At 66.8% G+C, this 45,678-nt stretch carries 47 protein-coding genes and 1 pseudogene (1 of these 48 only partly in view); 19 read left to right on the top strand and 29 right to left on the bottom strand.

The genetic code is table 11. The annotated features are described in order from the left end of the window. Positions 1–4 precede the first annotated feature (4 nt). Positions 5–1,489: an amidase gene (locus AC5Y5B_RS20610; protein ID WP_112632226.1), complete on the top strand. Its 1,485-nt coding sequence runs from the start codon at positions 5–7 to the stop codon at positions 1,487–1,489. A gap of 16 nt (positions 1,490–1,505) precedes the next feature. On the opposite strand, the gene AC5Y5B_RS20605 is transcribed toward AC5Y5B_RS20610, so the two are convergent. Continuing rightward, positions 1,506–1,682 carry a hypothetical protein gene (locus AC5Y5B_RS20605; protein WP_165821759.1) on the bottom strand — a complete coding sequence of 59 codons (177 nt, stop codon included), beginning with the start codon at positions 1,680–1,682 and terminating at the stop codon, positions 1,506–1,508. A 299-nt stretch (positions 1,683–1,981) separates the two neighbouring features. Further along, positions 1,982–2,194: pseudogene (locus tag AC5Y5B_RS20600) on the bottom strand (C4-dicarboxylate ABC transporter); the annotation flags it as partial. A 120-nt stretch (positions 2,195–2,314) separates the two neighbouring features. Here AC5Y5B_RS20600 and AC5Y5B_RS20595 point away from each other — a divergent pair. Both AC5Y5B_RS20595 and AC5Y5B_RS20590 read left to right on the top strand, forming a co-directional pair. Continuing rightward, on the top strand, positions 2,315–2,587 hold the full coding sequence (locus AC5Y5B_RS20595) for a hypothetical protein (RefSeq protein WP_112632225.1): 273 nt from the start codon (positions 2,315–2,317) through the stop codon (positions 2,585–2,587). Between the two features lie 346 nt (positions 2,588–2,933). After that, positions 2,934–4,496 (top strand): LCP family protein, encoded by a 1,563-nt coding sequence (locus AC5Y5B_RS20590; RefSeq protein WP_112632224.1) that lies wholly within the window; start codon positions 2,934–2,936, stop codon positions 4,494–4,496. Positions 4,497–4,564: 68 nt separating this feature from the next. On the opposite strand, the gene AC5Y5B_RS20585 is transcribed toward AC5Y5B_RS20590, so the two are convergent. The 5 genes from AC5Y5B_RS20585 to AC5Y5B_RS20565 form a co-directional block, all read right to left on the bottom strand. Continuing rightward, positions 4,565–5,356 (bottom strand): SDR family NAD(P)-dependent oxidoreductase, encoded by a 792-nt coding sequence (locus AC5Y5B_RS20585; protein ID WP_500006218.1) that lies wholly within the window; start codon positions 5,354–5,356, stop codon positions 4,565–4,567. A 14-nt stretch (positions 5,357–5,370) separates the two neighbouring features. Then, positions 5,371–6,207, bottom strand: a complete 837-nt coding sequence (locus AC5Y5B_RS20580; protein ID WP_112632223.1) for an SDR family oxidoreductase — start codon at positions 6,205–6,207, stop codon at positions 5,371–5,373. A gap of 102 nt (positions 6,208–6,309) precedes the next feature. Beyond that, complete coding sequence (locus AC5Y5B_RS20575; protein ID WP_112632222.1) at positions 6,310–7,245, bottom strand: enoyl-CoA hydratase; 936 nt, start codon at positions 7,243–7,245, stop codon at positions 6,310–6,312. A 109-nt stretch (positions 7,246–7,354) separates the two neighbouring features. Next, entirely contained in the window at positions 7,355–8,143 is a 789-nt protein-coding gene (locus AC5Y5B_RS20570; RefSeq protein WP_500006217.1) for an ABC transporter permease, read from the bottom strand. Then, on the bottom strand, positions 8,143–8,907 hold the full coding sequence (locus AC5Y5B_RS20565) for an ABC transporter ATP-binding protein (RefSeq protein ID WP_205869057.1): 765 nt from the start codon (positions 8,905–8,907) through the stop codon (positions 8,143–8,145). Before AC5Y5B_RS20565 ends, AC5Y5B_RS20570 begins: the two co-directional genes overlap by 1 nt. A gap of 80 nt (positions 8,908–8,987) precedes the next feature. On the opposite strand from AC5Y5B_RS20565, the gene AC5Y5B_RS20560 reads away from it, so the two are divergent. The 3 genes from AC5Y5B_RS20560 (at position 8,988) to AC5Y5B_RS20550 (ending at position 11,297) form a co-directional block, all read left to right on the top strand. Further along, the gene (locus AC5Y5B_RS20560) at positions 8,988–9,152 is read left to right on the top strand and encodes a hypothetical protein (RefSeq protein ID WP_112632220.1); all 165 of its coding nucleotides are present in this window, start codon (positions 8,988–8,990) and stop codon (positions 9,150–9,152) included. Further along, complete coding sequence (locus tag AC5Y5B_RS20555; RefSeq protein WP_112632219.1) at positions 9,153–10,634, top strand: alpha,alpha-trehalose-phosphate synthase (UDP-forming); 1,482 nt, start codon at positions 9,153–9,155, stop codon at positions 10,632–10,634. Between the two features lie 84 nt (positions 10,635–10,718). Then, positions 10,719–11,297, top strand: a complete 579-nt coding sequence (locus AC5Y5B_RS20550) for a hypothetical protein (RefSeq protein ID WP_112632218.1) — start codon at positions 10,719–10,721, stop codon at positions 11,295–11,297. A 30-nt stretch (positions 11,298–11,327) separates the two neighbouring features. Here AC5Y5B_RS20550 and AC5Y5B_RS20545 read toward each other — a convergent pair whose 3' ends face one another. The 12 genes from AC5Y5B_RS20545 to AC5Y5B_RS20490 form a co-directional block, all read right to left on the bottom strand. Further along, a complete protein-coding gene (locus AC5Y5B_RS20545; protein ID WP_112632217.1) occupies positions 11,328–11,819 on the bottom strand; it encodes an Rv1363c family protein in 492 nt (163 codons plus the stop codon). Next, entirely contained in the window at positions 11,819–12,526 is a 708-nt protein-coding gene (locus AC5Y5B_RS20540) for an Rv1363c family protein (RefSeq protein WP_112632216.1), read from the bottom strand. Before AC5Y5B_RS20540 ends, AC5Y5B_RS20545 begins: the two co-directional genes overlap by 1 nt. Continuing rightward, entirely contained in the window at positions 12,526–14,250 is a 1,725-nt protein-coding gene (locus AC5Y5B_RS20535; RefSeq protein ID WP_112632215.1) for a virulence factor Mce family protein, read from the bottom strand. The genes AC5Y5B_RS20540 and AC5Y5B_RS20535 overlap by 1 nt, the downstream gene beginning before the upstream one ends. A gap of 12 nt (positions 14,251–14,262) precedes the next feature. After that, entirely contained in the window at positions 14,263–15,417 is a 1,155-nt protein-coding gene (locus AC5Y5B_RS20530; protein WP_112632214.1) for an MCE family protein, read from the bottom strand. 12 nt (positions 15,418–15,429) lie between these two features. Continuing rightward, a complete protein-coding gene (locus tag AC5Y5B_RS20525) occupies positions 15,430–16,842 on the bottom strand; it encodes a virulence factor Mce family protein (RefSeq protein ID WP_112632213.1) in 1,413 nt (470 codons plus the stop codon). Then, entirely contained in the window at positions 16,839–17,903 is a 1,065-nt protein-coding gene (locus tag AC5Y5B_RS20520) for a virulence factor Mce family protein (protein ID WP_112632212.1), read from the bottom strand. Before AC5Y5B_RS20520 ends, AC5Y5B_RS20525 begins: the two co-directional genes overlap by 4 nt. Next, positions 17,893–18,945, bottom strand: coding sequence for an MCE family protein (locus tag AC5Y5B_RS20515; RefSeq protein ID WP_112632211.1), 1,053 nt, complete (start codon positions 18,943–18,945; stop codon positions 17,893–17,895). The genes AC5Y5B_RS20520 and AC5Y5B_RS20515 overlap by 11 nt, the downstream gene beginning before the upstream one ends. Continuing rightward, positions 18,945–20,147, bottom strand: coding sequence for an MCE family protein (locus AC5Y5B_RS20510; RefSeq protein WP_112632210.1), 1,203 nt, complete (start codon positions 20,145–20,147; stop codon positions 18,945–18,947). Before AC5Y5B_RS20510 ends, AC5Y5B_RS20515 begins: the two co-directional genes overlap by 1 nt. Positions 20,148–20,166: 19 nt before the next feature. Further along, the gene (locus AC5Y5B_RS20505) at positions 20,167–21,009 is read right to left on the bottom strand and encodes an MlaE family ABC transporter permease (RefSeq protein ID WP_112632209.1); all 843 of its coding nucleotides are present in this window, start codon (positions 21,007–21,009) and stop codon (positions 20,167–20,169) included. A 7-nt stretch (positions 21,010–21,016) separates the two neighbouring features. Continuing rightward, positions 21,017–21,781, bottom strand: coding sequence for an MlaE family ABC transporter permease (locus AC5Y5B_RS20500; protein WP_112632208.1), 765 nt, complete (start codon positions 21,779–21,781; stop codon positions 21,017–21,019). A gap of 234 nt (positions 21,782–22,015) precedes the next feature. Next, positions 22,016–22,930: a 3-oxoacyl-ACP reductase gene (locus AC5Y5B_RS20495; RefSeq protein ID WP_112632207.1), complete on the bottom strand. Its 915-nt coding sequence runs from the start codon at positions 22,928–22,930 to the stop codon at positions 22,016–22,018. Between the two features lie 45 nt (positions 22,931–22,975). Next, positions 22,976–23,167 (bottom strand): ferredoxin, encoded by a 192-nt coding sequence (locus AC5Y5B_RS20490; RefSeq protein WP_500006216.1) that lies wholly within the window; start codon positions 23,165–23,167, stop codon positions 22,976–22,978. A 212-nt stretch (positions 23,168–23,379) separates the two neighbouring features. Here AC5Y5B_RS20490 and AC5Y5B_RS20485 point away from each other — a divergent pair, with 212 nt between their 5' ends. The 5 genes from AC5Y5B_RS20485 to AC5Y5B_RS20465 all read left to right on the top strand — a co-directional run bounded on the left by AC5Y5B_RS20485 (position 23,380) and on the right by AC5Y5B_RS20465 (position 28,348). Next, a complete protein-coding gene (locus AC5Y5B_RS20485; protein WP_500006215.1) occupies positions 23,380–24,561 on the top strand; it encodes an acyl-CoA dehydrogenase in 1,182 nt (393 codons plus the stop codon). 29 nt (positions 24,562–24,590) lie between these two features. After that, a complete protein-coding gene (locus tag AC5Y5B_RS20480; protein ID WP_112632204.1) occupies positions 24,591–25,718 on the top strand; it encodes an acyl-CoA dehydrogenase family protein in 1,128 nt (375 codons plus the stop codon). A 5-nt stretch (positions 25,719–25,723) separates the two neighbouring features. After that, on the top strand, positions 25,724–27,235 hold the full coding sequence (fadD17, locus tag AC5Y5B_RS20475; RefSeq protein ID WP_112632203.1) for a long-chain-fatty-acid--CoA ligase FadD17: 1,512 nt from the start codon (positions 25,724–25,726) through the stop codon (positions 27,233–27,235). A gap of 58 nt (positions 27,236–27,293) precedes the next feature. Further along, positions 27,294–27,512: a hypothetical protein gene (locus tag AC5Y5B_RS20470; protein ID WP_112632202.1), complete on the top strand. Its 219-nt coding sequence runs from the start codon at positions 27,294–27,296 to the stop codon at positions 27,510–27,512. Positions 27,513–27,634: 122 nt separating this feature from the next. Beyond that, on the top strand, positions 27,635–28,348 hold the full coding sequence (locus AC5Y5B_RS20465; protein ID WP_112632201.1) for a serine hydrolase: 714 nt from the start codon (positions 27,635–27,637) through the stop codon (positions 28,346–28,348). Here the strand turns inward: AC5Y5B_RS20465 and AC5Y5B_RS20460 are convergent. From AC5Y5B_RS20460 to AC5Y5B_RS20445, 4 genes are read right to left on the bottom strand one after another with little or no spacing between them, the layout of a single operon-like run. After that, the gene (locus AC5Y5B_RS20460; protein ID WP_500006214.1) at positions 28,334–29,884 is read right to left on the bottom strand and encodes an acetolactate synthase large subunit; all 1,551 of its coding nucleotides are present in this window, start codon (positions 29,882–29,884) and stop codon (positions 28,334–28,336) included. The genes AC5Y5B_RS20465 and AC5Y5B_RS20460 overlap by 15 nt on opposite strands. Next, positions 29,881–30,708: an amidohydrolase family protein gene (locus tag AC5Y5B_RS20455; RefSeq protein ID WP_112632199.1), complete on the bottom strand. Its 828-nt coding sequence runs from the start codon at positions 30,706–30,708 to the stop codon at positions 29,881–29,883. Before AC5Y5B_RS20455 ends, AC5Y5B_RS20460 begins: the two co-directional genes overlap by 4 nt. Before the next feature lie 39 nt (positions 30,709–30,747). After that, a complete protein-coding gene (locus AC5Y5B_RS20450; protein ID WP_500006213.1) occupies positions 30,748–31,515 on the bottom strand; it encodes a fructosamine kinase family protein in 768 nt (255 codons plus the stop codon). Between the two features lie 30 nt (positions 31,516–31,545). Then, positions 31,546–33,198, bottom strand: a complete 1,653-nt coding sequence (locus AC5Y5B_RS20445; RefSeq protein ID WP_500006212.1) for an acyl-CoA synthetase — start codon at positions 33,196–33,198, stop codon at positions 31,546–31,548. 34 nt (positions 33,199–33,232) lie between these two features. Between AC5Y5B_RS20445 and AC5Y5B_RS20440 the strand changes: the two genes are divergently transcribed. Next, the gene (locus AC5Y5B_RS20440) at positions 33,233–34,096 is read left to right on the top strand and encodes a crotonase/enoyl-CoA hydratase family protein (RefSeq protein ID WP_430918195.1); all 864 of its coding nucleotides are present in this window, start codon (positions 33,233–33,235) and stop codon (positions 34,094–34,096) included. Positions 34,097–34,173: 77 nt separating this feature from the next. Here the strand turns inward: AC5Y5B_RS20440 and AC5Y5B_RS20435 are convergent, their stop codons facing one another. Further along, the gene (locus AC5Y5B_RS20435; RefSeq protein ID WP_112632196.1) at positions 34,174–35,394 is read right to left on the bottom strand and encodes a cytochrome P450; all 1,221 of its coding nucleotides are present in this window, start codon (positions 35,392–35,394) and stop codon (positions 34,174–34,176) included. A gap of 42 nt (positions 35,395–35,436) precedes the next feature. Between AC5Y5B_RS20435 and AC5Y5B_RS20430 the strand changes: the two genes are divergently transcribed. Beyond that, positions 35,437–36,159, top strand: coding sequence for an acetoacetate decarboxylase family protein (locus AC5Y5B_RS20430; protein ID WP_205869054.1), 723 nt, complete (start codon positions 35,437–35,439; stop codon positions 36,157–36,159). 146 nt (positions 36,160–36,305) lie between these two features. Here the strand turns inward: AC5Y5B_RS20430 and AC5Y5B_RS20425 are convergent, their stop codons facing one another. Then, on the bottom strand, positions 36,306–37,337 hold the full coding sequence (locus tag AC5Y5B_RS20425; RefSeq protein WP_112632194.1) for an LLM class F420-dependent oxidoreductase: 1,032 nt from the start codon (positions 37,335–37,337) through the stop codon (positions 36,306–36,308). A 66-nt stretch (positions 37,338–37,403) separates the two neighbouring features. Between AC5Y5B_RS20425 and AC5Y5B_RS20420 the strand changes: the two genes are divergently transcribed. The 4 genes from AC5Y5B_RS20420 to AC5Y5B_RS20405 are packed head-to-tail and all read left to right on the top strand — an operon-like array spanning position 37,404 to position 41,082. Further along, positions 37,404–38,399, top strand: coding sequence for a Zn-ribbon domain-containing OB-fold protein (locus tag AC5Y5B_RS20420; protein ID WP_500006211.1), 996 nt, complete (start codon positions 37,404–37,406; stop codon positions 38,397–38,399). Positions 38,400–38,414: 15 nt separating this feature from the next. Then, positions 38,415–39,479, top strand: coding sequence for a thiolase family protein (locus AC5Y5B_RS20415; protein WP_500006210.1), 1,065 nt, complete (start codon positions 38,415–38,417; stop codon positions 39,477–39,479). Further along, positions 39,479–40,678: a thiolase family protein gene (locus AC5Y5B_RS20410; protein ID WP_500006209.1), complete on the top strand. Its 1,200-nt coding sequence runs from the start codon at positions 39,479–39,481 to the stop codon at positions 40,676–40,678. The genes AC5Y5B_RS20415 and AC5Y5B_RS20410 overlap by 1 nt, the downstream gene beginning before the upstream one ends. Continuing rightward, entirely contained in the window at positions 40,675–41,082 is a 408-nt protein-coding gene (locus tag AC5Y5B_RS20405) for a nuclear transport factor 2 family protein (protein WP_112632190.1), read from the top strand. The genes AC5Y5B_RS20410 and AC5Y5B_RS20405 overlap by 4 nt, the downstream gene beginning before the upstream one ends. On the opposite strand, the gene AC5Y5B_RS20400 is transcribed toward AC5Y5B_RS20405, so the two are convergent. Beyond that, positions 41,079–41,603, bottom strand: a complete 525-nt coding sequence (locus AC5Y5B_RS20400; protein ID WP_112632189.1) for a gamma carbonic anhydrase family protein — start codon at positions 41,601–41,603, stop codon at positions 41,079–41,081. The genes AC5Y5B_RS20405 and AC5Y5B_RS20400 overlap by 4 nt on opposite strands. 115 nt (positions 41,604–41,718) lie before the next feature. Between AC5Y5B_RS20400 and AC5Y5B_RS20395 the strand changes: the two genes are divergently transcribed. Continuing rightward, positions 41,719–42,897: a 3-ketosteroid-9-alpha-monooxygenase, oxygenase component gene (locus AC5Y5B_RS20395; RefSeq protein WP_112632188.1), complete on the top strand. Its 1,179-nt coding sequence runs from the start codon at positions 41,719–41,721 to the stop codon at positions 42,895–42,897. A 5-nt stretch (positions 42,898–42,902) separates the two neighbouring features. Beyond that, positions 42,903–43,352, top strand: a complete 450-nt coding sequence (locus AC5Y5B_RS20390; protein WP_112632187.1) for a hypothetical protein — start codon at positions 42,903–42,905, stop codon at positions 43,350–43,352. Between the two features lie 77 nt (positions 43,353–43,429). Here the strand turns inward: AC5Y5B_RS20390 and AC5Y5B_RS20385 are convergent, their stop codons facing one another. The 3 genes in view from AC5Y5B_RS20385 to AC5Y5B_RS20375 are tightly spaced (at most 46 nt apart) and all read right to left on the bottom strand, a layout consistent with a single transcriptional unit that may run on beyond the window. Beyond that, complete coding sequence (locus tag AC5Y5B_RS20385) at positions 43,430–44,578, bottom strand: sulfotransferase family protein (protein WP_500006208.1); 1,149 nt, start codon at positions 44,576–44,578, stop codon at positions 43,430–43,432. A 46-nt stretch (positions 44,579–44,624) separates the two neighbouring features. Continuing rightward, a complete protein-coding gene (locus tag AC5Y5B_RS20380; protein WP_112632185.1) occupies positions 44,625–45,407 on the bottom strand; it encodes an SDR family oxidoreductase in 783 nt (260 codons plus the stop codon). Continuing rightward, a protein-coding gene (locus tag AC5Y5B_RS20375; protein ID WP_112632184.1) for a hypothetical protein crosses the window boundary here: on the bottom strand, positions 45,404–45,678 show its final stretch. 853 nt of this gene lie beyond the right edge of the window; 275 of the gene's 1,128 nt are visible here — the last part of the coding sequence; its start codon lies off the right edge, out of view; it ends in the stop codon at positions 45,404–45,406. The genes AC5Y5B_RS20380 and AC5Y5B_RS20375 overlap by 4 nt, the downstream gene beginning before the upstream one ends.

Below are 45,678 nucleotides of genomic sequence, written 5' to 3'. Positions count from 1 at the left end.
GCGCATGCATCTTGACGAGTACATGGCGCTGGATGCGACCGCGCTGGCCGAGCTGGTCGCGCGCAAGCAGGTCACTCCCGCCGAACTCCTCGCGCTGGCGCGACAGCGGGCGGACGCGGTGAATCCGCGGCTCAACGCCATCGTCTGCCGCCTCGACGACGTCGCCGACCGGCAGGCCGCCGACCCCGGACTCAGCGGGCCGTTCGCCGGCGTGCCTTTCCTGATCAAGGACCTCGGCCAGGAATACCGCGGCTTCGCGACCTCGTGCGGGTCCCGCTCGCTGGCCCATGACGTGGCCGACCGGCACGCCCTGGTCACCCAGCGGTTCCTCGACGCGGGCCTGGTGATCTTCGGCAAGACCAATACCCCGGAGTTCGGCGCCAAGGGCGTGACCGAACCCGACTACTGGGGCCCGGCCCGCAACCCGTGGGACACCGGCCATACGCCCGGCGGCTCGTCGGGCGGATCCGGGGCCGCCGTGGCGGCCGGCATCGTGCCGGCGGCGGGCGCCAACGACGGCGGCGGGTCGATCCGCATTCCCGCGGCGTGCAACGGGCTGGTGGGCCTCAAGCCCAGCCGGGGCTTGGCGCCCTACGGACCCCAGACCGGCGAGCTGATGCTGGGCATGGCGACCCAGGGAGTGGTGTCGCGCACCGTGCGCGACAGCGCGGCGCTGCTCGACGCGATCGTCGGGCCCGATCCGAGCGCGGCGTACCGAGCAGCGTTGCCCGACAACCCTTTTGGGGAGCAAATCAAGCACCGGCCGGACACCCTGAAGATCGGGTACTCGGCGCGGTCGGCCATCAACGCGCGACCGCACCGCGAGGCGGTCGCCGCGCTCGAAAAGACGGCGGCCCTCCTGGAGGAGCTGGGCCATCAGGTCGACGAGGTGACGCCCCCCTACGACGACGCCGCCCTGGGTCGCGACTTCTTGACCATCTGGTTCGCCCAGCTCTACCAGCAAGTCGCGGACATCAAGAGGCGAACCGGCGCCCGCGACAACGACTTTGAGGCCGACACCTTGGCCATCGCCGAGCTTGGGCGGTCCGGCGGCGTGCTGCCGGTGATGTCCGCGCTGGAAAACAGGAACGAATACGTCCAGTCCTTGGCGGCGTTCCACGCGAGCTACGACTTCTTTCTGACGCCTACCCTGGCCACCCCGCCGCTGGCGGTCGGGGCCACGACGACGTCGCCCGTGCTACAGCGGGTGGCCCGGCTGGTCAGCAGGGTGCGGGCCGGAAAGCTGATGGGGCTCAGCGGAATTCTCGACGACCTCATCCAGGAGAGTTTGGGGTGGGTGCCCTACACACAGCTCGCCAACCTCACCGGCCGCCCCGCGATCAGCGTGCCGCTGCACTGGACCGATGCCGGACTCCCGCTGGGCGTGCAGTTCGTCGGGACGATCGGGTCAGACGGCGACCTGCTGCGCCTGGCGGCGCAACTGGAAGAGGCGCGACCCTGGTCCCACCGGCATCCGGCACCGAGTTAGCTTGCAGTGGAAGCGGTTACGCGGCGGGACCGCCTTCTTCGGGGTTCCGGTGGCCTCGCCACAGGCTGGCGAAGCGCCGGGCGATGTCGCCGAGGCGACCACCCGCGTGCTGCGAAGCCTTGATGCGGCCCAACGCTTCTCGACCCTCGTTCGCATAGTCCTTGACTGATTCGTCGCCTTCCTCGGCGCGCATGTCTGTCTCCAATCCTGTTCGTTATTCCGGCGCCTGACGCTCGGGGGGTTCCGGTGGAGTCAAGCGCTCGGGCGGCTCGTCCGGCGTGAGCCGTTCGGGCGTTTCCGTCGGCGTGAGCCGCTCAGGCGTCTCGCCGGGGGTCCCCGGCTGCACGGGCTCGGAATTCTCCGGCCGCTCCGCCGAAACGGGCCTGAGGCGTGTGTCGATCATGCTCAGTCCTTTGCTCGGCTCAAGGCCGCGTACCCGCCGTGCCCGGGCAGCCAAACGCCCGCGCCGATACCGGATCGATCGCGGCGTCGCTAGCGGCGGACCGAGTCCTTATGCGCCGTGATCGGCGCGGAGCTGGGCGCCACCCTGAGCGGGGTGCCGCCCAGGCTTCCGCGCGCCGTGCGGGCCGTCACCAGCAGCCACGTGAACAGCAGACCCGCATAGGCGACGACCGCGGCCACTCGGAATGCGGGTAGGTGCGTGTGCCCGGTGAGCTGGGAGGTCCCGGTCACGAAGGTCCCGACCCGGGTGTGCGCCGAGGATGCGTCGCGCGGGTTCGCGATGGCCACAGCTGAAAAACCCTACTGCGAGGCCCGAGCAAGCCGCGCGAGCAAGCCGCTGGATCGCCCGCATACACTCCAACAGTGGTCAATCCGGCGCAACGGGGGTCGGCGGTCACCAGGGCGCCGCTGGTCGTCGCCGTTGCCGTCGTCGTGCTGCTTGCCGTCCTCGCGGTACCCATCAAGCAACGCTGCGGTGCACCGGGCCTTTCGTGTGCGTCGGCGGTGGATAACGCCGGCAACGTCCACTTCTATTACGAGGTCGAACCCGTCGCGGTCTACCTCGCCGAGGTCGTCACCGGCGCCAACGTCAGGCTCTTCTACTCCTCGGGGGAGGACCTGGTCAAAGCCCGATAGCCGGCGCGCGCGTTTGCTGGGCGGTCCGATGCGAGAGTGGTCCGCCGGCCCGTATCCGGCCGGTAACAACTTCGGCTCGATCCCCGCCGCGGCGTGGCCGGCCCGAGACCGTCCGGAGACCGTGGCGCCCGCGGCGGGGCAAAACGCGCTGGTAGGGCGAGGATAGCGGCGGCGAAACGCCTCCGCCCGGGTCGGCGGACGCGGTCCCACCGACCCTGTGACGGGTGCTCTCGATTGGGGGCTTCACAGCAAGCTACCGCATACTTGTCACCATGCTTGAAGCGACATCGCCGCAAAGCACCGTTGCGGTGCCGGGTGATGTGCTGGGCGTGGGCAGAGGTTTGTGATGGCCCGCTCGGGCGGCGCGCATCGCCGTCATCGAGCCGTCCGTCAACCCTCCCGTCTCCGCAAAGGGCTGACGCGCACCCTGGGCGCGCTGGTCTCCGTGGCGGCCGTGGGGCTGACCGGGGCCGGGTATTACGTGGCGCACGGCGCGCTGGGTGGCATCACGGTGTCGAACGCCCTGCAGCCCGACGACCCGCGGTCTACCGGCGACAACATGAACATCCTGCTGATCGGGCTGGACTCGCGTAAAGACCAGGACGGCAACGACCTGCCCAACTCGATCCTGAAGCACCTGCACGCCGGCGACTCCGACGACGGCGGCTACAACACCAACACGATGATCCTGGTGCACGTCAGCGCCGACAACAAAGTCGTCGCCTTCTCGATCCCGCGCGACGATTGGGTGCCCTTCACCGGGGTGCCGGGATACAACCACATCAAGATCAAAGAGGCGTACGGGCTGACCAAGCAGTACGTCGCCCAGAAGCTGGCCAACCAGGGCAACGCCACCCAGAAGGAGCTCGAGACCAAGGGCCGCGAAGCCGGGCGGGCGGCGACGCTGCGCGCGGTGCGAAGCCTGACCGGTGTCCCCATCGACTACTTCGCCGAGGTCAACCTCGCCGGGTTCTACGACCTGGCGCAGACCCTCGGCGGCGTCGACGTGTGCCTGAACCATCCGGTCTACGACTCCTATTCCGGCGCCGACTTCCCGGCGGGGCGGCAGCGGCTGGACGCCTCCGAGGCGCTGTCGTTCGTCCGGCAACGGCACGGCCTGGAAAACGGGGACCTGGACCGCACCCACCGGCAGCAGGCGTTCATCTCGGCGGTCATGCAGGAGCTGCAGGCCTCGGGCACCTTCACCAACATCGACAAGCTCAAGAACCTGATGGCCGTCGCGCGCAAGGACGTGGTGCTCTCGGCGGGGTGGAACGACGACATGATCCAGCGCCTGGGCGGGCTGGCCGGCGGCAACGTCGAGTTCCGGACGCTGCCGGTGGTGCGCTACGACACCATCGACGGCCAGGACGTCAACATCGTCGACCCGGCGGCGATCAAGGCCGAGGTGGCGGCGGCGATCGGCGCCGACACGACGACGACCGCGCCGACCACCACCGCCGTGAAGCCCGATCCGGGCACGGTCGTCGACGTGGTCAACGCCGGCAGCATGAGCGGTCTGGCCACCGAGGTGTCCCGCGCCCTGAAAAAGAAGGGCTACACCCCGGGCCAGGTCCGCGACCGCGAAACCGGCGACCCGACCTCCACGACCCTCGAGTACGGCGCCGGCGCACAAACCGATGCGCTCAATCTGGCCAACCTGCTCGGCGTGGACGCACCCAAGCAGCCCAGCTCCACCGTGCAGCCCGGACACATCCGCCTCACCGTGGACACCAATTTCTCGATGCCCACAGCCGACGAGACGCAGATGGACGACAGCACGAGCACCAGCTCCACCACCACGTCGACCAAGGCCAAGAGTTACTACTACAACGGCACGACCACGACGTACCCGACGCCCGATCAGGGCAAGCCGATCGACGGCGGCGGCGTGCCCTGCGTCAACTAGCCGTCAACCAGTCGTCAGGCAGCGCGGTGATCGCAAACGCGGCGGAGCCGGGTGCAGGGTCGCCGCCATCAAGCGTGGGTGCCACCGTCGATGCGGATCTCGGTCCCGGTGATGAACGCCCCCTCGTCGGACACCAGCATGGCGATCACCCCGGCGACGGCGGTGGGCTCGGCCATCCCGGTACCGCTGGATTCGACGGCGGTGGGCAGCACCGGCATCAGCCTCGAAAACAGTGACCAGTCAGCGTCTTTGGGAATGTATCCGCCCGTCGCGTCGGTGATTCCGGACTTGATACTGCCCGGCGCCACGCACACCGCGCGCAGGCCGTCCTTGGCGTATTCGAGCGCCAGCGAGTGGGTGAAGGCCTGAATGCCGCCCTTGCTCGCGGCGTAGGCGGCCATATAGGGGTGGGCGAACGAGGCCGACGTGGAGCTGAAGTTCACGACCGCGCTGCGCGAGTTCTTCAACAGGGACGCAAGCGCCTCCCGGACCACCAGGAAGGTCCCGGTCAGGTTCACACCGACGATCCGATTCCACAGCTCGAGGCTGGTCTCGTGGGTGTGCGCGGCGCGCAGGATGCCGGCGGCGTTGACGAGCGAGTCGAGCCCACCCAACTGCTCGACGGCCACGCGCACTCCGTCGATCACCGAATCCTCGCTGCCGACATCCATCGGCACGGTGGTGAGCCGGTCGGCGGTGCCGGCCTCGTCAGCCCGCGCCCGGGTGGTGTCCAGGCCGTCGGCGGCGATGTCGGAGGCCGCGACGGCGGCGCCCTCGTCCAGCAAGCGCAGCGCGGTGGCCTGACCGATGCCCGACGCCGCGCCGGTCACCAAAATCCTTTTGCCTTCAAGCCTTTTCATGTGTTCCTCCCGGCTCATACCACTCCGCGCAGGGCGTCCTGGCCGAACATCTGCACCATCATCGAGGAGTAGTCGGGTCCGCGGCGCAAGATGTGGCCGCCGTCGACGTTGATGCACTGGCCGGTGATCCAGGCGGCCGCGTCGCTGAGCAGGAACATCGCCAAATTCGCGACGTCCTCGACCTCACCCACCCGGGGCAGCGGCGTGCACAGCGCGTAGTCCGCGCTGATCTCGGGCGACTGAATCACGCTTGCGTCAACGAGATCGGTGCGAATCAGGCCGGGGCGGATGCTGTTGACCCGCACCCACGACTCCCCGAGTTCGTCGGCTGCCAGCATCATCATGTGGTCGATGGCTGACTTGGTGACGCCGTACGGGCCGAACCACCGGTGGGTGTTGCTGGCCGCGATCGAGGAGATCCCGATGAACGACCCGCCACCGCCCCGCACCAATTCGCGCCCGACGTGCTTGAGCACGTACATGGTGCCGTTGATGTTGAGGTCGACGGTGTTTCGCCATGCCTCCGAGTCGGTATGGGTGATCGGCCCGACGGTCAGCGAGCCACCGGCGCAGTGCACCGCCCCGTGCAGCCGGCCGTGCCACGCCGTCGCGGCGTCGACCGCGCGGGCCACCTCGTCCTCGTTGGTGACGTCCGTGGGCTCGTAGCGGATCGCGCCGCCGTTGGCGGCCAGCGGCTCGATTTCCTCGACGGCGCCCGCCAGCCGGTCCGGGTTGCGGCCGACGATCATGACGGAGGCCCCGGCCGAGACCAGGCCGGCGGCCACGCCCTTGCCGATTCCGCTGCCGCCGCCGGTGATCAGATAGGTCCGGTCTTCGAAAGATAGCTGCACGCGAGGCCCTCTCAAACTGGAACAGGTTCTAGCTATAGAAGCATGTCCCCTCGGGGCGAATATCGCTACCCCCGGTCTCGTTAGGGCCTTCGGCGCGCGACGCTACGGGATGTCGCGGCGGGCCAATTTGGTCGGCTTGGCGTTGCGCCAGTCCTCGACGTCGGGCGGCAGCCCGACGGGATACCTGTTCTCGTTGTGTGCCGCCCAGTGCGCGTGGCCCAGTTCGTGAATGTGGAACGCGTGCCGCAGCGCCTCGGTGAAGCCCATCGCGTCGGAGGCGGCGTTCACCGAATCCTTGATCAGCAGGGCGGCCATCGTGGGCCGCTCGGCGATGCGTCGCGCGAATTCCACTGTCTTGTCGGCTAATTCGTCGACGGGGAAGACCTTGGACACCATACCCAGGCGGTAGGCCTCGTCGGCATCCAGCGCATCACCGGTCAGCAGCAGCTCTTTGGCCTTGCGGGGGCCGAATTCCCAAGGGTGGGCGTAATATTCGACGCCCGGCATGCCCATCCGGACACCGACCACGTCGCTGAACTTCGCGTTGTCGGCGGCGACGATCAGGTCGCACGCCCAGATCAGCATCAGGCCGGCCGAGATCGCGTTCCCCTGCACCTGGGCGATGGTGATCTTGCGCAGATCGCGCCAGCGGCAAGTGTTTTGGAAGAAGTAGTGCCACTCCTGCAGATACGTCTTCTCCGCCACCGGGTCGCGGGTCGCGCCGTTGATGCGGAACGTCGGATGCTGTCCCGCCCCGGGCGCCCGCTCGGCGAGCGCCAACTCAGAGCCGAGGTCGTGGCCGGCGGAGAAATTCTTGCCGCGCGCGGCCAGAATCACCACCCGCACGGCGTCGTCGGCCTCGGCGCGGCCGAACGCCTCGTCGAGCTGAACCAGCAGGCCGCGGCTCTGCGCGTTGTGCGCGTCGGGCCGGTTGAGCCAGATTCGGGCGATGAGACCATCGTCGAGAGTTTCGTAGGCCACCAGCTCCTCGGCGCCGGCGTTGGCCGCCTGCGCGCCGGCTTGCTCGGAGAGAGTCATTCCGCCCACCTCGCTTGTTGTCCGCTTCGACTTGTTTACACATTACGGCCATTGTGTAACCGGGCCCCCGCTGGGGTGATCCGCCGCCGGCCACGCGCGGACCGCGGTCCTACCCCGAGGTCTCGGGCCGCCGGCCCAGCGGCAGCAGCCGGTGGTCGCGCGTGAACACCAGCCGCACGATGCCCATCGCGACGACCACGGTGGTGGCCGCGACCGACCCCAGGATCAAGAACATCACCACGGCCTGCACCAACACCGCCTGCAGCGGCGGCACCCCGGCCAGGATGAGGCCGGTCATTGCGCCCGGCAGGAACACCAGACCGGTGGCTTTGGTCGTTTCGATCTGCGGAGATATGGCCGAGCGCAAGGCGATTCGCAGATAGGGCGACGCGGCCTGCCCGGAGGGTTGGCCCAGCGCGAGGCGGGCCTCGACCTCGTCGCGTTTGTCGCGCAGCTCGTCGACGAGCCGGCGCGCCACCAGCACCATGGCGGTCATCGAGTTGCCGATCATCATCCCGGCGACCGGCACCAGCGTGCGCCCCTGCAGCGGGAACACCCGCAGTCCGAAGATCACCCCCAGCGTCACCACCGCCGCGCCGGCGAACGCGGCCACGGCCAGCGGCGCGAACCGCGGCACCTCGGGCGCCCTGCGCCGGGCGACATCCCCGGCGTAGGCCACCATCCCGGCGACCCACGCCCACGACCACCACAGCGACCGGCCCGGTTCGAACAGCAGCGTCAGCGCCCCGCCGACGAGCAGCAGCTGCACCAGCGCGCGCGCCGCGGCCCACACCAGCTGCCGCTCCAAACCCAGCCGCCGCCACAGCGAGATCCCGGCCGCGAAGGCCACCAGGATCAGCGAGGTCGCCAGGCCCAGCCAGCCGACTTGACCGTTCATCACGCCACCGAGCCGTCGCCGGGCCGGGAGGCGACCGGACCCAGGCCGAGGCTGCGACCGCACTCCAGGCGCAGGACCCGGTCGGCGGCCCTGGCCACCTGCGCCGAGTTATGGGTCACCCACAGGGCCGGGGTGCCGTCGGCGGCCAGTTCACGCACCGCGCGCTCGATGACTTCGGCCGCCTCGGTGTCGACGGCGGAGGTGGGTTCGTCCAGCAGCAGCACCTGCGGCCGGGCCATCAAGGTGCGGGCCAGGCACACGCGTTGCGCCTCGCCGCCTGAGAGCCCGGCGACGTCGCGGTCCAACCACGATCCGGTCAGCGCGACCCGGGCGAGCGTCTCGCGCATCCGCGCGTCGGGCGCGTCCGGGTCCGCGGCCCGCAGGTTGTCGGCGACGGTGCCCGGAAACGGCGTCGGACGCTGGAAGCACATGCCCACCCGGCGCCGCAGCCACAGCGGGTCGAGCCCGGCGATGTCCGAGCCGTAGAACGACACCCGCCCGCTGGTCGGCAGCTCCAGCCGGTTGCACAGCCGCAGCAGGGTCGATTTTCCCGAGCCGGACGGCCCGAACACTGCCGTCACGCCGTGAGCCGGGATGGCGGCGGTCAGCCCGTTGAGGGCGCGCACGCCTTGGCGTTCGACGGTCACGTCGAGGAACTCGAACACCACGCCGTTATCGGCGTCCTGATCGGCCACCCGCTTATCCTGCATCACCGCGGCGGCCGCCGATCGCGTCTTCGCGAGCGGCGCGGCGAACCCCTGCAAACCACCCATAAACCCCGCCGGAGGCCGGTAGCTGGTGAGACGGGCTGCGACCGGTCGGCGGCGTCGCCTACAGTTAAGTCATGCCTACAAAATCTGATCCTGGCGAAATCGGCGACGTCGAACCGGTGGCCGACAGCACGGCGAGCCAGGCCAGGCGGGTCGTCGCGGCCTACGCCACCGACGCCGACGAGTGCCGGGTGTTCCTGTCCATGCTGGGTATTGGACCTTCGAAACTCGACGCATAAATGTCTCCCGGGGGTGGGCGAAGCTCGAAGGCGGCCAAGTATGGGAACTCCGACTTCGTCGTAGTCGCCAACCGGCTGCCGGTGGACCAGGAGCGGCTTCCCGACGGCACCACGGCGTGGAAACGCAGCCCCGGAGGATTGGTCACCGCCCTCGAGCCGCTGCTGCGCCGCCGGCGCGGGGCGTGGGTCGGCTGGGCCGGGGTCGTTGAGGAGGACACCGATCACGATGACGAACCGATCGTCCAGGAGGACCTGGAGCTCCGGCCGGTCAGGCTGAGCGCCGACGATGTCGCCGAATACTACGAGGGGTTCTCGAACGCCACGCTGTGGCCGCTGTATCACGACGTCATCGTCAAACCGATGTACCACCGCGAATGGTGGGACCGCTACGTCGACGTCAATCGCCGCTTCGCCGAAGCCACCTCCCGCGCCGCCGCAAAAGGCGCGACGGTCTGGGTGCAGGACTACCAGTTGCAGCTCGTGCCCAAGATGCTGCGCGAACTGCGGCCCGACCTGATCATCGGCTTCTTCCTGCACATCCCCTTTCCGCCGGTCGAGCTGTTCATGCAGATGCCGTGGCGAACCGAGATCGTCGAGGGTCTGCTCGGCGCCGACCTGGTCGGGTTCCATCTGGCCGGCGGCGCGCAGAACTTCCTGTTCCTGGCCCGGCGGCTGATCGGTGCCAACACCTCGCGCGGGGCGGTCGGGGTGCGGTCGCGCTACGGGGAGGTCGAACTGGACTCCCGCGTCGTTCGGGTGGGCGCCTTCCCCATCTCCATCGACTCCACCGCGCTGGACCAGGCGGCCCGCCACCGCGACATCAAGCACCGCGCCCGCGAGCTCCGGGCGGAGCTGGGTAACCCGCGCAAGGTGCTGCTGGGCGTCGACCGGCTCGACTACACCAAGGGCATCGACGTTCGCCTGAAAGCCTTCTCGGAGCTGCTCGCGGAGGGCCGCGCCAAGCGCGACGACACCGTGCTCGTCCAGCTGGCGACACCGAGCCGCGAACGGGTGGACAGCTACCAGCAGTTGCGCAACGACATCGAACGCCAGGTCGGCCACATCAACGGCGAGTACGGCGAAGTCGGGCATCCCGTGGTGCATTACCTGCACCGGCCGGTCCCCCGCGATGAACTCATCGCGTTCTTCGTGGCCGCCGACGTCATGCTGGTCACTCCGCTGCGCGACGGGATGAACTTGGTCGCCAAGGAGTACGTCGCCTGCCGCAGCGATCTCGGTGGCGCGCTCGTGCTTTCCGAATTCACCGGCGCCGCCGCCGAACTGCGCCAGGCGTATCTGGTCAATCCGCACGACCTCGAAGGCGTCAAGGATTCGATCGAGGCCGCGCTCAACCAATCCGACGAAGAGGGACGCCGCCGGATGCGGTCACTGCGCCGCCAGGTATTGGCTCACGACGTCGACAGGTGGGCAAGGTCGTTCCTCGATGCGCTCGCCGAATCACGGCCCGGCGGCGCCGATTAGCGCGCATCCGCCAAACCTTGTGGTGTTGACGCCCGAACGCTGTGATACTCAGGTGCAGGTTCGCACGCGAAGGAGGGGCATCGCATGAAGCTCCGTCACGGCATAGCCGCCGGTGCCGGCATCTTCACGGCAGTCGCGGTGGGAATCGCACTGCAGTCCGGTGAACCGGCCAAGGCGATCGGACCACCGGCTGACGGCACTTACAACTTCAATGAGGCGGGCGTGTCCGGGGTTACCTGGACCATCTCGGCGCTCTGTGATCAGCCCTCGGGCACCCGGAACATGAACGACTATAACGATCCGATCGTGTTCGCGATGAACTGTGCGCTGAACATCGTGAGTTCGACGCCCGAGCAGATCAGCGCCGTGGACAAGCAGCAGAACTTCAGCGGCCGGGCCCGGATGTCCAGCATGCTATGGACTTTCAAGGTCGACAAGCCCGACGGTGTGGCATGCCGTGGTGGCGGCACCGGACCCACCACCGAAACCTTCGCATTCAGCGACGAGACGATGAGCGGCACCCACACCACCATGCATGGGCCGGTGTGCGGCCTGCAGCCGGAGATGAAGAAGCAGCCGTTCTCGCTGTCGCTGATCGGCCCGCCACCCAGTCCGGTGCAGCGTTACCCTTTGTACTGCAACGGCATTGCGATGTGCTACTGACGTCGATCGATTGCGGCGCGGCTAGATCGGCTAGATGGGCGTGATGTAGGCGATCAGCCACTGCTTGCCGACTTTCTTGAAGTCGACCCGCAACCGGCTGCCGTCATACAACGGCTGGCGTGACTTGTCGGTCACCGTGCGGTTCATGAAAACCATCACCGATGCAGATTCCCGTTTGGCCGACATCACCCCCACGCCAACGACATTGGCCTGCACCACCACTTCGCGCTTCTTGGCCTCGGGGATGATCTGGTTGTTGGCGCTCTTCTGGAACTCCGCGCGATAGTCCGGGGTCAGCAGCGGATACGCCGCCGACAGGCTCCGTTCGACGGTTTGGTAGTCATAGGCGAAGACCTCCGGAATCTCCTTGGCGGCCAGGCCGGGCAACACCGCCCGCGCCGCCTGCTCGCCGCGTGTCTGCACCCTGTCCCAGTACATCCAGCCGGCCACCGCGGACAGCCCGACGAACGCCACGGCCAGGAGGTAACCCGCGACGACCAGCAGCCAACGGCGCCATCGCATCAATTGCCCCCGTCGGGATACTTCAGGTCGTAGCCGCTCATCTTGCCGGCGTCGTCTTCGTGGACGATCACACGCAGCCGGTAGGGCATGGACGGCTTGTTGACGCCATCGATGTCGGCGACCGTGACGCGCACCGACACCAGGACAGATGCGTTATTGGTAACGGCGTCAACGCCTTCCAATGCGGCGCCGTTGATGACGGCCTCCGACGTCGCATTGGTGGAGCGAAAGAGGGCCTTGAGATTCTCGGCGTTGTTGTTGGCACCGAGCATGCCGCGCAACGGGCCGCTGGTGCCGTTGATGAACCGGTTCACGCTTTCGTCGATGTTGTCCTGCTTGTAGCTGAACATGTTGACCACCGTCTGGGTGGCGGTGTCGACGAAACGCTGATCGCGCGCCTGCGCCGAGGTGGCGTGGCGCTGCTGAACCAACAGCGCCGCCACGCAACCGACCAGCGCCCCGACTGCGAGCAGTGCGGCCGCGAACGAGATCCACCCCACCAGGGCGCGGTGCGGCTGCCGTCGCGGCGGCGGCTTGATGGACTTGAGGGCCTTGACCGGTTTGGGCGGCGGCTTCGGCGCGGGCGCAACGTCGGTCCGGACAGTGACGTCCTGGGCGGACTCGCCCTTGGCCGGACCCGCCGCGCGGGAGGCCCGACGGCGCACGCGTGGTCTGTTCGTTTGTTCGTCTGCCACGGCAGTGTCCATCACATCGGCCTTGGATCAAGCATGAGGTCCACCCAGTTCTCGGCGCCGGAGGTGCCAGTGGCGCCGGCCGCGAAGATACCAGTGCCACCGGCCGGATCGACAAACGCGCCGGTCTTGTCGTCGTAGGTGGCGTAAGCCGGGCCGCTGGCCTGGGGTTGTCCGCCGGGCGGCGGCCCCCACGGCTTCTCCGGGCCCGGGCCCGCCGGCGGCGGGTTGATGCCCTCCGGCGGGGCCGGCGGGGGCAGCCACTTCGGGTACGGAAGCTGCGGCGGCACGGGCGGGACCCCGGGCGGCTGCCAGGAGGTGAAGGGCGGTGGCGGCCCGTTGTCGTTGGGCGGCGGCGGATCGAAGGCCGGCTGCTTGTTGGGCAACGGACCCGGGCCGGGTGCCACACCCGGCGGCGGTGGCCCGACGATGGGCGTGCCCGGATCGGGCTCAGCGCCCGGCGGGATATACGGGAACTTGTTGGGCGGCAACACGTTCAGGCCGTTGGTCACCGGCGTGTCGTACGGCACCGGCGGACCGCGCCACGGGTTGCGGCCGATCGGCACGTAGCCCTTCGGGTCGCGACACAGCTGGATGGTCGGGGCGCGTTTTCCGGGGAATTCCTGGCACGGGTAGTTGCGGGCGCCGCGCACGGTACTGGGATCGTTTTGCGCGGTCTTGCAGTACATGTCCTTCGGCAGCTCGCGCACCGTCTCGTCGGCCGGGGTGCGCATCAACGGCGGTGGCAGGAAGCCGACGGCGCACGGCGGCGGGTCGTTGAGGTCGAGCTTGAAGTCCAGCTTGGCGCCCTCGTCCTGCGGCACCCCTCCGGCTGAGGTGATAATGGCGGCGAACAGCGCGGGCAACACGACCAGCAGTTGCTCGATCGACTTGTGGTAGATGACGCCCACCCGGCCCAGGTTGGCCAGGCTGGCCGCCAGCGCGGGGAAGGACGGCCGGATACCGGAGAACGCCGTGCTGGCCTCGTCGGTCGCCCCCGGTGCAGTCGCCAGCGTCGAACGCAGCTCCGGGTCGGCCTCCCGCACCTCCGAGGTGAACCGCGCCAGCCCGTCGGACAGCGACTTGATGTCGGCGCCGGCGAGGATCTGCGCTTGCAGGAACGGGCCGGCCTGGTCGATCAACTGCGCGGCTTGCGGATAGTTGGCGTTGGCCTCGTCCACCAACAGTCGGGCAGACTCGAACAACCGGGCCAGCTCGGGTCCCGACCCGTTGGTCGCGATGAACGTCTCGTGCAGCAGTTGGCGCAGCCGGGTGTCGCCCAGGCTGTTGGTCAGCGCCTCCGCGCGCTTCAGCAGGTCGGCGACGTCTTGGCCGATCCGGGTGTTCTGCCGATCGATGCGAAACCCGTTGCGCAGCTTGATCATTGCCGGTGTATCCGGTGGCACCAGATCGATGTATTGCTCCCCCACAGCCGATACGCTCTTGACGGTGGCGGTGACATTCGACGGGATGGGCGTCCCACTGTTAAGCCGCATCCGGGCAGTGACGCCATTGGGGTTGAGGCCCACCGACTCCACCCGGCCGACGGCGACCCCGCGATAGGTGACGTTGGCGTTCTTGTACAGGCCGCCACCGGCGACGAAATCGGCTGTGCCCGCGTACGTTCCGAGCCCGTAGGTTGACGGCAGTCGTAGGTAGAACACCCCCATCACGGTGAGCGTGATGACCGTGATGGCGGCGAAGATCGCCAACTGGATCTTGGTCAGCCTGTCATGCATCTGTGCCCGCCCCTACTGTCCCGAAGCCGTGCCGGGCGGAATCTTGAATGGATCCGCCGCCTGTCCGGACAGGTTGGCCAGTTCGCCGGTCAAGAAGTCCGGCGGATTGACGATCTCGTTCATGTGGGCCATGTTCGGGTCGAAATACGCGGTGGTGAAGAACGTCTCTCCAATCCGCCGCAACGTGAGGTCATAGGTGGTGAACACGTTCAGGTAATCGCCTCGTACGGATTGCTTGATACCAAAGTTCGGGAACGGGAAGGTGAGCAGTAATTGCAGCGACGTGATGAATTCATTTCGGTTGTCGTTAAGCGCCTTGACGACCGAATAGAGGCCCTTGAGATCCTCAGCAAAATCGACCTTAGTTTTCGCTAACACTCGCGACGTAACCGTAGCCAGCTTCTTAAGCGCGGCGAACGCCTCGACAATGTGCTCGCGATTCTTATTTAGGACCTGAATCGCTTCGGGCAGGGTGTCTAGCGCGCGCCCCAGGTTGTCTTTATCGTGCGCTAGGCTCGCCGAGAATCGGTTCAGGCCGTCGACCGCGTTGATGATGTCATTGACCTGCCGGTTGAGCCCAGCGGTCAGTTCAGCCAGTCGGGGCACCAGGTCGACGAATTGGTTCTGCCGGCCCACGACCGCCTGATAGGTCTCGTCGGTGATCTCTTCCAGGGCGCCGACATTGCCCTTGTTCACCACCACACCCAAGGCTGACAACACCTCCTCGGTGGTGGGATAGCGACCGGTGTTGGACTCGGAGATCTTCGATCCGTCCTTTAGCCGACCGACGGCCGGCTTGTCCTTCGGGCGCGCCAGGTCGACGTGCATCGAACCCAACAGCGACGTCTGCGCGATTGTCACCGTCGAGTTGGCCGGCAGCACGACGTTCTTGTCCAACGCCAATTTCACTGCCGCGTAGAAGGACCCGTCCGGGCGTTGCACGCCCTGGATCCCGGAGACACTGCCGACGGTGACGTCGTCGACCATGACCGGCGAGTTCTGCGGCAGCGTTGCCACGTCGGGCAGATCGACGGTGATCGAGTACGCGCCATCACCATGCCCAGCGGTGCCCGGCATCGCCAGCGAGTTCAAGCCGTTGAATTGGCAGCCGGCCAGCAGCATACTGCCGGTCGCCAATCCGCCGGCACGCAACCACATCCGGTTCATTTAGCCGCCCCCCTAGTTACCCTGCGGCGGCGACGCCGGCCTCGGCGGCGGTCCGGGAAGCGGCCCGAAGGCACTCCCTGGCGGAAGGGCGGGGCCGGCATTTCCTAAAGCGGGGCCCGGAGCCTGGCTCGTCTGAGGAGCCTGCGGAACCAGCAGCGCCTGCAGATCCGCGGGGTCATGCGGTTGCGGTGTATCAGAATGGCCGGCCGGAATCCAGGTGAGATCTGGAACTGGGGTCTGCGACTTCGCCTTCGTCTCCGGAGTGTCATAGATGATCTGGCCCTTATAGGCGGTGATCGTGTTAAGGGGATGGAACATGATCGGTGGGTAATTGACGGTAAGTCGGCGCAGCACCGGTCCTAGCCGCTCGCGGCAGAGTTCGGCGCGCCGGAAGTAGTCGGGCGCGCGTGGCCCGGCCGCCGTTTCGAACGACCCGCCGCAGATGAATTGCACCGGGTTGGCGAATTCCGGGATCGACAGCAGGCCGTTAAGCGTGCCCTGCGCGGGGTCGTAGATGTTGTAGAAGTTCGCGATGCCCGGGCCCGCCACGTGCAGCACCTGCTCGATGTTGTCACTCTGGTCGCTCAGCGTCTTCGCAAAGTCGTTGAGGTTGTTGACCGTATCGATGATGGTTGAGTTGTTCTCGTGCAAGAACCCGCGGATGTCGGACAACGCCTGGTTGAGTGTGCTCAGCGTCGTGTCGAGGTGACGGGAGCTGTCGGCGAGCACCTGGGAGACGGAGGCGACGTTGCCGGCGAACTGCACGATCTGTTCGTTGCTGGCGGAGAGCGCGCTGACCAGAACCTGAAGGTTTTTGACGGTGTTGAAGATGTCGCTCCGCGAATCCCCGAGCCGCCCAGCGGCTTGCGAGAGTTCGCGCAACGCGTTGTGAAAAGAGTCGCCGTTGCCGTTGAAGGTGTCCGCGGCTTGGTCGATCGCCCGGCCCAGGGGCCCCTGCATCGATCCCGTGGTGGGGCCGAGCTGCACGGCCAGCTTAGTCAGCGACTCTTTGACCTCGTCCCATTCCACCGGAACGCCGGTGCGGCCTAGGCCGATACTGCCGCCGTCGGGCAGCACCGGCCCGCCGGTGTAGGCAGGCGTGAGCTGAATAAACCGGGCGGCCACCAAGTTCGGCGACATAATGATCGCACTCGCGTCCTTCGGGATCTTGACTTCTTTGTTTACCGCCATCGTGATCTTGACGTCGGATGGACGCGGTTCGATCGTGCTGATGGTGCCGACCGGCACTCCAAGCACGCGGACCTGGTCACCGGGGTAGAGCCCGACGGCCGACGTGAAGTAACCGGCAATACTTCGCGAATTGCCGGTAGAAGACAGTACATACACGCCACCCACCAACGCCGCGATTAGCGCGATGGCGGTGCTGTAGCGCAGCCATCGGCTGCCGGAGATACGCTGCATCATGGCGACTTCGGCCTAATGATCCAGCGCTCTTGGATGAGGCCGCGCAAATAGTCGGCCAGGCTGGCCGGCAGCTTGCCGGGCTGATAGAAAAAGTCGAACACCGTAGCGACCAGGGGTGCGGGTAGAACACTGTAGACGTTTACGTTGAACCCCGGCCCCGAGCCGACAACTTCCCCCAGTGTCGTTGCGTAAGCAGGGAGGCGCTTTAACGCCTCGGTAATGTAGTCGCGGCGTTCATTCAGGTTGTCTAGGACAAGGTTCAGCTTGTTGAGCGACGGGCCGAATTCCTTGCGGTTGTCGGCGACGAAGCCGGAGATCTGTGCCGACAGGCCTTGGATCCCCGAGATGAGCCGGCCGAGGGCGGCTCTGCGCTCGTCGAGCGCGGCGAACAGTTCATCGCCGTCGTCCACCAACTTGTTGACTTGTTCGGCGCGCTGGGCCAGCACACCGGTCACCGACTTCGCGTGTGCCAGTAGGCTTTGCAGCGCGTCGTCGCGGCGGTTCAGGGTGCGCGACAGCGTCGTCAAACCCTCGAGCGCACCTCGCAGTTTGGGAGTGGCGTCGTGCAGCGTGTCGGTCAGCACGTTCAAGGCCTGCTCGAACTGGGGCTTGTTCAGGTTGTCCGCGTTTTGACCCAGGTCCTCAAGCGCGCCGGCCAGCGTGTACGGCGTGGTCGTGCGGCTGAGCGGGATGGTGGTCCCCTTGCCGCTGCCCGCTGGGGTCACCGCGATCGAACGCTCGCCGAGGATCGTGTCGGTGCGGATCGCGGCTAGCGACTGATCACCGACACCCACGTGGCGATCAACACTGAAGGTGATCTTGGCGCTGTCACCGGCGAGCCCGACCGAGGTGACCTTGCCCACCTTGAAGCCGGAGACGTAGACCGCGTTGCCGGGGTTGATGCCACCGGCGTCGGAGAAATAGGCGTCGTAGATCTTCCCCTGGGGCCAGAATGGTAGGGCCGCATACCCGAACGCGATCATCACTATGCACACCACCAGCACCACGCCGAAGACGCCGGTACGCAGCGGATCGCGCACACGCTCACTCTCACTTGACAAAAGCGCACCTCCCCTTGCTGGGGTCGACCGGGCCGCCGAACGGAATCAAGATGTCGCCTCCAGCCGGACCGTTGATCTTGATCGTCACCGAGCAGAAGTAGATGTTGAAGAACGAACCGTAGGATCCCAGCGCAGCCAAGCGCAGATAGTCCTCGCCCAGCTGCTCTATGTCGTTGTCGACCTCGGCCTTACGATTGTCGATCTCCGTTGCCAGTGGCCGGGTGTTCTCCAGGATGCCCTGCAGCGGACGACGTGAATTCTGCAGCAGCTCAGTCAGGTCCGTCGTTGTAGAGGCCAGCGGCGGGATGACGCCCGCTATGTCGTCCTTGTGCTTAGCCAGCCCGCTGATCAAGTGCTGCAACTGGTCGACACTAGCCGAGAACTGGGCGCTGCGCTGATCGACGGTCTTGAGCACCGTGTTGAGGTTCTCGATTGTGTCTCCGATGATTTGGTCGCGCTGGCCGAGCGCCGATGAAAACGCACTGGTGTCGGCCAGCACGTTGGACAATGCACCGCCCTGTCCTTGCAGCAACTGGATGACGGCGCCGCTGATCGTGTTGACCTTGTCAGCGTCCAGGCCCTTGAGCACCGGCTGCAGGCCGCCGAGCAGCGCGTCAAGGTCCAGGGCGGGCTGGGTGTGTTGGGAGTTAATGGTCGCGCCCGGCGGCAGCTTCCGCAACTCCCCGGGGCCGGAGGTTATCTCCAGATACCGGTCCCCGACCAGGTTTTCGTAACGAATCACCGCCCGCGTGGACGAATAGAGCGTGTAGCGCTCGTCAATCCCGAACGTCACGTCAATGGTGTTGTCCGGGTTGAGCTTGACGCCGGAAACCGCACCGACCGGCACGCCGGCGATGCGTACCTTCTGGCCCGACTTCAACCTCGAGACGTCGGTGAACGTTGCGTGATAAGTGCTTTCGGGACCCAGCCGGAAGTCGCCGAAGACCACCACCAGTGCGGCGGACACCAACAGCATTGCCGCCGCAAAGATGCTGACCTTGATCATCATAGAGCGGTGCGAGGGCATGCTCCCAGCGGCCATCAGAAGTCGTCCCGTTCCGCGAAGGCGCCGTGGAACAAGAACTGCAGCGTCGACGGCGCGTCGACCTGCACCTCCGTGAACGGCTCGTACGGAACGTTCGCGTTATCGGTGACGAGGAAGGGCGAACGATAAAACGAGCCTCCGTTCTGCTTTGTCGGAAGGTCGGGCAGCCCACGGCAATTGGGACCTCCGGAGGCGTTGACTATAGGCAGAGATTCCGGATAGGTGTACGACGGTGAACCTAGGATGAAAAGCGACGAGGTGAACAGGCCGGCCTTCACCGTGCCGATCAAAGGAGCAAACTCTTTCACCCCTCGCGCCACCCCCTTGAACAGGCAGCCGAATTCCGGCGAATAGTCGGCGGCCACCTTCAGCGGGGCCCGCAAGCGGTTGATCGCGTCGATGAAGTCCTGTTCGGCCGGAGCCAGGGAGTCATAGGCGTTGTTCGACAGGCCGATGGTGGCCAACAGCGTGTCGTTGAGGTTCTTCTGCTGATCGACGACCGTCTTGTTGATCGTCGGCAGATTGTCGACGATGGTGGTCAGATCCGGCGCCGCGTCGGCGTACACGTTGGCCACGACCCCGGCCTTGCGAAAGTCCTCCTGCAGGACGGGCAGCTTCGGATTGACCTGGCGCGTCAGGGTGTTCAAGCCCGACAGGATGCCGCCCAGGTCGTCGCCGTGACCGCGCAGGCCTTCCGCGAACGCGCTGAGCGTCCCGTTGAGTTCGACGGGGTCGATCTTGTGCAGCAGGTCCATCAACGACTGGAACAGCGTGTTGACTTCTAGCTGCACTGAAGAGGCCGCGACATGTGCATCCGGGCGCAGCGACGTGGGCGAGGGTGCCTGTGGCGGAATGAATTCCACCCCCTTGGCGCCGAAGATGGTGTTCCCCGCGATGTGCACCGGCGCATTGGATGGAATGAAATGCAGGTCGTCGCTGTTGATTCCGAGCGTAAGCCGCGCCTGGTCCCCGGAGTAGTCAATGGTTTCGACCTTGCCGATCTGGATGCCCCGATACTTGACCTTGGCGCCCTTCTCCATCACCAGTCCGGCTCGGGGCGCAGACACCGTGATGGTGTCGATCGACGCGAATGCGGCTGTGTAGGAAAGGTAGGTCAGCACGGCGAAAGCCACCATCAGGCTAGCCAGCACTGCTGCTGCCAGCCGGACGGTGGTTCGTCGCGTATCTGTTTCTGCCATGTCCTTTTAAGCGGTCCTGTTATCCGGAGAGGTTGAAATTACCGGACGCGCCGTAAACGGCGAGTGAGATGCACAGTGTGATTACGACGACCACGATCAGTGACGTCCGCACAGCCTGACCGACCGCGATACCGACGCCGACCGGACCGCCGTGCGCGTTGTAGCCGTAATAGGTATGGACCAACATCACCGCGATGGCCATCACTATGGCCTGCAGGAACGACCACAACAGGTCCGAGGGGATCAGGAACGTATTGAAGTAGTGGTCGTATAGACCTTTGGACTGTCCGTTGATGTACACCGTGGTGAAGCGGGCGGCAAAGAACGCGGCGAGTACCGACAGTGAATACAGCGGAATGATCGCGATGAGCCCGGCGATCAACCGGGTGGAAACCAGGTAGGACACCGACTCCACCGCCATACACTCGACGGCATCGATCTCCTCCGACACCCGCATGGCGCCCAGCTGCGCCGTGGCACCGGCGCCGATGGTGGCCGCCAGCGCGATACCGGCGATCACCGGCGCAACTACGCGAACATTGAGGAACGCCGACAGGAAGCCGGTCAGCGCCTCGATACCGATGTTACCCAGGGAGGAATAACCCTGCACCGCGATGACCCCGCCGGAGGCCAGCGTCAGGAATGCTGCAACGCCCACCGTGCCGCCGATCATGACCAGCGCCCCGGCGCCCATCGTCATTTCGGCGATCAGCCGGACTGTCTCTTTGCGGTATCTGGTGATCGCGTGGGGGACTTGACGCACCGTTCGGCCGTAGAACAAGGCCTGCTCACCGAAGTCGTCGACCGGCTCCTGCAACCGGGAGGCGAGATTGCGCAGCCGAAAGCCAACGTCGTAGCTCATCGAGTACTCACTTCGCCGAGATTCGCACGCCGATGGCGGTCATCACCACGTTGATGACGAACAGACAGATGAACGCGTACACGACTGTCTCGTTCACGGCATTACCCACGCCCTTGGGTCCGCCCTTGACCGTCAAGCCGCGGTAACAACCGACCAGCCCGGCCATCACGCCGAAAAGCAACGCCTTGACCTCGGCGAGAACCAGCTCGCGCAGCCCGGTCAACACCGTCAACCCGTTGATGAACGCACCGGGGTTGACGCCCTGCAGGAAGACGGAGAACACGTAGCCACCGGCGAGGCCGATCGCGCACACTAGGCCGTTGAGCAGCAGCGCAACCACGGTGGACGCCAGCACCCGGGGAACGACGAGCCGCTGGATCGGGTCGATGCCGAGCACCCGCATCGCGTCGATCTCTTCGCGGATCGTGCGGGCACCAAGATCGGCGCAGATCGCGGTGGCACCGGCACCCGCCACCACGAGCACCGTCACCACCGGCCCGAGCTGGGTGATGGTGCCGAAGGCCGTTCCGGCGCCAGACAAGTCGGCTGCTCCGATTTCGCGCAGCAGGATATTCAGCGTGAACGCCACCAGCACGGTGAACGGGATGGACACCAGCAGCGTGGGCACCAGCGACACCCGAGCGATCATCCACGTCTGTTCCAAGAACTCGCCCAATTGGAATGGCCGGCGAAAAGTCTCGCGGCCCGTATCCATCATCATTTCGAAGAATCCGCCGACGGCGCGGGCGGGGACCGCGAGTTGTTCCCTCAACGCGGTTCCCCCTCGGTTTAGCCTCGGCGAAGTCTATGTGTGGCCTTTGCCGCTCTACGGTCGCACGGGGCTCGGTGTGAGCCGGAACATATTAACTCAGAACGCGTTCACCGTGTCAATGAACAGTGCTTCTTTGTCCGAACCGTTAATTCGGCTGGTCATAAGCACTTGTCGCATGTCAAACTGAAACACGTTCTACCTGGTGATTCCCCGTAATCGACCACCCGCCGGCGGCTATTGTCCCATCAGCGCACTGGCGGAAAAATTGTGCTCAGGATCACGGCCAGCAAAGTAATCCTGCAGCGTCGAACTCAGCTGCACGGGGTCCCACGCGGCGCCGTCGGCGCTGAATTTCCGCTCCACGGTCGGCGCGGCGACCAACGTCACCTGTGGACCGTAGACGATGAACACCTGACCGTTCACCTCGGCGGCCGCCGGGGACGAAAGGAACTTCACGAGATTGACCACATGCTCCGGCGACAAGGGGTCGATGCCGCCCGCTTCCACCTCGGGTGCGTCGCCGAAGACGTCGGCCGTCATCGCGGTGCGGGCGCGGGGGCAGATCGCGTTCGCGCACACCCCGTAGCGGCCCAGCGCCCGCGCGGCCGTCAGGGTGAGCGAGATGATGCCGGCCTTGGCGGCGCCGTAGTTCGCCTGCCCGACCGGACCGACCAGCCCGGCCTCCGACGCGGTGTTGACGATCCGGCCGAAGACCTGGCCGCCCGCTTCCTTGGCCTTGGAGCGCCAGTAGGTCGCCGCGTTGCGGGTCAGCAGGAAGTGACCGCGCAGGTGCACCGCGATGACGAGATCCCACTCCTCGTCGGACATGTTGAACAGCATCCGGTCGCGGGTGATCCCGGCGTTGTTCACCACGATGTCGAGGCCGCCCAGCGAATCGGCCTGAGCAACCAGTTCGTCGGCGGTCGCGCGTTCGCTAATGTCACCGGCCACGGCGACCGCCTTCGACCCGGCCGAGTTGATCTCGTCGATAACGTCGGAGGCATCTAACGCCGCGGCGATGTCGTTGACGACTACGGTCGCGCCTTGGCGGGCCAGGCCGAGCGCCTCGGCGCGCCCCAGGCCCGCGGCCGCACCGGTCACCACCGCGACCTTTCCGGAGAGATCGGTCGCGTTCGTGCTGCTAGTCAATTTATGAATACCTCTAGTTTCGGAATGCGCGCTCTGGGCTGGAGATTAGTCGGCGCGCTGAAGTGCCGCGCGCGGGCATTCGGCGATCGCCTGCTCGGCCAGCTTTTCCTGATCCGCGGGAATCGGGTCGAGCTTCACGACGGCGTAATCCTCGTCGTCCAGGTCGAAGATATCCGGGGCAATTCCCAAGCACACCGCGTTACCTTCGCATCGGTCACGGTCCACGATCACCCGCACTGCACCCTCCTAGAACCAGGCCTTCACCGAAGGACTCGTCTCATCAGTATGTAGGTCCACCATAGGGCCCCGACAGCTTCGGCGAAACGGTCGCTGGATTCCCAGACTAGAACGTGTTACAACCGGGGAGGCGAACGGGTAGCCGTTGGTCGAGCTGCAGCCTGTGACAAGGCTTGTTACTCCGAACGTCGTAAACCTCAAGGACGGCCGAAATGCGCATCAGTTACACCCCGGAACAAGAGGAGCTGCGTCGCGAGCTGCGGTCCTACTTCACCGACCTGATGACCCCCGACCGCCGGGAGGCGCTGACCTCGTCGGGCGGCGGCGAGGTCGGCACCGGCACCGCGTATCGCGACACCGTCGCGCAGATGGGCAAGGACGGGTGGCTCACCCTGAACTGGCCCAAGGAGTACGGCGGTCAGGACCGCTCCCCGATGGACTCGCTGATCTTCACTGACGAGGCCGCCATCGCCGGCGTGCCGGTGCCGTTCCTGACGATTAACAGCGTGGCGCCCACGATCATGGCGTTCGGCACCGAGGAGCAGAAGAAGTTCTTCCTGCCCAAGATCGCGGCCGGCGAACTGCACTTCTCCATCGGCTACTCCGAGCCCGGCGCCGGCACCGACCTGGCGAACCTGCGCACCACGGCGGTGCGCGACGGCGACGACTACGTCATCAACGGCCAGAAGATGTGGACCAGCCTGATCGCCTACGCGGACTGGGTGTGGCTGGCGGTGCGCACCAACCCCGAGACCAAAAAGCACCGCGGCATCTCGATGCTGACCGTGCCGACGACCGCCGAGGGCTTCTCCTGGACTCCCGTGCACACCATGGCCGGCGTGGACACCAGCGCCACCTACTACTCCGATGTGCGCGTCCCGGTGACCAACCTGGTCGGCGAGGAGAACGGCGGCTGGAAGCTGGTGACCAATCAGCTCAACCACGAGCGGGTCGCGCTGGTCTCGCCGCAACCGATCTTCCTGGCCCTGCGCGAGGTTCGCGAATGGGCGCAGAACACCAAGGACGCCGGCGGCGCCCGGCTGATCGACTCGGAATGGGTGCAGATCAACCTGGCCCGCGTGCATGCCAAGGCCGAGGTGCTCAAGCTGATCAACTGGGAACTGGCGTCAGCGTCGAGCGAAACCCTGAACCCGGCGGACGCGTCGGCGGCCAAGGTGTACGGCACCGAGCTGGCCACCGAGGCCTACCGGCTGCTGATGGAGGTCCTGGGTACCGCCGCGACGGTGCGCCAGAATTCGCCGGGCGCGTTGCTGCGCGGCCGGGTCGAACGGATGCACCGGGCGTGCCTGATCCTGACGTTCGGCGGCGGCACCAACGAAGTGCAGCGCGACATCATCGGCATGGTCGCCCTCGGCCTGCCCCGGAACCGCTGAGCCGCTACGGAATAGAAGGACGGACGTTCATGGATTTCACCACCACCGAAGCGGCGAACGACCTCGGCAACCTGGTCGACACCATCGTGGACTCGGTATGCACACCCGAACACCAGCGTGAGCTCGACCGGCGAGATCCGGGGGCACCTCCCGCTTGCGGGGGACGCTTCGACCGCGCCCTGTGGGGCAAGCTGATCGACGCCGGCATCCTGTCCAGCGCGTCGGCCACCTCGCTCGGGGGTGACGGCTTCGGCGCGCTCGAGCAGATCGCGATCCTGGTTGCGCTGGGGCACCAGCTGGCCGCCGTGCCGTACCTGGAATCCGTGGTGCTGGGCGCCGGGGCGCTGGCCCGGTTCGGTTCCGAAGAGCTGCAACAAAATTGGGGCGTGCCTGCGGTCAACGGCGAGAAGACGCTCGGCGTGGCCCTCGACGGTGAGATGGGCGAGGGGCCGGTGCGGGCGGCCGGCGCCGGCGCCGGCGCCGGTTACCGGCTGACCGGAACCCGCACCCAGGTCGGCTTCGGCCCGGTGGCCGACGCGTTCCTGGTCCCGGCCGAAACGGACTCCGGCACGGCCGTTTTCCTGGTCACCGCCGAGGACCCGGGCGTCACCGTGACCGCGCTGAAAACCACCGGCCTGGGTAGCGTCGGGCACCTAGCTCTGGACGGGACCGAGGTGGACGAGGGTCGCAAGGTCGGCGGCGCCGAGGTCGTCACGTGGCTCGGCACACTGGGCACGTTGGGCCGCAGCGCTTTCCAGCTCGGGGTTCTCGAGCGGGGCCTGCAGATGACGGCCGAATACGCGCGTGAGCGTGAGCAGTTCGACCGCCCGATCGGCAGCTTCCAGGCGGTGTCGCAGCGGCTGGCCGACGGCTACATCGACGTCAAGGGGCTGCGGCTCACCCTCACCCAGGCGGCCTGGCGGGTCTCGGAGGACATTCCGGCCGAAATCGACGTCGCCAGTGCGGCGTTCTGGGCGGCGGATGCCGGTCACCGGGTGGCGCACACCATCGTGCACGTGCACGGCGGCGTGGGCGTCGACACCGATCACCCCGCTCACCGTTATTTCCTGGCCGCCAAGGAGATTGAGTTCGCCCTGGGCGGTGCGACCGGTCAGCTGCGGCGGATCGGCCGGGAGCTGGCGGAGACGTCCGCTTAGGCGCGATGGAACTCACCGACGACCTGACCGTCACCAAGCTGCTGGCGCCGCTCACCGAGATCGACGATCGGGGTATCTACTTCGAGGACTCGTTCACCAGCTGGCGCGACCACCTGCAGCAGGGTGCCGCGATCGCCGCGGCGTTGCGGGCTCGGCTCGACCCCGCCCGGCCGCCGCACGTCGGCGTGCTGCTGGAGAACACCCCGTTCTTCTCGGCGATGCTGGTGGCGGCGGGCATGTCGGGCATCGTGCCGGTGGGACTCAACCCGGTGCGTCGCGGCGAGGCGCTGCGGCGCGACATCGCCCGGGCCGACTGTCAATTGGTGCTGGCGGATTCGAAATCGTCTGAGACGCTGGGCGATATCGAGCACCTGAACGCCGACTCCTCCGAGTGGACCGACGAGGTCGCCGCGCACCGCGCCACCCCGATCTCCTTTCAGGACGCGTCACCGACGGATCTGTTCATGTTGATCTTCACGTCGGGCACCAGCGGCGAGCCCAAGGCGGTCAAGTGCAGCCACGGCAAGGTCGCGATCGCGGGCGTGACGATGTCGGCGCGCTTCGGCCTGGGCCGCGACGACGTCTGCTACGTGTCGATGCCGCTGTTTCATTCCAATGCGGTGTTGGTCGGCTGGGCGGTGGCGGCGGCCTGCGAGGGCTCGATGGCGTTGCGGCGCAAGTTCTCCGCCTCGAACTTCATCGTCGATGTCCGTCGCTACGGTGCCACCTACGCCAATTACGTGGGCAAGCCCCTGTCGTATGTGCTCGCCACGCCCGAGCAGCCCGACGATGCCGACAACCCGCTGCGCGCGGTGTACGGCAACGAGGGCGTGCCCGACGACATCGAGCGCTTCGGCCGCAGGTTCGGGTGCGTCGTGCAGGACGGGTTCGGTTCCACCGAGGGCGGCGTGGCCATCGCACGCACGCCCGACACACCCCCGGGTTCGCTGGGCCCGCTTCCGCCGGGTATCGACATCATTGATCCCGACACCGGGGCATCCTGCCCGCCTGGCGTGGTCGGCGAACTGGTCAACACCGCGGGGCCGGGGCGTTTCGAGGGTTACTACAACGACGAGGCGGCCGAGGCCGAACGGATGGCCGGCGGCGTGTACCACAGCGGTGATCTGGCCTACCGCGACGACGCCGGCTTCGCGTATTTCGCTGGGCGGCTGGGCGATTGGATGCGAGTCGACGGGGAAAACCTCGGCGCCGCGCCGATCGAGCGGGTATTGCTGCGCCACCCCGACGTCGCCGAGGTCGCGGTGTACCCGGTTCCGGACCCGAGGGTCGGCGACCAGGTGATGGCCGCGTTGGTGATGGCCCCGGGCGCCGAGTTCGACGACGAAAAGTTCCGCGCGTTTCTGGCCGGGCAGCCGGATTTGGGACCCAAACAATGGCCGTCGTACGTGCGGATCAGCGCCGAACTCCCGCGGACGGTGACGTTCAAAGTGTTGAAGCGCCAACTGGCCGCTCAGGGCGTCGATTGCGACGATCCGGTGTGGAAGATCCAGCGCTAGGGACCCGGGACGGGCGTTACCGCCGGATGCGCCGTCCACGCAGTAAACTCAGCGCTTGATGAAAATCCGTGAAACGATCGCCGGCTCGATCCTGGTCGGGTCGCTGGCTGGCGCCGCGCTCGGGCTGAGCGCCGGTTTCGCCACGGCGGATCCACCTCCGCCGCCTCCCCTGCCTCCCCCACCGCCGCTGGTGTGGTCGCCGCCGACGCCGGACCCCGGGCCGTGGGAAGCCCCTCCCCCGCAGGAGGAAGGGCCCCCGCTGCCGCCGCCGGGCTGACGGTTCCGCCCGGCACCCGGCGCCGCCACGTACATGCCGCAACGACAAGGAGACGCGATGGTTGACGCGCCGCTCCCCCGCCTCGGCGTCGTGGTGCCGCACGCCGATGTCGGAGCCAGCGCGTGACGGCACGGCCGCTCGAGCTCGCGCTGGAAGCCAGCTTCGAACAGCTCTCGGCCGCGGTGCCGGCGAACGTCGGCGTCGCGATCGCCCGGCCGGACAGAACCTTTTCGCTGGGCAGCTGGTGGTCGGGCGTGGCATGGTCGACCATCAAGGTGCCGTTGGCGATAGCGGCGCTGCGCAGCGATTGGCTGGGCGCGCGCGATTTGGTCGTCAAAGCCATCACCGAATCCGACAATCGCGCCTCTGAACAGTTGTGGTCGCAATTGGGTGAGCCGGCGGTTGCGGCGCGACGGGTCCAGTCCGTCGTGGCCGAAGGCGGTGACACCGCGACCGTGGTCGAATCGCGTCGGCTTCGCCGCGGTTTCACCGCGTTCGGCCAAACCCAGTGGAGCCTGCAGCGTCAAGCGCGGTTCGCCGCGGAGCTGTCGACCATTCCCGACGCCGTCGAAGTGATCGACCTGATGCAGCGCCTCGTCACCGGCGACCAGTGGGGTCTGGCCGCCAAAGGCATTGCCGCGAAGGGTGGTTGGGGGCCGGGGATGCACGGCGAGTACCTGGTCCGGCAATTCGGCATCGTCCCCACCCCGTCCGGTCACTGGGGCGTGGCCCTGGCGGCCGACGCGGACGACGGCGCGTTCGAGACGGGCGTCGACGTGGTCAATACGATGACGGACTGGCTGCTGAGCCGGCTGCCGACGCTAGCCCGTTATTGACGGCACCACGGCGTCGATCAGATGCGGCCCGGGTTCGGCGAAGGCGGCCCGCAGCGCATCTGTAAATTTCTCGGCCGTGGTGACGCGCCGGGCGGGCACTCCCATGCCCTCGCTGATCTTCACGAAATCCATTGCGGGGTCGGATAAGTCGAGAAGTGAGAGCGCCTCGGGCCCGGGTGCCGACCCGGCGCCGACGCGTTGCAGCTCGATCCGCAGGATGTCGTAGGCGCTGTTGTTGTACAGCACGGTGGTCACGTTGAGGTTCTCGCGGGCCTGGGTCCACAATCCCGAAATCGTATACATGGCCGAGCCATCGGATTCCAGACACAGCACCGGACGATGGGGGGCGGCCACCGCGGCGCCCACCGCCGCCGGGATGCCGTAGCCGATCGCGCCGCCGGTCAGGGTCAGCCAGTCGTGTGCCGGCGCCCCGGCGGTGGCCCCCGCGAGCAGCACGCCCGAGGTGTTCGACTCGTCGACCACGATCGCCGCGTCGGGCAGCAGCGCCCCGATCACGTCGGCGGCCGACGCGGAGGTCAGCGCGCCCGTGGGTAGCGGGGGACGCGATGCGGGCGCCACCGGCGCTTCGGTGCCGGGGGCGATCTGGTCGGCCAAAGCGATCAAAGCGTCTGCGGCGCCGCTGTATTCGGCGAGCACGAGCACCTCGCAGCCGGCCGGTACCAGGTCGCTGGGCATGCCGGGGTAGGCGAAGAACGACACCGGCGACTTGGCGCCGGCCAGCACCAGATGCTTGGCGCCGTCCAACTGGGCCGCGGCCGCCTCGGCGAAATAGGCTAGCCGGTCGACCGCGGGGACGCCGGCCCCCCGCTCGAGACGGGTGGGGAAGGTTTCGCACAACACGCGCGCTCCCGTCGCCGCCGCAATGCGGGTGGCCGCCGCCAGCCCGGCACGGCGGGTGGCGTCGCCGCCCACCATGATCACCGTCGGCTCGCCGGAGCCGAGCACCTCGAGCACCTCGGGGGCCAGCAGGGGATCGGCGCCCGTCGGCTGGGCATCCAGGTTGGAGAACAGCTGGGCGCCGTCGGACCAGGACACGTCGGCGGGCAGGATCAGCGTCGAAATCTGCGAACCCCACCGGCTGGCCGCGATGCCTTCGACGGCATCGGCCGAGACCGCAGAGGCGTCACCGGTGCGGCGCACCCAGCCCGAGACGCTGCCGGCCAGCGCGTCGATGTCGGATTCCAGTGGGGCGTCGTACTTTTTGTGATAGGTGGCGTGGTCGCCGACGACCACCACCATCGGCACCCGCGCGCGGCGCGCGTTGTGCAGGTTGGCCAGGCCGTTGCCAAGCCCGGGACCCAAGTGCAGCAGCACCGCGGCCGGTCGATCGGCGATGCGCGCGTAACCGTCGGCCGCCCCGGTGGCCACCCCCTCGAACAGCGCCAGCACGCCGCGCATGCGCGGCACGGCGTCCAGCGCCGCGACGAAGTGCATCTCCGACGTGCCCGGGTTGGCGAAACACACGTCGACGCCGCCGTCCACCAGGGTGTTGATCAGGGCCTGGGCACCGTTCACTTAACTGCCTCCAGTCGGAAAACTCGTTCGGCGTTGCCGCGCAGGAAATCTCGGCGGGCCTCGTCGGACAGCCCGAGGTCATCCAGTCCGGCCAGCGCGTGTTCGTGGGTGACCATCGGATAATTGGTGCCGAACAACACTTTTCGTTGCCCGGTACCGGTCCTCATGAATCTGACGAGTTCGTCCGGCAACCGCTTGATGGTGTACGCCGAGGTGTCGATGTAAACGTTTTCATGCTTGCGGGCGACCGCGACCATCTCCTCGGTCCACGGGTAGCCGACATGGCCACAAACGATCACCAGCTCCGGGAAATCGAGCGCCACCTGGTCGATGTAGGGGATCGGGCGGCCGGTCTCCGACGGGCGCAAGGGGCCGGTGTGACCGACCTGGGTGCAGAACGGCACCCCGGATTCCACGCACTGGGCGAACAGCGGATAGTAACGACGATCGGTGGGCGGGGCGTCCCACAACCAGGGCACCACCCGCAGTCCGACGAATCCTCCGTCGGCTATCCGGCGGCGCAGCTCCCGGACGGCTTCCATCGGGCGGTCCAGGTCGACGGCGGCCAGGCCGAGCAGCCGGTTCGGGTGCGCGGCAACCCATTGCGCCACCTCGTCATTGGAGACCAGGTCGGCTCCGCCGGGCCCACGCCAGGCGCTGAGCACACCCAAGTCGACGCCGGCGGTGTCCATCGACGCCAGGGTCGCGTCGATCGGGATCTCGGTGTCGGGGATCGACCCGCCCGTCCACCGCCGCAGCGACGCCAGCATGTCACTGCGCAAAAACCGCGCAGTCGGATGCTGCATCCAGACATCGATCGTCATGCGATTCGACTCTAGACCGGGGCCCGCCGCCCTCCGAGCTCAGATGGTCAGCGCTGCGCGGGCGCAGGCGTGGGTCTGCTGCGCGTACCCGCCACCGAACAGCACCACGTGCGCCAGCAGCCCGAAGAGCTGATGCAGGCCGGTGCGGTCGCGCCAGCCGGGCCGCACCGCTCGCACTTGTTGGTAGCCGTCGATGACCGCGTCGTAGTGCGGGCAGCCGAACAGCGCGAGCATCGCCAGGTCGGTCTCGCGGTGACCGGCGTGCGCGGCCGGGTCGATGAGCACCACACCGTCGGGCGTCCACATCACGTTCCCGCTCCACAGATCGCCATGCAGCCGTGCCGGCCGGTCGTCGTCGTCGAAATCGCCGGCGCGGCAACGGGCCGCAACGGAATGCACGGCGTCGAGGGTGGCGGCGTCCAGGCGCGGGGCGGCGAGTTCGGCTATCGGGGTCAGCCGTTCGTCGGCATAGAACTCGCCCCAGTGCCGGTGCCGTCGCAGCGAGAGCGGCAGGGGCTGCGACAGCGGCCCGAAGAAACCCGGTCCGTCCCAGCCGTCCGGCCCGGCACCGAACGCCGGCGCGCCGGCGTCGTGCGTGACGGCCAGCCGGCTACCGAACGTGCGCGCCGCCTCTGGCGTCGGGCGCGCGGAGTCAAGGCGCCGCAGGGTCAGGCTGGTGTCGTCCACCGCGACGACCCGCGCGCACGGCACGCCGCCGTCGACGGCGGAAAGCCATTGCAGCCCTGCGGCTTCGGCCGCAAAGAACCCGGCGGGCGCGCCCGCTCGCTGTTTGACGAAGTCGGTCACACCGCGCGCGGGCCTAGCGCTGAAAACGCATCACGCGGTCGCGTGGGCGGCGTGCACGTCATCGGCCGGCCGGGCCTCGGTCTGCTCCTTGGCCCAGCGGTAGTCGGGCTTGCCCGCGGGCGAGCGCTTGACCTCGTCGACCAGCCACAGGCTGCGCGGCACCTTGTATCCCGCGATCTCGGAGCGCACGAAGCGGTCCAGCTCCGACAGCGCGGGCCGGGCGCCCGGGCGGGGCTGCACGACGGCGGCGACGTGCTGGCCGTAGCGCGGGTCGGGCACGCCGACCACCAGGGCGTCGAAGACGTCGGGGTGGCCCTTGAGCGCGGCCTCGACCTCCTCGGGGTAAATCTTCTCGCCGCCGCTGTTGATCGACACCGAGCCGCGGCCCAGCATCGTGACGGTGCCGTCCTCCTCGACGGTCGCGTAGTCGCCTGGGATGGCGTAACGCACGCCGTTGAACGTCTTGAAGGTCTCGGCGGTCTTCTTTTCGTCTTTGTAGTAACCGACCGGAATGTTGCCCTTCTTGGCGATGAAGCCGCGCACACCGGAACCGGGCTTGACCTCGTTGCCCTGCTCGTCGAGGACGACGGTGCGGTGGTCGATCGTCACGCGCGGGCCGCCGGCGTGCGGCGCGTCCTTGGCGACGATGCTGGTGCCGCCGAATCCGGTTTCCGATGACCCAATCGAGTCGGTGATAACCCGGTTGGGCAGCAGCTCGAGGAACTTCTCCTTGATGCTCGGTGAGAACAGCGCCGCGGTCGACGCGAGCAGGAACAGCGACGACAGGTCATATTCGTTGCCCTTGTCCTGGTGTGTCAGCAGCGCGTCGAGCAGCGGCCGCGCCATCGCGTCCCCGGTGAAGAACAACAGGTTCACCTTGTGCTCGTGAATCGTGCGCCACACCTCGTCGGCGTTGAATTCCGGTGTGAGCACGGTGGTGTGGCCAGCAAAGATGGACATCCAGGTGGATGATTGGGTGGCGCCGTGGATCATCGGCGGGATCGGGTAGCGGACCATCGGCGGGTTGGCGGCCGCGGCCCTGGCAAGGTCGTACTCGTCCTGGACGAATTCGCCTGTGGCGAAGTCGGTTCCACCGAACAGCACGCGGTAGATGTCCTCGTGGCGCCACATCACGCCTTTGGGAAAGCCCGTCGTGCCGCCCGTGTACAGCAGGTAGATGTCGTCGGCGCTGCGCGGGCCGAAGTCGCGCTCGGGCGAGCTCTGCGCGATCGCCGAGTAGAACTCGACGCCGCCGTAACGCTGGAAGTCGTTGTCGCTGCCGTCCTCGACGACCAGGACCGTCTTGACGTCGGGGGTGTCGGGCAGCACGTTGGCCACCCGGTCGGAGTACTGGCGCTCGTGCACCAGCGCGACCATGTCGGAGTTCTCGAACAGGTAGCGCAGCTCGCCCTCGACATACCGGTAGTTGATGTTCACCAGGATGGCGCCGGCTTTGACGATGCCGAGCATCGCGATGACGATCTCGATGCGGTTGCGGCAGTACAGGCCGACCTTGTCGTCCTTTTTCACCCCCTGCCCCAACAGGTAGTGAGCCAGGCGGTTGGCCTTCTCCTCTAACTGGACATAGGTCAACTTCTCGTCGCCGCAGATCAGGGCGACACGGTCGGGCACAGCGTCGATGGCGTGCTCTGCGAGATCGGCAATATTCAAGGCCACGGCCACCAAATTAGAACGTGTTACATTTCGAGGCAAGCTCGTGCCCATAGTCGAGGGAAAGGCGGTAGCCGTGACCGTGGAGAATGCCGGAACCCCAGCAAACACCGAAAACGGGGAGACCGGACCGGACGCGCTGGTGGAACAGCGTGGTCACACCCTCATTGTGACCATGAACCGGCCGCACCGCCGCAACGCCTTGAGCACGGAAATGATGGAAATCATGGTCCAGGCCTGGGACCGCGTGGATAACGACGACGACATCCGCTGCTGCATCCTGACCGGGGCCGGTGGCTACTTCTGCGCGGGCATGGACCTCAAGGCGGCAACCCAGAAGCCGCCGGGTGAGTCATTCAAGGACGGCAGCTACGACCCGTCGCGAATCGACGCCCTGCTCAAGGGCCGCAGGCTCAAGAAGCCGCTCATCGCCGCCGTCGAAGGCCCGGCCATCGCGGGGGGCACCGAGATCCTGCAGGGCACCGACATCCGGGTGGCCGGTGAGAGCGCCAAGTTCGGCATCTCCGAGGCCAAGTGGAGCCTGTACCCGATGGGCGGCTCCGCCGTGCGGTTGGTGCGCCAGATCCCCTACACCGTGGCGTGCGACCTGCTGCTGACCGGCCGGCACATCACCGCCGCGGAAGCCAAGGACATGGGCCTGATCGGCCACGTCGTTCCCGACGGGCAGGCGCTGGCAAAGGCGCTCGAGATCGCCGAAGTGATCGAGAACAACGGACCGCTGGCCGTCCAGGCGATCCTCAAGACGATCCGCGAGACCGAGGGCATGCACGAGGAAGAGGCCTTCAAGCCCGACACCGCCAACGGCATACCAGTGTTCCTCTCCGAGGACTCCAAGGAAGGCCCGCGCGCGTTCGCCGAGAAGCGCAAGCCCAACTTCAAAAACCGCTAGTGCCTTCGCGAGCGTAAGCGCACTGCGAAATCTCGCGTGTTTTTCCGCAGTGCGCTTACGCTCGCGCGCCGAAGGCGTTACAGCAGTGGCGCGCTGGGGGTGAAGACCACCGGCATCGCTTCCAGGCCACTGACGAAGTTCGCCGGCCGCAGCGGCAGGGTCGAGTCGTCGTCGGCCAGCCTGAGATCCGGCAGCCGCTTGAGCACCCGCTCGGTCATCATCGACAGCTCGAGCCGGGCCAGCTGGTTGCCCAGGCAGAAGTGCGTGCCGAACCCGAAGGCCATGTGGCTGTTCGGGTTTCGCCGGATGTCGAAGTTGTCCGGGTCTTCGAACACCGACTCGTCGAAGTTGCCCGACTCGAACAGCAGCATGATCTTCTCGCCCTCGCGGAGTTCGGTGCCGTGAAAGTCCGTGTCGGCTGTCAAAGTTCTGCACATGTTCTTCACCGGCGACGTCCAGCGCAGCATCTCCTCGATGGCGCCGGGCAGCAAGGACGGGTCGCGCACCAGGGCATCCCACTGCTCGCGGTGGCGCACCAGCTGTTCCGTCCCCCCGCTCAAGGTGTGTCTGGTGGTCTCGTCGCCGCCGATGAGGATGAGCAACGTCTCCATGACGATCTCGTCGTCGGACATCCGCTGCCCCTCCACCTCGGCGTTGACCAGGATGGAGAACAGGTCATCGGTGGGCTCGGCGCGCCGCTTGGCGATGATGTCCATGGTGAACGCGGTGTAGGCGGCGAAAGCCTCCATCACGGTTTGGAATTCGGCCGACGCGGGGTCGATGTGCGAGCTCAGCCCGCACACCAGGTCGTCGGACCACTTCAACAGCATGCCGCGTTCGGAGGGCAGCACGCCCAGCATGTCGCCGATCACCGCCATGGGCAGCGGGGCGGCGATGTCGCGGACGAAGTCACACTCGCCGCGCTCACACACCGCGTCGATCAGCGTGTCGCACAACTTGGCGATGGACGGCTCCTTCTCCTTCACCCGCTTGCGGGTGAAGCCGGCGTTGACCAGCTTGCGCCGCAACAGGTGCGCGGGGTCGTCCATGTCGATCATGTACGGCATGCCGGGCTGATCGGGACGGATGCCGCCCGTGCTGGAGAACAGCTCCGGATTGCGTTCGGCGTCCAGGATGGCTTGATAGGTGGTGGCGCCGGCCAGGCCGTTGCGATCGCGAAACACCGGCTGGTTGGCGCGCATCCAGCGGTAGGCCTCGCGCGAGGTGTGACGGTCGGCGTAGAAATTGCCGTCTGCCAGGTCGATATTCGAGATCGCTTCCGGGATGGTCGAAGTCATCTACAGCCTCCAAAGGTTGACGAACGGATTACAGTAACCGGCATGCCTGAGTCACAACACGTAGTTGCGGGGACCGTCCTCACCATGCCGGTGCGGATACGAAAAGCCGACGTGCACACCGCGATGTTTTCGGTGGATGCGCAAGCGGCGCAACGCCTTATCGACTACAGCGGCCTGCAGGTCTGCCAGCCCCGCCCCGGTCGGGCGGTGGTGAACCTGATGCTGGCGCGCTACATCGACGGCGATTTGGGCCAGTACCACGAATTCGGTACCTGCGTCATGGTCAACCCGCCCGGCTCGACGGCCCGCGGCTGGCGGGCCCTGGGCGATGCGGCCGCGTTCATTCACCATCTGCCCGTCGACCAGAGCTTCACCCTGGAAGCCGGGCGCTCGATCTGGGGATTCCCGAAGATCATGGCGGACTTCACCGTTCGTGAGCACGGCCGGTTCGGATTCGACGTCAGCGCCGACGGCGCCCACATCGCGGGCATCGATTTCGCCCGCGGGCTGCCGGTGCCCTCGATGTTCACGTCGCGCCCGCAGGTGCTCAAGACCTACACCTTCGCCGAGGGCACCACCCGGGAAGTGCCCTGGGAGATGCGGGTGCGCGGGCTGCGCGGTCGGCCCGGCGGGGCGACGTTGCGCCTGGGTGATCACGCCTACGCCGAGGAGCTGGCGTCGCTGGGCCTGCCGAAGCGCGCGATGGCCTCCGGATCGGTCGGCCACGTCGAGATGACCTTCGGCGACGCCCACCCGCTCGGCTGACCGGCCGGGCGCGTCCCCCTCGCCGCTTCGCGGCTGGGGGCACCCCCGCTGCATCGTCGTCAGGCGTGCCATCCGGACAATCTAGAACGCGTTCTAAGCCCCTGGCAAGAAAATTAGAACGTGTTCTAGTTTGTCCCGGGCGGGGGTCAAATCAGGGTCGCCAGCTCGCGGACCTGCTCCGTACTGCGGCCGGACACCACCATCATGGTGACGCCGGCGTTCTCCCAGGCCTTGATCTGCTTACGCACGTAGTCGACGTCGCCGACGATCGCGGCGTCGTCGATCACCTCGTCGGGGATGATTTCCGCGGCCTTGTCCTTCTGGTTGCTGCGGAACAGCTTCGTCACGTCGTCGACCACTTCGGAGTAGCCCATCCGCCGGTAGACGTCGGCGTGGAAGTTGGTGTCCTCGGCACCCATGCCGCCCATGTAGAGCGCGATGTAGGGCTTCATGGCCGCGAACGCGGCGCTGCGGTCCTCGGTGATGACGATGTTGGCCGTCGCGCAGATCTCGAAGTCCGCGCGGCTGCGGCGGGCGCCCGGACGGGCGAACCCCTCGTCCAGCCACTCGTTGTAGGTGTCGGCCATCCGCGGCGTGTAGAAGATCGGCAGCCAGCCGTCGCAGATCTCGGCGGCCAGCGCGACGTTCTTCGGCCCCTCGGCGCCCAGCATGATCGGGATGTCGGCCCGCAGCGGATGAGTGATGGGCTTGAGCGGCTTGCCCAGACCCGTTGCGCGCTCACCGGTCAGCGGCAGCGGGTAGTGCGGCCCGGCGCTGGTCACCGGGGCTTCGCGCGCCCACACCTGCCGGATGATGTCGATGTACTCACGGGTGCGGGCCAGCGGTTTGGGGAACGACTGGCCGTACCAGCCCTCGACCACCTGCGGGCCGGACACACCCAGTCCGAGGACGTGCCGGCCGCCGGACAGGTGGTCGAGCGTCAGCGCCGCCATCGCGCAGGCCGTCGGGGTGCGCGCGGACAGCTGAACCACCGACGTGCCCAGCCGCACCCGCGACGTCGACGAGCCCAGCCAGGCCAGCGGGGTGTAGGCGTCCGACCCCCAGGCCTCGGCGGTGAAGACCGCGTCGTAGCCGGCCTCCTCGGCAGCGGCGACGAGCTCGCCGTGGTTCTGCGGCGGCTGAGCGCCCCAATATCCCAGCTGCAATCCCAGCTTCATCGTCGTCACCCTTCCGTCGCCGACCCGATGTTGAATCCGTTCTTAGAACCTGTTCTACTCGATGGCGTGACAGCCAGCTCGAGTAGCCCGCCCCTGATGGATCACCCTGAGCCACCGCTCGCCGCGCCACTGACGTTGTCCTTCGACTACACCCGTTCAGTCGGCCCCACGCTGAGCAAGTTCTTCACCGCCCTGCGCGACCGCCACATCCTGGGCGTGCGCGGATCGGATGGCCGGGTGCATGTGCCGCCGGCCGAATATGACCCGGTCACCTATGAGCCGCTCGGCGAGATGGTACCGGTGTCCAGCGTCGGCACGGTGGTCTCATGGACCTGGCAGCCCGACCCCATCGAGGGACAGCCGCTGGACCGGCCGTTCGCCTGGGCCCTGATCAAGCTCGACGGCGCCGACACCCCGCTCATCCACGCGGTGGATGCGGGCGAGCCGAAGGCCATCAAGACCGGCAGTCGGGTGCACGCGCACTGGGTCGACGAGCCGGTGGGCGCCATCACCGACATCGCCTATTTCGCGCTCGGCGAGGAAGCCGAGGCGGTGGCCGAGCAGTCCGACGGCGACAAGGACCCGGTGACCATGATCGTCACGCCGGTGTCGCTGACCATCCAGCACAGCGCCTCGCACGAGGAGAGCGCCTACCTGCGGGCCATCGCGCAAGGCAAACTGCTCGGCGCGAAGACGGGCGAGAACGGCAAGGTCTATTTCCCGCCGCACGGCGCCGATCCGGCGACCGGCCAACCGACGACCGAGTTCGTCGAGCTGCCCGACAAGGGCACCGTCACGACGTTCGCGATCATCAACATCCCGTTCCAGGGCCAGCGCATCAAGCCGCCCTATGTGGCCGCCTACGTGCTGCTCGACGGAGCCGACATCCCGTTCCTGCATCTGGTCGCCGACATCGACGCCCACGAAGTGCGGATGGGCATGCGCGTCGAGGCGGTGTGGAAACCCCGTGAGGAGTGGGGATTTGGCATCGACAACATCGAGTACTTCCGGCCGACCGGGGAACCCGACGCCGACTACGACACCTACAAGCACCACCTGTAAAGGGCTTAGGAACACATGAGCGCTCGCAGCGTTGCGGTCGTGGGCTTTGCCCACGCCCCACACGTCCGCCGCACCGACGGCACCACCAACGGTGTCGAGATGTTGATCCCATGCTTCGCCCAGTTGTACGAGGAGCTGGGCATCGAAAGGACCGACATCGGCTTCTGGTGTTCCGGATCATCCGATTACCTTGCCGGACGCGCATTTTCGTTCATCTCGGCGATCGACTCGATCGGTGCCGTTCCGCCGATCAACGAGTCGCACGTCGAAATGGACGCCGCCTGGGCGCTTTACGAGGCCTACATCAAAATCCTCACCGGCGAGGTGGACACCGCGCTGGTGTACGGCTTCGGCAAGTCCTCGGCCGGCATCCTGCGCCAGATCCTGTCGCGGCAGACCGATCCCTACACGGTCGCGCCGCTGTGGACCGATTCGATCTCACTGGCCGGGCTGCAGGCGCGCATCGGGCTCGACACCGGCAAGTGGACCCAGGAGCAGATGGCGCGGGTGGCCTTCGACTCCTTTGCCAATGCGCGCCGCGTGGACAAGGTCGAGGGGTCGATCAGCGTGGCCGAACTGCTCGAGCGGCCGTTCTTCGCCGACCCGCTGCGCCGCCACGACATCGCGCCGATCACCGACGGCGCCGCGGCGATCGTGCTCGCGGCCGGCGACCGGGCACGTGAGCTGCGGGAAAACCCCGCCTGGATCACCGGAATCGAGCACCGCATCGAAACCCCGTCACTCGGCGCGCGCGATCTCACCGAATCACCGTCGACGAAGGCCGCGGCCCACGTGGCCACCGGCGGCCGAACCGACAACCTCGACGTGGTCGAGATCTGCGCGCCCTTCACCCACCAGCACCTGATCCTCGAGGAAGCGATCCGCGTCCCCGGACCGACCAAGGTGAACCCGTCCGGTGGCGCGTTGGCGGCCAACCCCATGTTCGTCGCCGGCCTCGAACGCATCGGCTTTGCAGCACAACACATCTGGAACGGCTCGGCTGAGCGGGTGCTGGCGCACGCCACCAGCGGGCCCGCGCTCCAACAGAACCTAGTCGCGGTCATGGAAGGAAAGAACTGATGGCCGGTGCAGGGCCGAACGTCGCTGCGGTATTAGGTACCGGACAGACGAAGTACGTCGCCAAACGCCAAGACGTTTCGATGAGCGGCATGGTGCGCGAGGCGATCGATCGAGCGCTGGCCGACTCCGGCAGCACCTTCGATGACATCGACGCCGTCGTGGTCGGCAAGGCGCCGGACTTTTTCGAGGGCGTGATGATGCCCGAACTGTTCATGGCCGACGCCATGGGCGCCACCGGCAAGCCGCTGATCCGGGTGCACACCGCGGGCTCGGTCGGCGGGTCCACCGGTGTCGTGGCCGCCAGCCTGGTGCAGTCCGGCAAGTACCGCCGCGTGCTCGCGATGGCCTGGGAGAAGCAGTCGGAGTCAAACGCCATGTGGGCGTTGTCGATTCCGATTCCGTTCATCAAGCCGGTCGGCGCGGGCGCGGGTGGTTACTTCGCCCCGCACGTGCGCTCGTACATTCGCCAATCCGGCGCCCCGACGAACATCGGCGCCATGGTCGCGGTCAAGGATCGGCTCAACGGCGCCAAGAATCCGCTGGCGCACCTGCACCAGCCCGACATCACGCTGGAGAAGGTGATGTCGTCGCCCATGCTGTGGGACCCGATCCGCTACGACGAGACGTGCCCCTCGTCCGATGGCGCGGCCGCCGTGGTGATCGGCAACGAGGAGGCCGCCGAAGCCCGTCTGGCGCAAGGACATCCGGTGGCGTGGATCCACGCCACGGCGTTGCGCACCGAGCCGCTGCAGTTCGCGGGACGCGACCAGGTGAGCCCGCAGGCCGGCCGCGACGCGGCCGCGGCGCTGTGGAAGGCCGCCGGCATCGAAAGCCCCATCGACGAGATCGACGCCGCGGAAATCTACGTGCCGTTCTCCTGGTTCGAGCCGATGTGGTTGGAAAACCTCGGTTTTGCCGCCGAGGGTGAAGGCTGGAAACTAACCGAAGCCGGCGAGACCAAGATTGGGGGCCGGTTGCCGGTCAACCCGTCGGGCGGCGTGCTGTCGTCGAACCCCATCGGCGCCTCGGGCCTGATTCGCTTCGCCGAAGCGGCGATCCAGGTGATGGGCAAAGGTGGCGACCACCAGGTGCCCAACGCACGAAAGGCCTTGGGACACGCCTACGGCGGTGGCTCGCAGTACTACTCGATGTGGGTGGTGGGCGCCGACAAGCCGGCGGCCCAGAAGGTGGATGCGTGACCGCCCATCCGGCGCACGAGGCCGGCCGCCGCTCCCGCGAGGCGGTGGCGGCCAGGGACAAGGATGCCTGGCTGGCGGTGTTCGCCGACGACGCCATCGTCGAGGACCCGATCGGACCGTCGGTGTTCGACCCCGAGGGCCTCGGCCACCGCGGCCGTGACGCCATCTCGGCGTTCTGGGACAAGGCGATCGCCCCCACCACCAAGATCGAGTTCTTCTTCCGCGACACCTACCAGTGTGGCAACGAGGAAGCCAACGTCGGGCACATCCTCATCACGACGGGCGAGTACCAGACGACCGCCGAGGGCGTCTTCACCTACCGGGTCAACGCCGAGGGCCAGATGGTGGCCCTGCGCGCCTACTGGGAGATGGAGCGCGCGGCGGCCAACACCCGCAAGATCTAGAGCGGTTCCAGCCCGGCCAGATGCCGCTGGGCGAGGTCGCGGTAGGCCTGCGGGTTCAGCTTTACCCACATCTCGGCACCGGTCCCGGCGACCGGGCCCTTGATCTGCGCCGGCGCGCCGACCGCCAGCATCCCGGCCGGGATCTGGGTGCCGGCCGTCACCAGCGAATGCGCAGCGATCAGACTGCGCGCGCCGATCACCGCACCGTCGAGCACGGTGGCGTGGTTCGCGATCAGCGCCTCCTGACCGACGTGCACGCCGTGAATGACGCACAGATGCGCGACCGTCGCACCCGGACCGATGTCGACCGGGATTCCGGGCGGCGCGTGCAGAACCGAGCCGTCCTGGACGTTGGCGCCCTCGCGCACCACGATGGGCCCGTAGTCGCCGCGCAGCACGGCGTTGAACCAGACCGAGGCCCCCGCCTCCACCACGACGTCGCCGATCAGGGTGGCCGTCGGGGCAACGAAAGCGGTCGGATCGACCCGTGGCTCGCGGCCCTCGAACGCAAACAGCGGCATCGTTTAGATATACCGCAGCGTGCATATGCCGTGGCCAGGCGCGCCGTCGTTGCGCGCCCCCGCTGCAAAACTGTAACGTGTTCTAGTTAGAGGCCCAGCGAGTTGGAGGTGACAGGTGAGTACCGACACCAAGGCGGTCGGCATCCGGGAGATCGATCCCGGCGCCTTGCCGACCAGATTTGCCCGTGGCTGGCACTGCCTGGGCGTTGCGAAGGACTTCCAGGACGGCAAGCCGCATTCGATCGAGGCGTTCGGGACCAAGCTGGTGGTCTTTGCGGACTCGCAGGGCGACCTGAAGGTCCTCGACGGCTACTGCCGCCACATGGGCGGCGACCTGTCCGAGGGCACCATCAAGGGCGACGAGGTGGCCTGTCCGTTCCACGACTGGCGCTGGGGTGGCGACGGCCGCTGCAAGCTCGTGCCCTACGCCAAGCGCACCCCCAAGACGGCGCGCACCCGGTCGTGGACCACCGACGTGCGCGGTGGCCTGCTGTTCGTCTGGCATGACCACGAAAACAATCCGCCGGACCCCGCGGTGCGCATTCCCGACATCCCCGAAGCGGCCAGCGATGAATGGACCGACTGGCGGTGGAACAGCATCCTCATCGAGGGGTCCAACTGCCGCGACATCATCGACAACGTCACCGACATGGCGCACTTCTTCTACATTCATTTCGGGTTGCCGACGTACTTCAAGAACGTCTTCGAGGGCCACATCGCCTCGCAGTACCTGCACAACGTGGGCCGGCCCGACGTCAACGATCTCGGCACCACTTACGGGGAGGCGCACCTTGACTCCGAGGCCTCCTACTTCGGGCCGTCGTTCATGATCAACTGGCTGCACAACAGCTACGGCGGCTACAAGGCCGAATCGATTTTGATCAACTGCCACTACCCGGTGACCCAGAACTCGTTCGTGCTGCAGTGGGGCGTCATCGTCGAAAAGCCCAAGGGCATGGACGAAAAGATGACCGAGAAGCTCTCGAAGGTGTTCACCGAGGGCGTCAGCAAGGGCTTCCTGCAGGACGTCGAGATCTGGAAGCACAAGACCCGCATCGACAATCCGCTGCTGGTCGAGGAGGACGGCGCCGTATACCAGTTGCGCCGTTGGTATCAGCAGTTCTACGTCGACGTCGCCGACATCGAGCCGGAAATGGTGGAGCGCTTCGAGATCGAGGTGGACACCACCCGCGCCAACGAGTACTGGAATGCCGAGGTCGAAGAGAACCTCAAGGCCAAGGACTCGGAGGCGGACGAGGCCGTCACCGACGACGTGCCGGCCAAGCAACACTAGGAATCATGGGCGACGATCAGCCGGCGGTACCTGACGTCGATCAGCTTGCGCGATCGATGCTGTTGCTGCATGGCGATCACCACGACCACGACGAGAAGCCCGCCGGCGACGGCGGGTCCCGATCCTGGTCGAAGTCAAGGGATTTCGCCAACGACCCGCAGCGCGCCGCGGCCGTCGCCGAAGCGAGCCGCGCCGACCGTGAGCGATACCTCAACTCGGGTCTGATGCCGGTGGACTGCCGGTTCTGCCACGTGCGGGTCACCGTCCGCAGGCTCGGGCCGGGACACACGGCGGTGCAATGGAACACCGAAGCGTGGCAGCGCTGCGCGCACTTCACCCAGGTGCGTGAGTCCGGTGGCGACACCGCGCGCACCCGGTCGTGCCCCAAACTCGCCGACAGCATCGAGCATGCGGTCGCCGAGGGCTACCTCGACGACGATCCGGACGAAGACTGAGCGATTCGTGACGTTGTCGCTCAGAAGCGGGCAACGGATGTGCCCGCCGGCACGGAAACCATTGTGGCGCCTGAGACTCACAGGCCCGCGAATCGCTCCTTGACCGTCTCGGTGGTGAGGCCGTAGTCGGCCAGCGAGTAAGTGTGCTTGGGCGCCCGCGGACCGGACTGGCTGTCCGCGTGGGTCTTTTCCATCGCGGCCCTAGCCTCGTCGGTCAGCGTCAGGCCGAAGTGCCGGTAGATGTCGGCCACGGTGCCCAACGGGTCGGCGATCAATTCCTTGTACTCCACGTCGTAGAACTGCGACGGGCTGTATTTCGCGCGCGCGGTGTTGAACCTCTCCAGCCCCCTCGACCAGGTTTCCATTGCGTCGGCACCGATTTGGGCCCCGGTGAACGACGTCGACCATCCCTCGGCGGTGTGCTGCGCCAGCGAGCACATCGAGGCCATGATCGTTTCGACCGGGCGGTGGGTCTGGATCACCAACGCGTCGGGATAGGTCGCCATCAACGCGTCCAGCGCGAACAGGTGGCTGGGATTCTTGAGCACCCACCGCTTGTCGGCGTCGTTGAGCCCGATCAGTTGCAGGTTCCGGCGGTGCCGCTGATACGACGGCGTCCAGTCCTGTTCCGAGAGCCACCGCGAGTAGGTGGGCAGGTGCGCCAGCGTCTCGTAGGAGGCCGAATGCAGCGACTGCCGCAGCAGCTGCCAGCACTCCTCCAGCTCGTACGCCGCCATGAAATGCAGACCCGTGTAGTCCGGGTTTTCGGCGTGGTGCTTGTTGAACTGTTCGTTCAGTTGGCTGTAAAACGGGTTGGATTCCCAAGTTTCACGCGGCGGGCGCGGCTGCGGGAATTCGGCCAACCACAGATGCAGCCCCTGGTGCGCGGGGTCGGCGCCAAGCAGCCGGTGCAAAGCTGTGGTGCCGGTGCGCACCAGCCCGGTCACGAAGATCGGCCGCTCGATGACGACGTCCGCGTGCTGCGGGTATTGCTTCCAGGTAGCTTCGGAGAGCAGCCTGGCCACCAGCGCGCCGCGCAGGAAGAACCGATTCATCTTGCTGCCCAACGGCGTCAGGTCGGCATCGCGGCGGTAGGAGTCCAGCAGCACCTCCAGCGCTTCGAGGTAGTTGTCGTCGTTGGTACCGAAATCGTCTAGCCCGATCATCTTGCTGGCCGACGCCTTCAAATCGTCAACGGTGCCGACATCGGTGCGTGCAACCGTCATCGCCATCTCCTCCTCATCGCTTCGCTCTGCATCGTCGATGGCGGCATCAGGTGTGATACTCCCCGCAATTGACATCCAAAGTCTGCCCGGTGATACCGCTGGACAGGTCGCTGGCCATGAACAGGATCGCCGAGGCAACCTCGTCCTCGGTTGGTAGCCGCTTCAGATCGGAGCCGGCCGCGGTGGCCTCGTAGATCTGCTCGGCCGTGGTGCCGTACTTGCCGGCCTGGTGGTTGAAGTAGCCCTGCAGGGTTTCACCCCAGATATAGCCAGGTGCAACGGAATTGACCCGGATCCCCTGCTCGCCCAGCTCGGTGGCCAGCGAATGCGACATGGACAGCAGCGCCGACTTGGCCATCTTGTAGGCGCCGTACTTCGCCTGCGAGTGCCGCAACACCATGGAGTTGACGTTGACGATCGAGCCCTTCGACTCGGCCAGCGCCGGCGTGAACCCCTGGATGAGCCGCAGCGCGCCGAGCGCGCTGAGTTCGATCGCGTCGCGGATATGCTGAAAGCTGGTGCTGGAGAACGGTTTCAGCGACGGCACCCGGAACGCGTTGTTGATCAGCACGTCGACCTTGCCGTAGGCCTCCAAGGTGGCTTCGACCAGGTTGCTCACCTGGTCATCCTCGGTGATGTCCGTGCGCACCGTCGTCGCCCGGCCGCCGAGGTCGGCGATCTGCTTGGCGACGTCGTCCAGGCGTTCCGGTGTGCGGGCCGCCAGCACCAGGTCGGCACCTTCCCGCGTGCATCGGTGCGCCAGCGTCGTGCCCAGACCCGGGCCGACGCCGCTGATCACCACTACCTTGCCGTCGAGCAACTTCGTCATCCCAGCATCCTCGCCTGAATCTGTTGGTGGCGCAGCGCAATACGGGCACGCCAGTCGTCCTCTGAGATCTTGTTGTGGTCGTAGTACGGCAACGCGGCCGAAACCTTGTCGATGTCGACCACCTCGACGCTCGGACCGTCGGCATCGGTGAGCTCACGCGACACCCGCTGCCAGCGGAACTGCAGGAAGCCCCGCCGATGGCCGAGCGTCTCGACCCAGTTCGTCACTCCCGGGTTCTGATCGGCGACGACCATGCGCACCTTGCCGTCCG

It is taken from the genome of Mycobacterium sp. NGS33 (genome assembly GCF_059812885.1).
The sequence above is the reverse complement of the archived record's forward strand: the minus strand, read 5'-3'. Positions and strand labels throughout refer to the sequence as shown.

Excerpts from the sequence above, each read along its gene's own strand:
- AC5Y5B_RS20610 (WP_112632226.1), top strand. The coding sequence starts at position 5 with ATGCATCTTGACGAGTACATGGCGCTGGATGCGACCGCGCTGGCCGAG.
- AC5Y5B_RS20605 (WP_165821759.1), bottom strand. The coding sequence starts at position 1,682 with ATGCGCGCCGAGGAAGGCGACGAATCAGTCAAGGACTATGCGAACGAG.
- AC5Y5B_RS20590 (WP_112632224.1), top strand. The coding sequence starts at position 2,934 with ATGGCCCGCTCGGGCGGCGCGCATCGCCGTCATCGAGCCGTCCGTCAA.
- AC5Y5B_RS20585 (WP_500006218.1), bottom strand. The coding sequence starts at position 5,356 with ATGAAAAGGCTTGAAGGCAAAAGGATTTTGGTGACCGGCGCGGCGTCG.
- AC5Y5B_RS20575 (WP_112632222.1), bottom strand. The coding sequence starts at position 7,245 with ATGACTCTCTCCGAGCAAGCCGGCGCGCAGGCGGCCAACGCCGGCGCC.
- AC5Y5B_RS20570 (WP_500006217.1), bottom strand. The coding sequence starts at position 8,143 with ATGAACGGTCAAGTCGGCTGGCTGGGCCTGGCGACCTCGCTGATCCTG.
- AC5Y5B_RS20560 (WP_112632220.1), top strand. The coding sequence starts at position 8,988 with ATGCCTACAAAATCTGATCCTGGCGAAATCGGCGACGTCGAACCGGTG.
- AC5Y5B_RS20555 (WP_112632219.1), top strand. The coding sequence starts at position 9,153 with ATGTCTCCCGGGGGTGGGCGAAGCTCGAAGGCGGCCAAGTATGGGAAC.
- AC5Y5B_RS20550 (WP_112632218.1), top strand. The coding sequence starts at position 10,719 with ATGAAGCTCCGTCACGGCATAGCCGCCGGTGCCGGCATCTTCACGGCA.
- AC5Y5B_RS20545 (WP_112632217.1), bottom strand. The coding sequence starts at position 11,819 with ATGCGATGGCGCCGTTGGCTGCTGGTCGTCGCGGGTTACCTCCTGGCC.
- AC5Y5B_RS20540 (WP_112632216.1), bottom strand. The coding sequence starts at position 12,526 with ATGGACACTGCCGTGGCAGACGAACAAACGAACAGACCACGCGTGCGC.
- AC5Y5B_RS20535 (WP_112632215.1), bottom strand. The coding sequence starts at position 14,250 with ATGCATGACAGGCTGACCAAGATCCAGTTGGCGATCTTCGCCGCCATC.
- AC5Y5B_RS20530 (WP_112632214.1), bottom strand. The coding sequence starts at position 15,417 with ATGAACCGGATGTGGTTGCGTGCCGGCGGATTGGCGACCGGCAGTATG.
- AC5Y5B_RS20525 (WP_112632213.1), bottom strand. The coding sequence starts at position 16,842 with ATGATGCAGCGTATCTCCGGCAGCCGATGGCTGCGCTACAGCACCGCC.
- AC5Y5B_RS20515 (WP_112632211.1), bottom strand. The coding sequence starts at position 18,945 with ATGGCCGCTGGGAGCATGCCCTCGCACCGCTCTATGATGATCAAGGTC.
- AC5Y5B_RS20510 (WP_112632210.1), bottom strand. The coding sequence starts at position 20,147 with ATGGCAGAAACAGATACGCGACGAACCACCGTCCGGCTGGCAGCAGCA.
- AC5Y5B_RS20505 (WP_112632209.1), bottom strand. The coding sequence starts at position 21,009 with ATGAGCTACGACGTTGGCTTTCGGCTGCGCAATCTCGCCTCCCGGTTG.
- AC5Y5B_RS20485 (WP_500006215.1), top strand. The coding sequence starts at position 23,380 with ATGCGCATCAGTTACACCCCGGAACAAGAGGAGCTGCGTCGCGAGCTG.
- AC5Y5B_RS20480 (WP_112632204.1), top strand. The coding sequence starts at position 24,591 with ATGGATTTCACCACCACCGAAGCGGCGAACGACCTCGGCAACCTGGTC.
- fadD17 (WP_112632203.1), top strand. The coding sequence starts at position 25,724 with ATGGAACTCACCGACGACCTGACCGTCACCAAGCTGCTGGCGCCGCTC.
- AC5Y5B_RS20470 (WP_112632202.1), top strand. The coding sequence starts at position 27,294 with ATGAAAATCCGTGAAACGATCGCCGGCTCGATCCTGGTCGGGTCGCTG.
- AC5Y5B_RS20455 (WP_112632199.1), bottom strand. The coding sequence starts at position 30,708 with ATGACGATCGATGTCTGGATGCAGCATCCGACTGCGCGGTTTTTGCGC.
- AC5Y5B_RS20435 (WP_112632196.1), bottom strand. The coding sequence starts at position 35,394 with ATGACTTCGACCATCCCGGAAGCGATCTCGAATATCGACCTGGCAGAC.
- AC5Y5B_RS20430 (WP_205869054.1), top strand. The coding sequence starts at position 35,437 with ATGCCTGAGTCACAACACGTAGTTGCGGGGACCGTCCTCACCATGCCG.
- AC5Y5B_RS20425 (WP_112632194.1), bottom strand. The coding sequence starts at position 37,337 with ATGAAGCTGGGATTGCAGCTGGGATATTGGGGCGCTCAGCCGCCGCAG.
- AC5Y5B_RS20415 (WP_500006210.1), top strand. The coding sequence starts at position 38,415 with ATGAGCGCTCGCAGCGTTGCGGTCGTGGGCTTTGCCCACGCCCCACAC.
- AC5Y5B_RS20410 (WP_500006209.1), top strand. The coding sequence starts at position 39,479 with ATGGCCGGTGCAGGGCCGAACGTCGCTGCGGTATTAGGTACCGGACAG.
- AC5Y5B_RS20400 (WP_112632189.1), bottom strand. The coding sequence starts at position 41,603 with ATGCCGCTGTTTGCGTTCGAGGGCCGCGAGCCACGGGTCGATCCGACC.
- AC5Y5B_RS20390 (WP_112632187.1), top strand. The coding sequence starts at position 42,903 with ATGGGCGACGATCAGCCGGCGGTACCTGACGTCGATCAGCTTGCGCGA.
- AC5Y5B_RS20385 (WP_500006208.1), bottom strand. The coding sequence starts at position 44,578 with ATGACGGTTGCACGCACCGATGTCGGCACCGTTGACGATTTGAAGGCG.
- AC5Y5B_RS20380 (WP_112632185.1), bottom strand. The coding sequence starts at position 45,407 with ATGACGAAGTTGCTCGACGGCAAGGTAGTGGTGATCAGCGGCGTCGGC.